The sequence below is a fragment of the Streptomyces turgidiscabies Car8 genome (assembly GCF_000331005.1).
GTDB classification, from domain to species: Bacteria; Actinomycetota; Actinomycetes; order Streptomycetales; family Streptomycetaceae; genus Streptomyces; species Streptomyces turgidiscabies.
On record NZ_AEJB01000131.1, the window covers coordinates 1 to 57,194 of the forward strand.

Here is a 57,194-nt window from a genome sequence, read left to right on the forward strand (position 1 = left end):
TCACGCGCGTGTACGTGTACGCGTACGACGTGTACGTGTACGCGTACGAACTGATCAGTCGCCGACGCCGGCCAGGTCCCGCAGCCTGCGGGCCTGGGCGGCGCGCTCGGCGGTGCGCTGTTCGTCGTAGGTCCGGCCCTGGGCGCCGGCCAGCAGCGCCTTCGTCTCGACGAGGGCGTCCCGAGGTGCGGCGAGCAGTGCGGCGAGCAGCTCGCGTACGGCGTCGTCGAGCCGGTGGGCCGGTACGGCGATGTTGGCGAGGCCGGTGTTCACCGCTTCCTCGGCCTGGACGAAGCGGCCGGTCGCGCAGATCTCCAGCGCGCGGGCGTAACCGACCAGTCCGACGAGCGGATGGGTGCCCGTCAGGTCGGGGACGAGGCCGAGGCTGGTCTCACGCATGGCGAACTGCACGTCGTCGGCGACGACGCGCAGGTCACAGGCGAGCGCGAGCTGGAAGCCCGCACCGACTGCATGTCCCTGGACCACGGCGACGGAAACGAGGTCGGTACGCCGCCACCAGGTGAAGCCCTCCTGGTACTCGGCGATGGTGCCGTCCAGCGTGGCGTCGTCGCTGCGCGCGAGATCGATGAACGACGGCTCGCCGTCGAACCCCTCGGGCGTGAACGCCTGGCGGTCCAGACCGGCCGAGAACGACTTGCCCTCGGCGCGCAGGACGACGACACGCACGGTGCCCGGCAGCAGCCGGCCCGCCTCCGCCAGCGCCCGCCACAGAGCGGGGCTCTGCGCGTTGCGCTTGGCCGGGTTGGCCAGTGTCACCGTGGCGACCGCGTCGTCGACGGTGAGCCGTACGCCGTCCTTGTCGAGTACGGAAACTTCGGGACCTTGACCAACAACGTCCTGGTCGTACGAAGCCATGGGGCGCCTCCGATGAGTGCGGTCGGATCAGGTGCCTGCCCTCTGCGGACACACCTAAGTGACTGCACAGTAACCACCCGGCCGGTCAGTGGACCGACCGGGTGGTCACCATCGAAGCCGACGAGTCGGCGAGGGTCAGGCCGAAGCGGCCTTCTTGCCCCTGGTCGCCCCGCCCCGTCCACGGAGCGTGACGCCCGACTCGCTGAGCATCCGGTGTACGAAGCCGTACGAGCGACCGGTTTCTTCGGCCAGCGCTCGAATGCTCGCACCGGAGTCGTACTTCTTCTTCAGGTCTGCCGCGAGCTTGTCGCGCGCGGCGCCGGTTACCCGGCTGCCCTTCTTCAGAGTCTCGGCCACCCGTGCCTCCTCGTGCGGAAGTGCGCTCTGGTCCTCTCATGATCACCCCTCGGGCGCCTCATGGCCACCCATTCGGCAAGGTCCGTGAGACAAGGTTTTGACGACAGGAGCGCATCCCCACAAGCGGAATTTGTAATTCCGTAGCCGGTTGTCCGTACGGCCGAACGAGTTGTTCCGTGAAGTGCCTGGTCAGGAACGCGCGACGGCCGGGCCCTTGTCGATGAAGGACCCGGCCGTGAAATGGATGTAGGACACACCTCGGTATGAGGAGATCTCACACAGATGATGGATCACGGATCGGCCGAATGATCCAGAGGAAGTGGATCAGCGATTCGATCACGTGACCGTGACCCCGCCGAGCGGTCAGGCGAGGGCCACCAGATCCGCGTAGTCGGCTCCCCACAGGTCCTCGACGCCGTCCGGCAGCAGGATGATCCGCTCCGGCTGGAGCGCGTGGACGGCGCCCTCGTCATGGGTGACGAGGACGACGGCACCCTTGTACGTGCGCAGCGCGCCGAGGATCTCCTCGCGGCTGGCCGGGTCGAGGTTGTTCGTCGGCTCGTCGAGGAGGAGCACGTTCGCGGAGGAGACCACGAGGGTCGCGAGCGCGAGGCGGGTCTTCTCGCCGCCGGAGAGGACGCCGGCCGGCTTGTCGACGTCGTCGCCGGAGAACAGGAACGAGCCGAGCGTCTTGCGGACCTCGACCAGGTCCAGGTCGGGGTTGGCGGAGCGCATGTTCTCCAGGACCGAACGCTCGGGGTCGAGGGTCTCGTGCTCCTGGGCGTAGTAGCCGAGCTTGAGTCCGTGGCCCTCGATGACCTCACCGGTGTCGGGCTTCTCGGCTCCGCCGAGCAGCCTCAGGAGGGTCGTCTTGCCGGCGCCGTTCAGGCCGAGGATGACGACTCGTGAGCCCTTGTCGATGGCCAGGTCGACGTCGGTGAAGATCTCCAGCGAGCCGTACGACTTCGACAGGCCCTCGGCCATCAGCGGGGTCTTGCCGCAGGGTGCGGGCTCCGGGAAGCGCAGCTTGGCGACCTTGTCGGAGACGCGCACCGCGTCGAGGCCGGCGAGGAGCCGGTCGGCGCGCTTGGCCATGTTCTGCGCGGCGACCGTCTTGGTGGCCTTGGCGCGCATCTTGTCGGCCTGCGCGTTCAGCGCGGCGGCCTTCTTCTCGGCGTTCTGGCGCTCGCGCTTGCGGCGCTTCTCGTCGGCCTCGCGCTGCTGCTGGTAGAGCTTCCAGCCCATGTTGTAGACGTCGATCTGGGCCCGGTTGGCGTCCAGGTAGAACACCTTGTTGACGACCGTCTCGACCAGGTCGACGTCGTGGGAGATCACGATGAAGCCACCGCGGTAGGACTTCAGGTAGTCGCGCAGCCAGACGATCGAGTCGGCGTCCAGGTGGTTGGTCGGCTCGTCGAGCAGCAGGGTGTCCGCGTCCGAGAACAGGATGCGGGCCAGCTCGATACGGCGGCGCTGACCACCGGAGAGCGTGTGCAGGGGCTGGCCGAGCACCCGGTCGGGCAGGTTGAGTGCGGCGGCGATGGTGGCGGCCTCGGCCTCGGCGGAGTAGCCGCCCTTGGTGAGGAACTCCGTCTCCTGGCGCTCGTACTGCCGCATGGCCTTCTCGCGGGTGGCGCCCGAGCCGTTGGCGATGCGCTGCTCGTTCTCGCGCATCTTGCGGATCAGGGCGTCCAGACCGCGCGCGGAGAGGATGCGGTCGCTCGCCAGTACGTCGAGGTCGCCGGTGCGGGGGTCCTGGGGGAGGTAGCCGACCTCGCCGGAGCGGGCGATCTGGCCCGCTGCCGGAACGCCCTCGCCCGCGAGGACCTTGGTGAGGGTCGTCTTGCCGGCGCCGTTACGGCCGACGAGGCCGATGCGGTCGCCCTTGACGATACGGAAGGTGGCGGACTCGATGAGGACACGGGCGCCGGCGCGCAGCTCGATACCGGAGGCGGAGATCACGGACAGGCTCCAGGGCGGGTTGTTGGCGGGGTGGGCGGCTGAGGACGTTCCCGCCGTCTAATGCGCGAGGAGAATGGCCATGGGCCAAGTCTAACGGGGTCGTGCAAGCACTTTCTCTGCGCGCGGGTGTTCGGGACGGGTCACCCGTTCGGCCCGCGGTCCGGCGCCGCAGCTCAGGTGGCGTATCGGCGTGCCGCCGGTTCGCCCGTCGACGCGGCTCGGCGGGGTGTTGTCAGTGGCCGGTGCAAGACTGGGCGCAGGCCGTTTTTCCGGCGGTTTTCCGGCAGCGGGACCCGAGGGAGTGATGGGCATGGCAGGCACGGGCGGCGGGCGTCCCAGCGTCTACCCGACACTGGTGTACGCGGACGCGAAAGCGGCGATCCGGCAGCTCACGGAGGCTTTCGGCTTCACCGAGGCGTCGGTGTACGAGGGGGAGGACGGCTCGGTGCTGCATGCCGAGCTGGTCCAGGGCAACGGCGCGGTGATGCTCGGGTCGAAGGGCCGGGGCGGCGTCTTCGACACGGCGATGAAGGACGCGGGCCCGTGCGGGGTGTACGTCGTCGTGAACGACGTCGACGCACACCATCAGCAGGCCTTGGAGCACGGCGCGGAGGTCCTGATGCCCCCGACGGACCAGGACTACGGCTCGCGCGACTACATGGCACGCGACATCGAGGGCAACATCTGGAGCTTCGGCACGTACGCGCCCGAGATACAGGCCTGACCTGGTCGCCTCCGGTCAGTTGCCTCCGGTGTGCACCTGGAAGGCGGCTCGGCGTACGGCCTTGGCGAGCGCCGGGTCGGGGTGGGCCGCGGCGAGGGCGACCAGGACCTGCACGGTGCGGGGGTGGCCCACCGCGCGGACCTCGTCGAGGAGCGCGGGGATGGTGGGCTGCACCGCGGACTCCAGGTGACGCACGAGGAGCGGCGCCTCGCCGTGGTCGGCGACGGCCGCGGCGGTGTCGACCCACATCCAGGTGGCCTCCTCGCGGGTGAGCACCTCGTGGGCGTCCTCCGGGTCGATCCCGTCGTGCTCGGCGAGCCACAGCAGGGCGTACGGCCGCAGCGGGGTCTTCTCCGTCACAGCGCGTACGTCGGGCTCGGCGGGTCCGCCGACCACGCGGAGCGCCTCGAAGGCGAGACCGCGAAGCAGGGCGTCCTCGCCGCGGGCGGCGTCGAGGAGTTCGGCGACGGCGCTGCCGACGGGGCGGGCGGCGAGCCAGGCCCGGTACTCGGCGCGGGCCGCGTTGGGACGCAGCTGGGAGCAGCCGCGGAGCATGTCCTCGGCGTTCTGCTCGATGTTGCCGGCCGGGCTCTGGGCTGCGACGCAGATCTGCTCCAGCTTGACCCACACCGCCCAGCTGCCGAGCGGGGTGAGCGTGGCGTGGCCGTCGCCGTAGGTGAGAGCGCCGACGGAGGCCAGGGCGTGCAGGGCCCAGTCGAGGAGGGGGGCGAGCGGGGTGTCGACGACGACGGTGGCCTCGGGCTGCTGTGTCAGCGGCTCGGGCTGCGGACCGTAGGGGATCTCGCAGCGCTCGGTGCGCAGTTCCGTGACCCGCTGCTCCAGGAGGTCCAGGAGCTGCTCCATGGGCACGGGCCCCGCGGACAGCTGGAGGAAGGAGAGCACCTGGGGCATCGCGGAGACGACCTCGGCGACGGCGGCGGGCTCGTGGTCCGCGGCCTCGGGGTGGGCGATCGACCAGGCGTCGAAGAGGGCGACCCAGCCGCGCAGTACGGCGCTGTCGTCGCGGTTCCAGGCGCGCAGTCGCCAGCCGGGGCGTGCGACGTCGCCGTGCACCTCGACGAGGCCGGCGAGCCGGGCGGTGTCCCAGTCGTGGCGGACCTGATCCGGGGTCAGCCCCAGTTCGGCGGCTGCCCGTTCGGCGGTGGCGGCGGACAGGGTGCCCCTGCCGTCGGAGGACCCGCCGTCATGGCCGGGCCTGAGTGCGGGGTCGGCCCAGCGGGCGACGCGGGCCGCGCCGGCGAGACCGGAGCGGGCCATTCTGGCCAGTTCCGCCGGGGCCGGTGTGCCCTCGGGCGGACGTGGGGCGGGTCGGCGCGAGCGCCGCTGGTTCATCGCTCGTGGGGCGGCGGCCAGGGGTCGCGGGCGGACGAGTCGAAGCCTGGAGTCGCGCGGGATACGGGACGTCACGGGTGCAGTCTTCCGGTTGACGGTCCGAAAACCCAAACGGAATGCCACGAGGGGTCCCGGGGCCGGCCGAGGGAGGGGGTGCGGGCGGGGGCCCAGGGGGCTGTTCAAGCCAGTGGTCCAGCCTTAAACGGAAGGGGGTTCGGAGAGGCGCGGCCCATGGGTGAGGGGCCGCGGACCAGGCGTTTCCCTGGGCGACCGACGGACGTGACTGCCGGGGCGGAAGGGACGACTGAGAGGAGGCGGGACGGCAGGAGCCGACGGGGACAGGCGGGACGGACGGGGCAGGGGGACGGGCGGGGACAGGGCGGGACCACACGGGATCAGCGGAGAGGGACGGCACCGCCGGGAGCGGGTAGGACCGCCGGGAGCGGCGACCGGCAGAGCCGCCGGAGGCGGGCAACCCACCGGACCACCCGACCGGCGCCGGCACCCGGCCCGGCGGAAGTACCCGGAACGGACGGACCACCGGGATCCGACAACCGACCCGGAACCCCCGGAACGAACTGACCCCCCCGAGCGCCAGGCAACCTGCCGGAGCACCACCCGGGAAGCACGGAACCGGCGAAACACCCGGAACAGACCGACCATCGGGAGCAAACAACCGGCCCGCAGTCCCTGGGTCGGGCAGGGCAGTCGAAGGCGGGCGGCCCGGCGGGGCAGGGCAACCGGCAGGGGGCGGCCGGGCAGCCGACCGGGCCCGGAGGGGGCGACCGACCGGGGGCGACCGACCGAGGGCAAGCGGCCCGGCGGCAAGCGGCCGGGGGGCAAGCGGCCCGGGGGCGAGCGGTCGGGGGGCAAGCGGCCCGGGGGCGAGCGGTCGGAGTAGGGGATCGGCGGGGTGGGCGGTCGGTGGGGCCGTTACATCAGGGGGGTCAGGAAGCGGCGCAGGGTTTCCTCGTAGGTTGTCGGGTTCGCGTTCCACATCGCGCCGTGGGGGGCGTCGGGGACCTGGTGCAGGGTGAGGAGGTCGGGGCGGCGGGCGGCGAGGCGGCGGGACGGGGTCCAGGGGGCGATCGTGTCGGCGGGACCGTGGAGGATCAGGGCCGGGACGGTGAGCCTGGCCGGGTCGGCGGCCTCGTCGATGCGGTCGCCGTGCAGGCCGGTGCGGCCCTGTGCGGCCCGTACCGCGAGTGGGAGCAGCGCACCCGGTGTGCGGCGGGCCGTGGCGAGGGCGCGCAGGGTGGTCTCCCAGTTGAGCACCGGCGAGTCCAGGACCAGCCCGGAGACACGGTCGCGCAGCGAGGAGTGGGCGGCGGCCCGCAGGGCCATGGTGGCGCCGGTGGACCAGCCGTAGAGGACGACGTGTTCGGCGCCGTTGCGCAGGGCGTACCGGATGGCCGCGTCCAGGTCGCGCCACTCGGTGTCGCCGAGGTGGCCGAGGCCGTCCGAGGGGCGGGGCGCGCCGGGATCGCCCCGGTAGGCGAGGTCGAGGACGGGGAAGCGCTGGCTGTGCAGGAAGGGCAGCACGTTCAGAGGGTGTTCGCGGGTGGTGCCGAGGCCGTGCACGGTGATCACCCAGGTGCTGCGGGCGCCGGGCACGAACCACGCGGGCAGGGCGCCGAGTTCGCCGGGGATCTCGATGTCGAGGTGGTCCAGCCCTAGAGCGGTGCGGGGGTCGCCGACGTGGATGTTCGGGGTGAGCCAGACCTTGTCGCGGGGTTCCAGCGTGCCGTGGCTGACCCGTTCGAGGCGGCGTACGACGGTGTCGGCGGAGTGGGCCGCGTGGTTCAGGACGGGACCGACGACGGCGTGGGTGCCGTCGCCGGCGAGGCCGTAGGTGCCGGGGCGCTGGGAGGCCAGGGCGCGGGTGAGTACGACCCGGCCGGCGGCGGTCGAGTGGACGGTGAGCCGGGGTTCGGTGGGCAGGGGCCTGCCCGGCGGCGCCTTGAGGGCGGCGTCGCTGGCGTAACGGCCGGCGGCGACGCTGGCGGCGCCTGCTGCCAGGGCTGCGGTGACGGCAGCGGCCGTCGCGGTGACTGGGCGCACGGACCCAGTGTCCTTGCGGAGCGCTCCCACGGCCAGCGGGAGGAGGCTGCGAGATGTGCCCTCTCCCCCGCCGCACCCGCTGCCCGGCACGCGTTGCCACTGCCCGTGCCTCTCCCCTACCTCCGCTGCCCGTATCCCTTGAGCCGCTCCGCCGCCTCTCCCACCTGGTCCTCCGAGAGGAGCGTCGGGGACAGTCCGGGTACGGACGACGCCGTCAGCCAGACACGGCACATCCACTCCAGCTGGGCTGTGCGGTCGTACGCCTGGTCAAGGGTCGCGCCGTGGACGATCGTGCCGTGGTTCTGGAGGAGGCAGGCGGCGCGGCCGGCCAGGGCCCGGAGCATGTTCCCGGCCAGTTCCTCCGTGCCGTAGGTCGCGTACGGGGCTACTCGGACGGGTCCGCCGAGGTCGCCCGCCATGTAGTGGATCAGCGGCAGCTCTCGTACGAGTGTCGAGACGGCGGTCGCGTGGACGGCGTGGGTGTGGACGACCGCGCGGGCGTCGGTGGCGCGGTAGACGGCGAGATGCATGGGCAGTTCGCTCGTCGGGGTCAGGGTGCCGAGGATCTGGCGGCCGGTCAGATCGACGCCGACGATTCCCTCGGGGGTGAGCCGGTCGTACGGGACGCCGGACGGGGTGACCAGGACGGTGTCCCCGACGCGCACGGAGACGTTGCCGGAGGTGCCGACCACCAGACCGTCGGCCACCGTGCGGCGGGCCGTCGCGACGAGTGCCGCCCAGGCGCGCGCCGACTCGTCCGGCCCGGCGGGCCCCCGCACCGCCTCCGCGCCCGCTCCCGGCGCCTCGTCCCGCACGTCACGTCCGTCCTGCCGCTGCTCAGCCATGCCCCGATCCTGCCAGGACGGCCGTGGAGGGGCGCCGGGCGTCGGCACCTCGGGGCGAACGCCGGGGACCGTGATCGTCGTCATCACGGGTAGGGCGGGGCGCCGCGTTCGTATACAACAAGGACACCCCGAGTCAGCAGCGAAATCGACCGGCTCACGGCCGCCGTCCCGTCGTCCACACGACCGCCCACCGGTGGAACACCTGCGCGAACAGCGGCAGCGCCTCCCACCTCGGGGCACGCGCTGTGGCCGGTCCGCTACAACGCGTCCGCCGCGGGCGAACCGCCGACCGGCGGCTGGAAATCCCGGCCGTTCCGGCAGTAAGGAAACAGGGGCTCGCCGGCGGGCGACCAGAACCTCTTCGACGGGACATCGGCCCAGCTCAGACGGTTCGCGGAGGGGTGGTCGGCACGGGCGCCGCTCGTCCGGCGGCCCGGGAGGAACGGCGCTCCGTTTCCGGCCACCCAGCATCCCCCACCAGTTCATCTTCCGTTCATCCAGGTTGCCTACGGTCCAAGTGCCAATACCGTACGGAAGAAATCTGGGTAAATGGAAAGCTTCTCGCTGATCCTCGCGATCGTGGTCGTCACCGCGCTTGCGTTCGATTTCACGAACGGTTTCCACGACACCGCCAACGCGATGGCCACCACCATCTCGACCGGTGCGCTCAAGCCCAAGGTCGCGGTCGCCATGTCGGCCGTGCTCAACCTCGTGGGCGCCTTCCTTTCCGTCGAGGTCGCCAACACGATCTCCAAGGGCCTCGTGGACGAGAGCGGTATCCGTCCCGAGGTGATTTTCGCGGCGCTGGTCGGCGCGATCCTCTGGAACCTGCTGACCTGGCTGGTCGGGCTTCCGTCCAGTTCCTCGCACGCCCTGATGGGCGGTCTGATCGGCGCGACCATCGCCTCTGCGGGCACCGACGCCGTCCACGGCGACGTGCTGGTGACCAAGGTGCTGATCCCGGCGATCGCCGCCCCGCTGGTGGCGGGCATCGCGGCCATGCTGGCAACGCGGCTGTCGTACAAGCTCGGCGCCAAGCGGGCCGAGGGCAAGGCGGCCGAGAAGGGTTTCCGGGCCGGCCAGATCGCCTCCGCGGGCCTGGTGTCCCTGGCCCACGGCACGAACGACGCGCAGAAGACGATGGGCATCATCACCCTCGCCCTGGTCGCCGGCGGCGCCGTCGCTCCCGACTCCGATCCCCCGGTGTGGGTCATCCTCTCCGCGGGCCTGGCCATCGCGCTCGGCACCTACCTGGGCGGCTGGCGCATCATCCGTACGATGGGCAAGGGTCTGACCGACCTTCAGCCCCAGCAGGGCTTCGCCGCCCAGACCAGTGCGGCGACGGTCATCCTGGCCTCCTCCCACCTCGGTTTCTCCCTCTCCACCACGCACTCCGTGTCCGGCTCGGTGATGGGCGCGGGCCTCGGCCGCAAGGGCGGCGTCGTCCGCTGGTCGACGGCGACCCGAATGTTCGTGGCCTGGGGACTGACACTGCCCGCCGCGGCTCTTGTTGGCGCGCTGGCGGAGTACGTCACCGGTTTCGGCAACTGGGGCACGGCTCTGGTGGCCCTCTTCCTCATCGCGTCGAGCACGGCGATCTGGCTCGTGTCGCGCCGCGAGGTCATCGACCACACCAACGTCAACCACGTCGAGGGCGAGACGACGGAGCCCCCCGGCGTCGTCACGACGGCCATCGCCGCTGTGACCCCGCCTCCGGCAGGCACTGTCTCCGACGGCCTGACGGCCACCATCCCGGCCCCGCCGGCCGAGGTCGCCGCCCAGCCGTCGGCTCCGGCCCTCTGAGTCCGGTTCCGAGTCAAGGTCCTGGTCCGAGCAAGAAGGAAGCAACATGAAGATCGACTGGGCAGCCCTCGGCTCCGTCTTCGGCGTCAGTCTCGTCATCACCGTGGCCATGGTGGGCGTCTTCACCCTGGGCATCATCGGACTCTCCCACCGCGAACGGGCGGTAGCGCAGGGCGAGTCGGCGGGGCTGGCGGTCACCGGCGCGTACGCGTGCTTCGCCGCCTGCGCGGCGGTGGTGGCGTACGGCATCTATCTGATCGTGGCCTGAGCGCCGCGTACGTCCTCCTCGCCCGCCGTGACCGTGGCCGCCTCGCTGGTGGTCAGGGGCACGGCGGGCGTTTTTCGTCGCCCCGATCCGGTCGTGGTGTGGGGCTCAGCACAGTCCTCCCTTCCAGGTCAACGGCAAGTTGACGGGTGTTCCGGGCCCGTGGTGGACTGCCGGAGCCATGTACGGCGGCAGAAGAGGAAGCCGGTGTGAATCCGGCGCGGTCCCGCCACTGTCACCGGGGTAGGTAACCCCGGGAGCCAGGAACTCTTGCCGCCGGTCTCGTCGAACCAGGGCGTGGACACCCTGAGTGAGGACATATCGCCATGCTCGGCTGCCGTTCGAGGTTCAGCACCGGATCGCTGCCCGATCCCACGGCCGGCTGAGCCGATGCGTGCCGATCGCGTTTTCGCGTACGGCGCCACCGCCGGACTCCTCGCTGATCTGATCCTGGGCGACCCTCGCCGCGGGCATCCGGTCGCCGCGTTCGGGCGGGCCGCCGGCGCCGTCGAACGGCTGCTGTGGCGGGACCACCGCGGGTGGGGCGCGCTGCACACCGCCGTGTGTGTGGGAGGCGCCGTCTCCCTTGCCACGGCGGCCGGTTGCCTCGTACGTCCGTCCCGTACCGCTTCCGTCGCTCTCACCGCCGCCGCCACCTGGGCCGTCGTCGGCGGCACCTCCCTGGGCCGGGAGGCGCGGGCCGTCGGCCGGTCGCTGGAGGCCGGGGACGTCGAGGGTGCGCGGGAGCGGCTGCCGCATCTGTGCGGGCGCGACCCGCAGGCGCTGGACTCCGACGGGATCGCCCGGGCCGTCGTCGAGTCCGTCGCCGAGAACACCTCCGACGCCGTGGTGGGCGCGCTGGTCTGGGGCGCCCTGGGTGGCGTGCCCGGGCTGGTCGGGTTCCGGGCCGTCAACACCCTTGACGCGATGGTGGGTCACCGGTCGGACCGCTACCGGCGGTACGGGTGGGCCTCCGCCCGGCTGGACGATGTGGCGGGCTGGCCGGGGGCGCGGCTCACCGCCGTACTGGCCACTCTCACCGGCGGCGATCGCCGCGGGGCCGTACGGGCCTGGCGGGACGACGCCGGCAAGCATCCGAGCCCCAACGCCGGGCCCGTGGAGGCTTCTTTCGCGGGCGCCCTGGGCGTGCGGCTCGGCGGGACCCTGTCCTACGGCGGACGGGTCGAGCACCGGCCGGTGCTGAACCAGGAGGGGCGTTCCGTGGAGGTTCACGACATCGAGCGGGCCGTACGGCTGTCCCGTCGCGTAGGTCTGCTCGCGCTCGGCGTCAGTGTCGCCGCGCGGGTTCTCGCGAACGCGAAGGGGCGTGCCTCATGAGTGGCGGGGCCCTCGGTGGTGGGCTGCTCGTCGCGGGGACCACCTCCGACGCCGGTAAGAGTGTCGTCACCGCCGGGATCTGCCGGTGGCTGGTGCGGCAGGGGGTCAAGGTCGCGCCCTTCAAGGCGCAGAACATGTCCCTCAACTCCTTTGTCACGCGGGAGGGTGCCGAGATCGGGCGGGCGCAGGCCATGCAGGCGCAGGCGTGCCGGATCGAGCCGACGGCACTCATGAATCCCGTGCTGCTGAAGCCGGGGGGTGACCAGAGCAGTCAGGTCGTGCTCATGGGGAAGCCCGTGGGGGAAATGAGCGCCCGGGGCTATCACGGGGGACGGCAGCAGCGACTTCTCGGGACCGTGCTGGAGTGCCTCGCCGAACTGCGGGGCACGTATGACGCGGTGATCTGTGAGGGGGCCGGGAGCCCGGCTGAGATCAACCTCAGGCGGACCGACATCGTCAACATGGGAATCGCGCGCAACGCGCGGCTCCCCGTGCTCGTCGTCGGCGACATCGACCGTGGCGGTGTCTTCGCCTCCTTCTTCGGAACGGTCGCCCTGCTCTCCCCCGAGGACCAGGCGCTCGTTGCCGGGTTCCTCGTGAACAAGTTCCGGGGTGACGTCTCCCTGCTGGAACCCGGGCTCGACATGCTCCTCGGCCTCACCGGACGGCCTACGTACGGTGTGCTGCCCTTCCGGCACGGCCTCGGTATCGACGAGGAGGACGGGCTTCGGGTCTCTCTGCGGGGGACGGTGCGGGAGTCGAACGTCTCGCCGCCCGTCGGGGAGGACGTGCTGCGGGTCGCCGTCTGCGCTGTCCCCCTGATGTCCAACTTCACCGACGTCGACGCCCTCGCCGCCGAACCGGGCGTCGTGGTGCGGTTCGTGGACCGGCCGGAGGAACTGGCCGACGCCGACCTCGTCGTCGTTCCGGGCACGCGGGGGACGGTCAAGGCGCTGGCGTGGCTGCGGGAGCGGGGGCTCGCCGACGCCATCAACCGCCGTGCCGCCGAGGGGCGGCCCGTGCTCGGCATCTGCGGTGGCTTCCAGATCCTCGGCGAGCACATCGAGGACGAGGTCGAGAGCCGGCAGGGTCGTGTCGCCGGGCTCGGGGTCCTGCCCGTGCGGGTGCGGTTCGCCCGGGAGAAGACCCTCACCCGGCCCGTCGGCACCGCCCTCGGCGAACACGTCGAGGGGTACGAGATCCATCACGGCGTCGCCGAAGTCACCGGCGGAGAACCTTTCTTGGACGGGTGCCGGGTCGGCGGCGTCTGGGGTACGCACTGGCACGGCTCGCTCGAATCCGACGGGTTCCGGCGGGCGTTCCTGCGCGAGGTGGCCGCCGCCGCGGGCCGCCGCTTCGTGCCGGCCGCCGACACCTCCTTCGCCGGGCTTCGCGAGGAACAGCTCGACCTGCTCGGCGATCTCGTCGAACAGCACGCGGACACCGACGCGCTCTGGCGACTCATCGAGTCGGGCGCGCCGCAAGGACTGCCCTTCATTCCACCGGGAGCACCCGCATGAGCACAGTGTTGTTGTTGTCGACCGCCGACACGGACCTGCTGGCGGCCCGGGCCGCCTCCGGCGTCTCGTACCGGATCGGCAATCCGACCCGGGTGGATGTCGCGGAGGAACTGCCCGCGCTCGTCGAGGGCGCGGACATCGCCGTCGTACGGCTGCTGGGCGGCAAGCGCGCCTGGGAGGACGGGCTCGCCTACCTCAAGTCGTCCGGTGTGCCCACCGTGCTGCTCGGCGGGGAGGCCGTGCCCGACGCCGAGTTGATGGCCGAGTCGTCGGTGCCCGCCGGTGTGGTCGCGGAGGCGCTGCGCTATCTCGTCGAGGGCGGGCCCGCCAACCTCGTGGAGATGGCGCGGTTCCTGTCCGACACCGTGCTGCTGACCGGTGAGGGGTTCGACGAGCCGCACAAGATGCCCGAGTTCGGGACGCACGGCTCGTACGCGCGGGAGAGCGGCCGTCCGACCATCGGGGTGCTCTTCTACCGGGCCCACGAGCTCAGCGGCAACACCGGGTTCGTCGACACACTGTGTGAGGCGATCGAGGCGCGGGGCGCCAACGCCCTTCCCGTGTACTGCGGTTCACTGCGCGGAGCCGACGCGGGACTGTACGAGCTACTCGCCGGCGCGGACGCCCTGGTCGCCACCGTCCTCGCCGCCGGCGGTACGCATGCCTCGGAGGCGTCGGCCGGGGGTGACGAGGAGGCCTGGGACATCGGGGCGCTCGCGGACCTCGACGTGCCGGTGCTGCAAGGGCTCTGCCTCACGTCGTCGAGGAGTACGTGGGACGGGTCCGACGCGGCCCTCTCCCCCATGGACGCGGCGATGCAGGTCGCGATCCCCGAGTTCGACGGCCGGCTGATCACCGTGCCGTTCTCCTTCAAGGAGGACGGCCCCGACGGGGTACCGGTGTACGTCGCCGACCCCGAGCGGGCCACCCGTGTGGCCGGAATCGCCGTACGGCACGCCCGGTTGAAGTACAAGCCGAACGCCGAGAAGAAGCTCGCGCTCGTCTTCACCGCCTACCCGACCAAGCACTCCCGCGTGGGCAACGCGGTCGGCCTCGACACGCCCGCGTCGGCGGTACGGGTGCTGGACGCGTTGCGCGCCGCCGGGTACTCGCTCACCGAATACCCGGACAACGGCGACGAGTTGATCCACCGGCTCATCGCGGCCGGCGGTCACGACGTCGAGTGGCTGACCGAGGACCAGCTGGCCGCCGCGCCCGCGCGGGTGCCGCTCGCCGACTACCAGGCGTGGTTCGACAAGCTGGACAGCGGGATTCGGGACGGGATGCTGGAGGCGTGGGGCGAGCCTCCGGGCAACCTGTACGTCGACGGGGACGACATCGTCCTGGCCTCCCTCCAGTTCGGGAACGTCGTCGTGATGATCCAGCCGCCGCGCGGCTTCGGCGAGAACCCGATCGCGATCTACCACGACCCCGACATGCCGCCGTCCCACCACTACATGGCGGCCTACAGGTGGTTGGAAAACTCGTTCGGTGCCGACGCGGTCGTCCACATGGGCAAGCACGGCACCATGGAGTGGCTGCCCGGCAAGGGGCTCGGGCTGAGCAAGGGGTGCGGGCCGGACGCCGTGCTCGGTGAACTCCCCCTCGTCTACCCCTTCATCGTCAACGACCCCGGCGAGGGCACCCAGGCCAAGCGGCGCGGGCACGCCACGGTCGTCGACCATCTCGTACCGCCGATGGCGCGCGCGGACACCTACGGCGACCTGGCGAAGCTGGAGCAGCTCCTCGACGAGTACGCGCTCGTCTCCGACCTGGACCCGACGAAGGCGCCGGCGGTGCGGGCGCAGATCTGGACGCTGGTCAAGGCGGCCGAGCTTCATCACGACCTGCATGTGGACGACCAGCCGGACGACGACGCGTTCGACTCGTTCGTCATGCACATCGACGGCTATCTGTGCGAGATCAAGGACGTGCAGATCCGCGACGGGCTGCACATCCTCGGCGGCGGCCCGGAGGCCGAGCCGCGTGTGAACCTCGTCCTGGCGGTGCTGCGGGCCTCGCAGGTGTGGGGTGGCACGGCGAACGCGCTGCCGGGGCTGCGGGCCTGTCTCGCCGAGTACTTCGGGCTGGTCGAGAAGGAGTTGCTGGCCGAGCCGGGGACTCCGGTGAAGCTGCCGGTCGAGCTGACGGATCTCGTCGAGGGGCCCTCACGGTCGGCCGCCGACGCGATCGACCTGCTGGAGCAGCTGTGCCGACGGCTCGCGGAGGGCATGGAGGAACGGGCGTGGGAGGCCACGACGGTCCCCGCGCTCGTGCGGGACGTGCTGGGTACCGAACTGCCGGACGCCGTCGCGGTGTTGGAGTTCGCCTGCCGTGAGGTGGTGCCCCGGCTGGCCCGCACGACGGACGAGATCACCCACATCCTCAAGGCACTTGACGGCGGTTTCGTCCCGGCCGGGCCCTCGGGTTCACCCACGCGCGGACTCGTGAACGTCCTGCCTACCGGCCGCAACTTCTACTCCGTCGACCCCAAGGCCATTCCGTCCAGGCTGAGTTGGGAGGTCGGACAGGCGCTCGCCGACTCGCTCGTGCAGCGGTACCTGACCGACAACGGCGAGTACCCGACGTCCGTCGGCCTGACGGTCTGGGGTACGTCGGCCATGCGGACCCAGGGTGACGACATCGCCGAGATCCTGGCGCTGCTGGGCTGCCGTCCGGTGTGGGACGACGCGTCGCGCCGGGTGACCGGGTTCGAGGTGGTGCCGGTGGCCGAGCTGGGCCGGCCCCGTATCGACGTCACGGTCCGTATCTCCGGCTTCTTCCGGGACGCGTTCCCGCACGTGGTCGGGCTCATCGACGACGCGGTGCGGGCGGTCGCGGACCTGGCCGAACCGGCCGAGTCCAACTTCGTACGGGCCCACGTGGACGCCGACGCGGCCGAACACGGGGACCGGCGGCGGGCGACGGCCCGTATCTTCGGCTCGAAGCCGGGGGCTTACGGCGCCGGCCTGCTGCCGTTGATCGACGCGCGGAACTGGCGCAGCGACGCCGACCTCGCCGAGGTGTACGCGGTGTGGGGCGGCTACGCGTACGGGCGCGGGCTCGACGGGCGGGCGGCCCGGGGTGACATGGAGACGGCGTTCCGGCGGATCGCGGTGGCGGCGAAGAACGTCGACACGCGTGAGCACGACTTGGTCGACGCCGACGACTACTTCCAGTACCACGGCGGCATGGTCGCGATGGTGCGGCATCTGACGGGGGCCAGCCCCGAGGCGTATGTCGGTGACTCCGCGACTCCCGACCAGGTGAAGACCCGGACGCTGGGCGAGGAGACCCACCGGGTGTTCCGGGCCCGGGTGGTCAACCCGCGCTGGATGGCGGCGATGCGGCGGCACGGGTACAAGGGCGCGTTCGAGATGGCCGCGACCGTGGACTACCTGTTCGGGTACGACGCGACGGCGGGCGTGGTCGACGACTGGATGTACGAGAAGTTGAGCGCCGAGTACGTCTTCGACCCGGAGAACCGGGACTTCATGAAGACGTCCAACCCGTGGGCGTTGCGCGGGATCACCGAACGGTTGCTGGAGGCCGCCGACCGTGGGTTGTGGGCCGAGCCCGACGCCGACACGATCGAGCGGCTGCGCGCGACCTATCTGGAGCTCGAAGGCGACCTGGAGGGCGACGACAAGTGAGTACCCCCTTTCCTTTCACGGCCGTCGTCGGCCAGGACGACCTGCGGCTCGCGCTGCTGCTGAACGCCGTCTCGCCTGCGGTGGGCGGTGTACTGGTCCGCGGCGAGAAGGGCACCGCCAAGTCGACCGCCGTGCGCGCCCTTTCGGTGCTGCTGCCCGGGGTCGACGTCGTCGCCGGATGCCGGTTCTCGTGTGATCCCGGCGCGCCGGATCCGGCCTGTCCCGACGGGCCGCACGAGGGCGGGGCGTACGAGTCCCGGGCTGCCCGGATGGTCGAGCTGCCCGTCGGTGCCTCCGAGGACCGGCTCGTCGGGGCGCTCGACATCGAGCGGGCGCTCGCGGAGGGCGTGAAGTCCTTCGAGCCCGGACTGCTCGCCGACGCGCATCGAGGAATCCTGTACGTCGACGAGGTCAACCTGCTGCACGACCATCTCGTCGACCTGCTGCTGGACGCCGCCGCGATGGGCGCCTCCTACGTCGAACGTGAGGGTGTCTCCGTACGGCACGCGGCGAAGTTCCTGCTCGTCGGGACCATGAACCCGGAGGAGGGTGAGCTGCGGCCGCAGCTGCTCGACCGGTTCGGGCTGACCGTCGAGGTCGCGGCCTCGCGGGAGCCCGACCAGCGGGTCGAGGTCGTGCGGCGACGGCTGGCGTACGACGACGATCCCACCGGGTTCGCCGCCCGGTGGGCCGACGAGGAGGCCGCCGTACGGGCCCGGATCGTCGCCGCGCGGGAGTTGTTGCCGTCGGTGCGGCTGGGTGACGGGGCGCTCAGGCAGATCGCGGCGACCTGTGCCGCCTTCGAGGTGGACGGGATGCGCGCCGACATCGTGATGGCGCGGACGGCGGTCGCACTGGCCGCCTGGGCCGGGCGTACCGACGTGCTCGCGGAGGATGTCCGGCAGGCAGCGCTGCTCGCGTTGCCCCACCGGCGTCGGCGGAACCCCTTTGACGCGCCCGGACTTGACGAGAACAAGCTCGACGAGACGTTGGAGGAGTTCGGCGGGCAGGGGTCGGGTCAGGGTGACGACGAGGATCCTGATCCTGATCCCGGGTCGGACGGGCCCGGGGGTGGCGGTGGCCAGGCCCCGGAGTCCGACGGGCCGCAGGGGGACGACGCCGGTGCGCGGCCCGAGGCCGGGGAGGGCGGGGAGCCGCAGCCCTCGGGGGCCGGTTCCGGCGAGCAGCAGCCCGTACGGGCGGCCGAGCCCTTTCGTACCAAGGTGCTGAGTGTGCCCGGTGTGGGTGAGGGGACTGCCGGGCGGCGGTCGCGGGCGCTTACCGAGCGGGGGCGGACGACGGGGTCCCGGCGGCCCCAAGGGGCGCTCACCAAACTGCACCTGGCGGCCACCGTGCAGGCCGCGGCGCCGCATCAGCGGGCCCGGGGACGGGCCGGGCGCGGACTGGTCGTGCGGCGGGACGATCTTCGGCAGGCCACCCGGGAGGGGCGCGAGGGGAATCTGGTCCTGTTCGTCGTCGACGCCTCGGGGTCGATGGCCGCCCGGCAGCGGATGAGTGCTGTCAAAGGGGCTGTGCTGTCGTTGTTGCTCGACGCGTATCAGCGGCGGGACAAGGTGGGGCTCGTGACGTTTCGCGGGGCGGGGGCCGAGGTCGCGTTGCCGCCGACCTCTTCGGTCGACGCCGCTGCTGCCCGGCTGGAGTCCCTGCCCACCGGTGGGCGGACGCCGCTCGCGGCCGGGCTCCTCAAGGCGCATGACGTGCTGCGGGTCGAGCGGCTCCGGGATCCGGCGCGGCGGGCGCTCGTGGTGGTCGTGACGGACGGGCGGGCCACCGGCGGGCCCGAGCCGGTCGCGCTCGGGGCACGGGCGGCCCGGTTGTTCGCGGCCGAGTCGATCGCCTCGGTCGTCGTCGACTGCGAGTCGGGGGCCGTGCGGCTCGGGTTGGCCGCTCAGCTCGCCGGCGACCTGGCGGGTACCGCCGTGACGCTGGACGAGCTGCGGGCCGACTCGATCGCCGGGTTGGTCAGGGACGTACAGGGCGACAGGCACAGCAACAGGAGGGCCGCGTAATGCCTCAGGGACAGCCGAGTGTCGTACCGGAGGACTGTCTGACGACCAGGCAGCGGCGTAACCGGCCGCTGGTCGTCGTCCATACGGGGGTCGGGAAGGGCAAGTCGACCGCTGCTTTCGGGCTGGCGTTGCGCGCCTGGAATCAGGGGTGGCCCATCGGGGTGTTCCAGTTCGTCAAGTCGGCGAAGTGGAAGGTGGGCGAAGAGAACGCGCTTCGCGTGCTGGGGGCCAGCGGGGAGGGCGGCTCCGTCGACTGGCACAAGATGGGCGAGGGCTGGTCGTGGGTGCAGCGCGACGCGCAGCTCGACAACGAGGAGAAGGCCCGGGAGGGCTGGGAGCAGGTCAAGCGGGACCTCGCCGCCGAGACGTACAAGCTGTACGTGCTGGACGAGTTCGCCTACCCCATGCACTGGGGGTGGATCGACGTCGACGAGGTCGTCTCGGTGCTGCGGGACCGGCCGGGGACCCAGCATGTGGTGATCACCGGGCGGAACGCGCCGGAGAAGCTGGTGGAGTTCGCGGATCTGGTGACCGACATGTCGAAGGTCAAGCATCCGATGGACACCGGGCAGAAGGGGCAGCGGGGGATCGAGTGGTGACCACGCCGTGCTGACTCCAACGCCCTCGGCCTCGCGCTCAGTCTCGTCGTCGGCCTCGGCCTCCGTGCCCCGGCTGGTCATTGCCGCGCCCTCCTCCGGCAGCGGCAAGACCACTGTCGCCACGGGGCTGATGGCCGCGTTCGCCTCGCGGGGGCTCGCCGTGTCTCCGCACAAGGTCGGGCCGGACTACATCGACCCCGGGTATCACGCGCTCGCCACCGGACGGGTGGGGCGGAATCTCGACGCGTACATGTGCGGGCCCGAGTTGGTCAGGCCGCTGTTCCTGCACGGGGCGCGCGGGTGTGACATCGCCGTGGTCGAGGGCGTGATGGGGCTGTACGACGGGGCCGCGGGCGAGGGGGAACTCGCGTCCACGGCTCAGGTGGCCAAGTTGCTGCGGGCGCCGGTGGTGCTCGTCGTGGACGCGTCCTCGCAGTCCCGGTCCGTCGCGGCTCTCGTGCACGGGTTCGTGTCGTGGGATCCGGAGGTGCGGGTCGGGGGCGTGATCCTCAACAAGGTCGCGTCGGACCGGCATGAGGAGATGTTGCGGGAGGCGTTGGAGTCGGTGGGGGTGCCTGTACTGGGGGTGCTTCGGCGGGTTCCGCAGGTGGATGTGCCATCCCGGCATCTGGGGTTGGTGCCGGTCGCCGAGCGGCGGGGGGAGGCTGTGGCCGCGGTGGCGGCCATGGCCGCGCAGGTTTTGGACGGGTGTGATCTGGACGCGTTGATGGGGGTTGCCCGGGGGGCGGGGGTGTTGGCGTGTGGGGCGTGGGATGCGGGTGAGGTTGTGGCTTCTTCGCCCCCGCCGCCCCTACCCGTCCCATCCCGTTCCTGGGGGCTGCGCCCCCAGACCCCCGCTCCGGCCCTGAACGGGCCTTGTCCTCAAACGCCGGACGGGCTGGAAATGCGGACCGGCGCTTCAAAGGTCGTCGTCGCCATCGCCGGCGGAGCCGCCTTCACCTTTTCCTACGCCGAGCATGTCGAGTTGTTGCGGGCCGCCGGGGCCGAGGTTGTCGTGTTCGATCCGTTGCGGGATGAGCGACTGCCGGACGGGACACGGGGGTTGGTCGTCGGGGGTGGGTTTCCTGAGGTGTTCGGTGGTGAGTTGTCCGCCAACGAGCCGCTGCGCAAGGCCGTCGCCACCCTCGCCGAGAGCGGTGCGCCCGTTACCGCCGAGTGTGCCGGGCTGCTGTATCTGTGCCGGGAGCTCGACGGGCTGCCCATGTGCGGGGTGCTCGACGCCACCGCCCGGATGAGCGACCGGCTCACCCTCGGCTACCGGGATGCCGTGGCCGTGAGTGACAGTTCGCTCGCGGTGGCCGGTACCCGGATGCGGGGGCACGAGTTTCATCGGACCGTTGTCGAGCCGGGGGCGGGAGCGGATCCCGCCTGGGGGGTGCGTGCGCCGGATCGGCGGGTCGAAGGGTTTGTACAGCGCGGTGTGCACGCGAGTTATCTGCACACGCACTGGGCGTCGGCGCCCGGTGTCGCCCGTAGGTTCGTGGAGAGGTGCCTGACGTCATGAGCAGCATCAACAGGCTTGTCGGTGTGGGGGTCGGGCCAGGCGATCCCGAACTCGTGACCGTCAAGGGCGTCAACGCGTTGCGCGCCGCCGATGTGATCGTCGTACCCGTGATGGACACCCTTGAGCGGGGGCGTGCCGAGGCCACCGTGCTGCACTACGTGCCCGCTGAGAAGATCGTCCGGGTCGTCTTCGCGCTCAACGAGCGGTCCGACCACGCCCGGCGTGAGGCCGCCTGGGATGCGGCCGGTGCCCGGGTCGCCGAGTTGCTCGGCGCGCACTCCGTCGTGGCCTTCGCGACCATCGGAGATCCCAACGTGTACTCGACGTTCACCTATCTCGCCCACACGATCGGCCGGTTGGTGCCGTCCGTCGTCGTGGAGACCGTGCCCGGGATCACCGCGATGCAGGATCTGGCGGCGCGGTCGGGGGCCGTGCTCACCGAGGGGACCGAGCCGCTGACGCTCGTGCCCGTGACGGCCGGGGCCGCTGTGCTCAAGGAGGCGCTGAGCGGGCCGGGCACCGTCGTGGCGTACAAGTTCGGGCGGCAGGCGCAGGAGGTCGCCGAGGCGTTGCGGGAGAGCGGGCGGATCGGCGACGCGGTGTGGGGGTCGGCTCTGGGGCTGGAGGACGAGTCCATCCGGCCCGCCGCCGAACTCGACGGTGCGCCTCTCCCCTACCTCTCCACCCTCATCGCGCCCGCGCCACGCGACGGCGGGCGGGGCGGCAAGTTGTGAACCAGCGCCTCGACGGCACACGCCCGGGCTCAGCCCGACAGGCCCACCACCAGCCAGATGAACGCCACGCCCGCGATCGTGCACAGCACCGTCGAGTGGGTGGGATGGTCGTGGTGGGCCTCGGGGAGGATCTCGGCGGCTGCCAGGTAGAGCAGTACGCCGCCGAAGAGGCCGAGATAGCCGCCGAGCGCCCGCTCGGGGATCGTGAAGAAGAGGGTGGAGGCCGCGCCCACGACCGGCGCGGCCGCGTCGGCGAACAGCATGGCCACGGCCTTGCGGCGGGCGTTCCCGTACAGGCTCGTGATCGTGTACGTGTTGAAGCCGTCGGCGAAGTCGTGGGCGATCACGGCGAGCGCGACCGCGAGGCCCATCCCGCCGCCGACCTGGAAGGCCGCCCCGATCGCGACGCCGTCCATCGCGCTGTGGCCGACCATCGCCGCGGCGGCCGTCAGGCCCACCTGGGGCGCCCGGCCGTTGTTCGTCCCGTGTTCCCCGGTCCCCGTGGCGGCGCCGTGGGCGGCCTGTCGTACGGCGAGCAGACGTTCCACCAGATGGGCCAGCAGAAAGCCGGCGACGAACAGCAGCAGAGCGGCCGGTACGCCGAACACCTCCTCGCCCGCCGCGTGCAGCGCCTCCGGCAGCAGGTCGAGGCCGACCACGCCCAGCATCAGGCCGCCGGCCAGGCCCAGGACGAGATGGCGGCGGTCGGTCACACGCAGTGCCGTCCAGCCACCGGCCAGCGTCATCAGGAACGCGCCGAGCGCGACGAAGACCGCCATGTGCCCTTGCTATCCGATCGACCCGCCTTCGCGCACCTCCACACCCACCCGCATATTTACTGACATTTTCGATGTTCCGTACGAGAGGATCTCGCCCCATGGCTCCCACGGCCGACGTTTCGACTGGCGCTCCCACCGGCAAGGTGACGTTCGTCGGTGCCGGCCCCGGCGCCGCCGACCTGCTGACGTTCCGCGCGGCCCGCGCCATCGCCGAGGCGGACGTCGTGATCTGGGCGGCCAGCCTCGTACAGGAGGCCGTCCTCGAACATGCGCGCGCCGGGGCGGAGATCCTCGACTCGGCGGCCATGTCACTGGAGGACGTCGTCGCCGTGTACGAGCGTGCCGTGCGCGAGGGCCTGCGCGTGGCCCGTATCCACTCCGGCGATCCCGCGCTCTGGGGCGGCACCCAGGAGCAGGTCGACCGGTGTGCCGAGATCGGGATCGAGACGGAGATCGTCCCCGGGGTCTCCTCCTTCTCGGCGGTCGCCGCCCTCGCCCAGCGCGAGCTGACCATCCCCGAGGTCGCGCAGTCCGTGATCCTGACCCGGCTGGGCGGCGGCAAGACGCCGATGCCCCCGGGCGAGGAGGTGCGGGAGTTCGCCCGGCACGGAACCACCATGGCGATCTTCCTGTCAGCAGCCCGTAGTGGGCAGCTCGTACGGGAGCTGCTGGAGGGCGGCTATCCGACGTCGACACCGGTCGTCATCGCCTATCAGGCGACCTGGCCCGAGGAGCTGGTCGTGCGGTGCACGATCGAGACGCTGGAGGAGACGGTCAAGGAGCACAAGCTGTGGAAGCACACCTTGTTCCTGATCGGCCCGGCCCTCGACGCCAGCGGCACCCGCTCGCACCTCTACCACCCCGGCCACTTCCACGGCTTCCGCAAGGCCGACCCGGCGGCCCGGCGGGCGTTGCGCGAGCGAGGGGCGAGTACGTGATCACCGTCATCGGTACGGGGACGGGGGCGCCGCTTCCGTCGGACGCCACGGCCGCCGTCGCCGGGGCCGCACTGGTCGTGGGCGGCCGGCGGCATCTGGCCGCGGTGTCGGCGGTGGTGGCGGAGGGCGTCGAGCAGGTCGTCCTCGGGGCGCTGGCTCCCGCGCTCGACACCATCGAGGAGTACGTCGGTAAGGAACGGCCCGTTGTCGTGCTCGCCTCCGGTGATCCCGGGTTCTTCGGGATCGTGCGGGCGCTGGCCGAGCGGTTCGGCGCCGGGCGGCTCGATGTCCGGCCTGGGGTGTCCTCCGTCGCGGCGGCGTTCGCCCGGGTGGGGCTGACCTGGGACGACGCGGTGATCGTCAGCGCGCACGGGCGGGCACTGCGTACGGCGGTGAACGTGTGCCGGGCGCGGCCCAAGGTTGCGGTGCTGACCGGGCCGGGCGCCGGGCCCGCCGAACTGGGCGCGGCACTGGCCGGCGGTCCGGGGGCGCGTGTTCTGGTCGTCGCCTCGGCGCTGGGCGATCCGGAACTCGAACGCGTCGAGCGGGTCACACCTGCCGAGGCTGCGGGCCGGGACTGGGGCGACGCGGTCAGCGTGGTGCTGTGCCTGGACGAGGCGCGGACTCTCGCGCCGGTTCCTGTCACGGTTGCCGGGGAGTTCGTCGGGCCCGGCCGATGGGCCCTGGACGAACGGGAGTTCGCCCATCGTGACTCGATGATCACCAAGTTCGAGGTACGCGCCCTGGCGCTGGCCCGGCTCGGGCCGCGCCTCGGTGACCTGGTCTGGGACATCGGCGCCGGCTCCGGGTCCGTGGCCGTGGAGTGCGCGCGGCTCGGGGCCGCCGTCGTCGCCGTCGAGAAGACGCCGGACGGGGCGGAGCGGGTGCGGGCGAACGCCGCCGCACACGGGGTCGACGTGCGGGTGGTGGAAGGAAGCGCACCTGACCAACTGCCCGCCTCCATGGGCGAACTCGACGAGCCCGACGCCGTGTTCATCGGCGGGGGTGGGCGTGAGCTGCCCGCGATCGTCGCCGTCTGTGCGGGGCGGGCGCGGCGGACGGTGGTGGTCGCGATGGCCGCCCTCGACCGGGTACCGGCCGTGCGTGCGGCCCTCGTCGACGCCGGACTCGACTGCGACGGGGTGCTGTTGCAGTCGTCCCGGCTCGCACCGCTGCCGGGTGAGGTGTCCCGGCTCGCGGCGACCAATCCCGTTTTCCTGCTGTGGGGCACGCGCCCCGCAGCCCTGACAGACAGACATACCGGTAGAGAAGGAGTCACTCTGTGATCGGCCTGATTTCCGCGACGGCGGCGGGCGCGGCGGCGCGTGATCGGCTTGCCGCCGCCTGGCCCGACCGTACGCGTGTGTACGAGGGGCCGGTCGCCGACGCCGTCCGGCGCGCGTTCGGAGAGTGCACGCAGCTCGTGTGCTTCCTGGCCACGGGGGCGGTCGTACGACTGGTCGCCCCGCTGCTGTCGGACAAGGCGTCCGACCCCGGCGTGGTGTGCGTCGACGAGGGCGGACGGTTCGCCGTGTCGCTGGTCGGCGGGCACGGCGGCGGGGCCAACGAACTCGCCCTCGCGGTCGGGCGGTTGCTGGGCGCGGAACCGGTGGTGACCACCGCGACGGACGCCGTGGGCGTGCCGGGGCTCGACACCCTCGGGATGCCCGTGGAGGGCGATGTCGCGGGGGTCTCGCGGGCGCTGCTCGACGGTGAACCCGTCGCGCTGGAGCTGGAGTTGAGCTGGCCGCTGCCCGCGCTGCCGGCCAACGTCGGGAGTGCGGTGCCGGGCGACGGGCCTACGATCCGGGTGACCGACCGGCTGATCGACGGCGACGGAGCCGGTGCGGGTGCGGGTGCGGTCGTGCTGCGGCCTCCGTCGCTCGTCGTCGGTGTGGGTGCCTCCAAGGGTGCTCCGGTCGACGAGGTGCTCGGTCTGGTCCAGGGCGCGTTGGCGGACGCGGGGCTCTCGGTGGCCTCGGTCGCCGCGCTGGCCACCGTCGACGCGAAGGCGGACGAGCCCGGCATCGTCGGGGCCGCCGAGCGGCTCGGGGTGCCCGTGGTGACGTACTCCGCCGACGAGTTGGCCGGGGTCGAGGTGCCCAATCCCTCCGCCGCGCCGCTCGCCGCCGTCGGTACGCCGTCCGTGGCGGAGGCCGCCGCGCTGGTCGGCGGGGGTGAACTCCTCGTACCCAAGCGGAAGTCGGAGCGTGCGGACGGGGCGCCTGCCATGGCGACCTGCGCCGTCGTACGGCGGCCTGGACGTGGGCGGCTCGCAGTCGTGGGGCTCGGGCCGGGGGCGCGGGATCTGCTGACGCCGCGCGCCGAGGCCGAGTTGCGGCGGGCGTCGGTGCTGGTCGGGCTCGATCAGTACGTCGACCAGATCCGTGATCTGCTGCGGCCCGGTACCCGGATCCTGGAGTCGGGGCTCGGCGCCGAGGAGGAGCGGGCGCGGACGGCGGTCGCCGAGGCCCGGAAGGGACAGGCCGTCACGTTGATCGGCAGCGGGGACGCGGGCGTGTACGCGATGGCGTCGCCCGCGCTCGCCGAGGCGTCCGACGACATCGACGTGGTCGGGGTGCCGGGTGTCACGGCCGCCCTCGCCGCCGGAGCGATCCTCGGGGCCCCGCTCGGCCACGACCACGTGTCCATCAGCCTCTCCGACCTGCACACGCCGTGGCATGTCATCGAGCGGCGGGTGCTGGCCGCGGCCGAGGCGGACATCGTCGTGACGTTCTACAACCCGCGCAGCCGGGGCCGTGACTGGCAGTTGCCCAAAGCGCTCGCCATCCTCGGCGCGCACCGGGAGCCGACGACGCCCGTGGGTGTCGTACGGAACGCGTCGCGGCCCGACGAGTCCAGCCGCGTCACGACGCTCGCCGGCCTCGATCCGGCGACCGTCGACATGATGACGGTCGTGACCGTCGGCAACACCGCGACCCGGAACATCGCGGGCCGCATGGTCACGCCTCGCGGGTACCGCTGGCAGGAGGCACCGCGATGAACGCCTCTCCGGTGTCGAGGCCCCGTCCCCATTGCCCTCTCCCTCTCAACACCCTTCCCTTTCACCCCACTTCACCGTCCGAGGAGACATCGTGACCACCCCGCCCCCCGCCCTGCTCATCGCCGGCCACGGCACCCGGGACGAGGCCGGGGCCGAGGCGTTCCGTGACTTCGTACGGGAGTTGGGGCGCCGTAACCCCGAACTGCCCGTCGCGGGCGGCTTCATCGAGCTGTCGCCGCCGCCGCTGGGCGACGCCGTGACCGAGCTGGTGGAGCGAGGGGTACGACGGTTCGCCGCCGTTCCGCTGATGCTGGTGTCCGCCGGGCACGCCAAGGGGGACATCCCGGCCGCGCTGGCCCGCGAGAAGGAACGGCACCCGGGGATCTCCTACACGTACGGGCGCCCGCTGGGCCCGCACCCGGCGCTGCTGACCGTGCTGGAACGGCGACTGGACGAGGCCCTGGGCGGCGGGGCGCGTACCCCCGCCGACCGGGCCGACGTGACCGTGCTGCTGGTCGGGCGCGGCTCCACCGACCCGGACGCCAACGCCGAGGTCCTCAAGGCGGCGCGGCTGCTGTGGGAGGGGCGCGGGTACGCCGGTGTCGAGACGGCCTTCGTGTCGCTGGCGGCGCCGGACGTGCCGTCGGGGCTCGACCGGTGCGTGAAGCTGGGGGCGCGGCGGATCGTCGTCCTGCCCTACTTCCTGTTCACCGGGATCCTGCCGGACCGGGTACGGCACCAGACGGAGGGCTGGGCCGCCGCGCACCCGGAGATCGAGGTGCGGTCCGCCGATGTCATCGGTCCGGAGCCGGAGTTGCTCGACCTGGTGATGGAGCGGTACCGGGAGGCCGTGCAGGGGGATCTGCGGATGAACTGCGACTCGTGCGTGTACCGGATCGCGCTGCCCGGCTTCGAGGACAAGGTCGGAATGCCTCAGCAGCCGCACTTCCATCCGGACGACGACAGCGACCACGATGGTCACCATCATGGACATCACTCACACGGGCACTCGCACTCCCATGCGCACTGACGGAGACACCGACGGAGTCACCGGCGGAGACACCGGGGGGCACGACCTCCGGCACCACGGTGACGCCGAAGTACGTGACGACGGCGCGAAGTTGGTCGACCTCGCCGTGAACGTCCGGGCGGACACCCCGCCCGCCTGGCTGCGTGAGCACATCGCCGGGTCGCTCGGCGGGCTCGCCGCGTATCCCGACGGGCGGGCCGCGCGGGTGGCGGTGGCGGCCCGGCACGGGGTGCCCGTGGAGCGGGTGCTGCTCACCGCCGGGGCCGCGGAGGCGTTCGTGCTGCTGGCGCGCGCCCTGAAGGTGCGGCGGCCGGTGATCGTGCATCCGCAGTTCACGGAGCCGGAGGCAGCACTGCGGGATGCCGGACACAGTGTGGACCGGGTGCTGTTGCGGGCCGAGGACGGGTTCCGGCTGGACGCGGCGCTCGTGCCCGAGGACGCCGACCTGGTGGTGATCGGCAATCCGACGAACCCGACGTCGGTGCTGCATCCGGCGGGCTCGCTTCTTCAACTTGCCCGTCCTGGGCGGACGTTGGTGGTCGACGAGGCGTTCATGGACGCGGTGCCGGGTGAGCGGGAGTCGCTGGCCGGGCGTACGGACGTGCCCGGGCTCGTGGTGCTGCGGAGCCTGACGAAGACGTGGGGGCTGGCAGGGCTGCGGATCGGATACGTGCTGGCGGCACCGGAGACGGTGGTGGAACTGGAGCGGGCGCAGCCGTTGTGGCCGGTGTCCACGCCGGCGCTGGCCGCGGCGGAGGCGTGTGTCTCGGGGCGGGCGCTGGCGGAGGCGGCGGGCGCGGCGCGGCGGGTCGCTGCGGACCGGGCTCATCTCGTTGCCGGGCTGGCGGAGTTCGGGTCGGACGGGGTGCGGGTGGTGGGGCCGGCGGAGGGGCCGTTCGTGCTGGTGCGGGTGCCTCAGGCGGTTGTGGTGCGGGAGCGGTTGCGGGGGCTGGGGTATGCGGTGCGGCGGGGGGACACGTTTCCTGGGTTGGGGGAGGAGTGGTTGCGGGTGGCTGTGCGGGATCGGGTGACGGTGAACGGGTTTCTGCAGGCGTTTGACCGGGCGGTGATGTTGGCTGGGCGGTGAGTTTCCTCGCCCCCGCCGCCCTTACCCGTCCCATCCCGTACCTGGGGGCTGCGCCCCCAGACCCCCGCTCCGGCCCCGAAGGGGCCTTGTCCTCAAACGCCGGACGGGCTGAAAATCAGCGCTTCCGGCGGGCCAGGACTACCGCTCCGCCACCCGCCGCGAGCAGCGCTGCCGCTCCGGCCGCGATGTATGGCGTCATCGAGCTGCCGCCCGTCTCCGCGAGTCCCGCCTCGGCCGGATCGGGGGTCGGGGCTGTCCCTCCCTGCGGCTTCACTTCCGGCGCCGGCTGTGTCGGCGGAGCCGTCTGGGTGGCCGGGGTCTCGCAGGTCGCCTTCGCCAGGGTGACGGTGCCCTCGACCTCCGCCACGTTGAGGTTCAACGGGTTGACGGACACCGTGAGTTCGAGCGCGGTCGCAGCCGCCGTGCGGGTCGTCGTCTCCGTCTTGGACAGGTCCAGCCGTACCTCGCCGACTCCCGGCACCTTCACCTCGACCGGGCCGCTCGGCGTCAGCGTCACCTTCTTTCCGAGGGCCGTCACCGAACCCAGGAGGTTCGCGGAGGCGACCGGCTTCTCCCCCGCCACGCAGGTCGCCTTCGACGTGACCTGCTCCACCTCGATCAGCGACAGCAGGGGGAGACCGGGCACATGGAGCTTGGCGTGGGCCAGTTTCGTCGAGGCCTCCGCCTTTCCGTCCGCCACCGTCGCCCTGGACTCCGCGACCTCCGCACCGAGCACGGTGAACGGCTTTCCGCCGTCCACGCCGTCCAACGTGGTGGTCAGCGCGGTCTGTTCGGCGCTCCGCGGCGCCTGGACCTCGTTCAGTGAGACCGCGAGCGGGACGTTCACGCTCTTGTTGAGGAGCGAGACGTCCAGCCCCGTGCGGAGGACGACCGCGCTCGCGCTGCCCTGGTCCTCCGTGGCGTGGGCCAGGGCCGCGGGACCGGCGGCCGCCAGGGCCGTGGCCGCCGCGACAGTGGCCAGACGGCGTACGGGCAGGCGGAAGTTGTTGGCGTTCACGGTTTGGGGACCCCTCGGAAGAGACACGCTTGGGACCCGGTAAGAATTACGTACCGCGAGTGAACGGTCAGCAATCTGACGGGACTTCACTCCTACGTGAGGTTTCCGCGCAGATCTTCGAATCTCACGGCACGGATGTTCGCCATATTCACCCAGGTCCCTCGCAGTCCTCCGGTCAGCCGACGACCCGCCCGTTCAGCACCACCCGCGACGGCGCCCCCAACACCCGTACGTCCGCCCGCGGATCACTCTCGTACACCACCAGGTCCGCGACCGCCCCCTCCGCCAGCCCGGGCCTCCCCAGCCACTCCCGCGCGCCCCACGTCGTCGCCGACAGCGCCGCGAGCGCCGGGATGCCGGCCCTGGTCAGCTCGGCCACCTCCGCCGCGACGAGCCCGTGCGGCAACGTGCCTCCCGCGTCCGTGCCGACGAACACCGGGATCCCCGCGTCGTAGGCGGAACGCACCGTGTCGTAGCGGCGTTCGTGCAGGCGGCGCATATGGGCCGACCAGGTCGGGAACTTGGCGTCGCCTGCTGCCGCCAGGTTCGGGAACGTCGCGATGTTCACCAGCGTCGGGACGATCGCCACACCGCGTGCGGCGAACAGGGGGATCGTGTCCTCGGTCAGGCCCGTCGCGTGCTCGACACAGTCGATGCCCGCCTCGACCAGGTCCCGCAGGGAGTCCTCCGCGAAGCAGTGGGCCGTGACCCGCGCGCCCAGGCGGTGGGCCTCCGCGATCGCCGCCTCCACCTCCTCGCGCGGCCAGCAGGCGGAGAGGTCGCCGGTGCCGCGGTCCAGCCAGTCACCCACCAGCTTGACCCAGCCGTCGCCGCGCCGGGCCTCCTGAGCGACGTACGCCACCAGGTCGTCCGGCTCGATCTCGTGCGCGAAGCCCCGGATGTAGCGGCGGGTGCGGGCGATGTGCCGGCCCGCCCTGATGATCTTCGGCAGGTCCTCGCGGGCGTCGGTCCAGCGGGTGTCCGACGGTGACCCCGCGTCCCGGATGAGGAGGGTTCCGGCGTCCCGGTCGGTCAGCGCCTGCTTCTCCGCCGTGTCCTCGGGCACCGGACCGTGCGGCCCCAGGCCCACATGACAGTGCGCGTCGACCAGACCGGGCAGCGCCCAGCCCTCCACCGTGCGGATGTCACGGGCGCCGGGCGGGCGGTCGTACGTGATCCTGCCGCCGACCACCCACAGCTCGTCGCGGGTCTCCTCCGGGCCGACCAGCACCCGCCCCTTCACCTGCAGCACCGCCTGATCGCTCATGGACGGCACCTTAGTTCGGCCGGTCCCCAGTTTTCCCGTCCGCCTCCTCCACGTCCGCCATCGCCGGGTCCAGCAGGCGGGAGAGGAAGTGGCGGGTGCGTTCGTGGGAGGGGTTGCTGATGACCTGCGCCGGGGTGCCGTCCTCGACGATCACTCCGCCGTCCATGAAGACGACCCGGTCGGCGACCTCGCGGGCGAACGTCATCTCGTGCGTGACGACCATCATCGTCATGCCCTCGTTCGCCAGCCTGCGCATCACCGCCAGTACGTCCCCCACCAGCTCGGGGTCGAGCGCCGACGTCGGCTCGTCGAACAGCATGACCTCCGGGCCCATCGCCAACGCCCGCGCGATGGCGACCCGTTGCTGCTGGCCGCCGGAGAGGGACGACGGGTAGGCGTCGGCCTTCTCCGAGAGGCCCACGCGCTCCAGGTTGTCCGCCGCCACCCTCGCGGCCTCAGCCTTGTCCCGCTTCAGCACCCGGCGCTGCGGAAGCGTCAGGTTCTCCGTCACCGTCAGATGCGGGAAGAGGTTGAACTGCTGGAAGACCATGCCGATCCGGCGGCGGACCTCGTCGATGTCGACGTCCGCGTGCGTGACCTCCGTACCGCCGACGAAGACCTGGCCCTTCGTCGGCTCCTCCAGCAGGTTCACACAGCGCAGAAGGGTCGACTTGCCGGAGCCGGACGGGCCGATCACGCACACGACCTCGCCCTGTCCGATCTCCAGGTCGATACCGCGCAGCACCTCGTTGTCGCCGAACGACTTGTACAGGTCCCGCACTTGAATCTCCGGAACGACCGCGTCCCGCACGTTCGTGTCCTCGGTACCGTCGCTCATCGCGTCGCCTCCCCCGCCTTCGTCTCCAGCCGTCGTACGACGAAGCCCAGCGGCACCGTCACCAGCAGATAGCACAGGCCCGCCACCAGGATCGGCGTGGAGTTGGCGGTCTGGCTGGCCAGGTCGCGGCCGTACTTGGCCAGTTCGCGTTCCTCCAGGGTGACGCCGAGGAACAGCACCAGCGAGGAGTCCTTGAACAGGAGCACCAACTCGTTGGTAAGCGGCGGGATCACGATCCGGAACGCCTGCGGGATGATGATCGAGACCATCGCCCACGCATGCGAGAAGCCCAGTGAACGGGCCGCCTCCATCTGTCCCTTGGGCACCGCCTGGATGCCCGCGCGGATCGTCTCCGCCATGTACGCGGCCGACACCAGGCCGAGGGCCAGCGCCACCTTGCCGTAGGTCCCGCCGGGGATCTCCGTGCCGGGGAAGGCGAGAGGTACCGCCACCCCGACGAAGATGAAGATCAGCAGGGCGGGCAGACCGCGGAAGATCTCGATGTAGATGCCCGCGACCCAGCGGTAGGGGCCCACCGGTGACAGCCGCATCAGGGCGACCACCATCCCCAGCACCAGGCCGAAGACGAAGCCGGAGAGGGTGTAGAGGACGGTGTTCTTGAGGGCCAGCGTGATGATCTCGGGGAACATCTGCTTGGCCAGGTCCGCCTGCGCGAACTGGTTCTTCAGCCGGGCCCAGTCGGCCGACACCGCGACAGCGACGACGGCCGCGACGAACAGCGCGTACTGGGCGCCGCGGGACAGCGCCCGCTTCTGGGTACGGCTCAACCCCTGCTTGCGGGGCTGTACTTGCTTCGCGGAGGCGTCGGTCATGACGCGGACGGAGCGGCCGCGGACTCGTCGTACGGGCCGATCCACTGCTCGTACAGCTTCTTGTACGTGCCGTCGGCCTTCGCGTCGGTGATCGCCTTGTTGATGGCGGCGAGCAGCTTGGTGTTGCCCTTCTTCACCGTGAAGCCGTACTGCTCACCGGTGTTGAGGTTGTCCACCACCTTGAAGGCGTCGGCGTTGGCCTTGTCCTTGAGCCAGCCCTGGACCACCGGGTAGTCGATGATCACGGCCTCGACCTGGCCGGTGCGCAGGCCGTTGAGGACGGCGTCGGAGGACTCGAAGGAGACGGGGTCGAGATCCTTGCCCTTGGCGTAGTCCTCGCCGGTGGTCTGCGCCTGGGCGCCGACCTTCTTGCCCTTGAGGCCGGCGAAGGAGGTGATGCCGCTCTTCTTGTCGACGAGGACGGCCTGCGTGGCGGCGAAGTACGGGTCGGAGAAGTCGACGTTCTTCTTGCGCTCCTCGGTGATGGTCATGCCTGCCGCGCCGAGGTCGCACTGCTCCGCGTTGAGGAAGGCGCCCGTCTTGAAGTTCTCGAAGGGCGTGTCGAGGATCTCCTGCTTCACGCCGAGGTTCTTCGCGACGAGGTCCACGAGCGACACGTCGAAGCCCTGCGCCCTGCCGTCGATCACCGACTGGAAGGGCGGGTAGGGCAGGTGGGTGCAGACGGTGAGCTGTCCGCCCTTGACGACTTCGACCCCGCCGGCGGCGGTCTTCGAGGCGCCGCCACCGTCGTCGTCCGAGGAGCAGCCGGCCACGAGCAGGAGCCCGGCCGTCGCGGTGGTGGCGGCCAGGATGCGGGACCGTCGTCCGAGGACCGTGTTCACGGGGACCTCCTGTGGGGGGACTGTGAGTTCTGATTATAAGGAGACGTTTGACTATCTCAAATCATTCCCATGGTTGGGACGCCGTGTGACCTGTGGTTTTGAGGCGGGATGGCCTCGGACCCCGTCGACCCGAGAGCCAGAAGGCTCTCGGGGGATCTCCGGTTAGTCTCGACTCGACTCGTCTGCCCCGCGATCCGAAGAGAGCACCTCCGTGACCACGCACCCCTTCCTGGACCTGGCGCCGCTGACCGCCACGCGCTTCGCGTCGATCGAGGACCGCGTGGCGCGGCTGCTCTCCACCGAGCAGGACGTCGTGATCATGCAGGGCGAGGCGCTGCTGCCCCTCGAAGGAGCCATCAGGGGGACGGCCGGCCCGGGCACGACCGCCCTCAACATCGTCACGGGCCCCTACGGGCAGACGTTCGGCGACTGGCTGCGGGACTGCGGCGCCACGGTCGTCGACCTCGCGGTGCCCTTCCACACGGCGGTCACGGCCGCGCAGGTCCGGGAGGCGTTCGCCGAGCGCCCGGAGATCGACTTCGTCTCGCTGGTGCACGCCGAGGCGGCGACCGGCAACACCAACCCGGTCGCGGAGATCGGCGAGGCGGTACGGGAACACGGCGCCCTCTTCTACCTCGACGCCGTCGCGTCGGTCGGCGCCGAGCCGGTGCTGCCGGACGCGTGGGGTGTCGACCTGTGCGTGATCGGGGCGCAGAAGGCGATGGGCGGGCCGGCCGGGGTGTCGGCGGTGTCGGTGAGCGAGCGGGCGTGGGCGCGGATGGCGGCGAACCCGGGGGCGCCGCGACGGTCGTACCTCTCCCTGCTGGACTGGAAGGAGCGGTGGATCGACGGCGGCCGGCGCACCCTCCTGCACGCTCCCGCCCAGCTGGAGATGCTCGCGCTGGAGGCGTGTGTCGAGCGGATCGAGGCGGTGGGGCTCGGCACGGTGATCGCCCGGCACACCACCGCGGCGGCGGCCACCCGCGCGGGGGTGCTCGCGCTGGGCGGCGGCCTTGAGCCGTATGTGTACGAGACCGGAGACGCGGCACCGGTCGCCACGACGCTGCGGACGCCCTCCGGGGTCGTCGCGTCGGAGCTGGTCGCGAGCGCGCTGGCAGTCGATCCGGCGCTGCCGCTCGCGGCGGGCGGGGGCGCGCTGGCCAAGGAGATGATCCGGGTCAACCACTACGGGCCTGACGCGACGCGCGAGGCGGTGCTCGGCTGTCTGGTCACCCTGGGCACGGCGCTGGCGGACCGGGGGCTGCTGGTGGCCATCGACGGATGCCGGCGCGCCGTCGCGAATTCCTCGTGAATGCACAATGAATTAGGGTAATTGAATCGGGAGTATCTTCCCGCATTCTTCTGCCCGCTTTTCGCGGACCTAAACGCAAAGGTTTTGCGAACGATTCAAGTGAATTACATGTGTGTGACGCATTCAACAACCCGCCCGCTTTGTCTGCTTATTTACCAGACAAAGCGGGCTTTCCCGTGCCCGCCTGTTAACACATTCCATGGCCGCACGTAACCCCGACCGGCGATGCATTTTTGATTTTCTCTCGGTAAGTTCAATTTGCATGAGTGCCGTACGGACAGACCTGCAAATTGACCTCCCGGTGATTGCCGACGGGGCCGCGCTGTGGCGGATCGCCCGGGACTCGAAGGTTCTCGACCTCAACTCGTCGTACAGCTATCTGCTGTGGTGCCGGGACTTCGCCGCCACCTCGGCTGTCGCCCGGGACGCCGACGGCAGACCGGTCGGCTTCGTCACCGGGTACGTCCGGCCGGACCGGCCGGGCACCCTGCTCATCTGGCAGGTGGCCGTCGACGCCGACCACCAGGGGCGCGGGCTCGCCGCCGCGCTGCTCGACGGGCTGGCCCGGCGGGTCGGCGCCGAGCAGGGGCTCACCAGCCTGGAGACCACCATCACGCCGGGCAACACCGCCTCCGAGCGGCTGTTCACCTCGTTCGCGGAGCGCCACGGCGCCACCGTCGAGCGCGAGGTGCTGTTCGACGCGGGCCTGTTCCCGAGCGAGCCGGAGGAGGGGCAGGAGGAGCCGCGCAACGAGCACGGCCTGCCCGACCTGCACGAACCCGAGGTGCTGTACCGCATCGGTCCCCTCTCCTGGCCTTCGGAGCTCCCCGAGTTCCCAGACTTCGCCGGCTGACTCACCCCCCACCGCAAGGAGTTCACCGCCGTGACCATCACCCAGCCCGACCTGAGCGTCTTCGAGACCGTCGAATCCGAGGTCCGCAGCTACTGCCGCAGCTGGCCCGCCGTGTTCGACCGTGCGCAGGGCAGCCGTATGTACGACGAGGACGGCCACGCCTACCTCGATTTCTTCGCCGGCGCCGGATCACTCAACTACGGCCACAACAACCCCGTACTGAAACGGGCGTTGATCGACTATCTGGAACGCGACGGCGTCACCCACGGGCTCGACATGTCGACGTCCGCCAAGCGCGCGTTCCTGCAGTCCTTCCAGGACCTGGTGCTGCGGCCCCGCGAACTGCCGTACAAGGTGATGTTCCCGGGCCCGACGGGTACCAACGCCGTCGAGGCGGCGCTGAAGCTGGCGCGGAAGGTGAAGGGACGGGAGTCCATCGTCTCCTTCACCAACGCCTTCCACGGGATGTCCCTCGGATCGCTCGCCGTGACCGGCAACGCCTTCAAGCGGGCGGGTGCGGGCATTCCGCTGGTGCACGGCACCCCGATGCCCTTCGACAACTACTTCGAGGGGACTGTCCCCGACTTCCTGTGGTTCGAGCGGCTGCTGGAGGACCAGGGCTCCGGCCTCAACAAGCCGGCCGCCGTGATCGTGGAGAGCGTGCAGGGCGAGGGCGGCATCAACGTGGCGCGACCCGAGTGGCTGCAGGCGCTGGCAGACCTGTGCGCACGGCAGGACATGCTGCTGATCGTCGACGACATCCAGATGGGCTGCGGACGGACCGGCGCCTTCTTCTCCTTCGAGGAAGCGGGCATCGTGCCCGACATCGTCACCGTGTCGAAGTCCATCAGCGGATACGGACTCCCCATGTCCCTCTGCCTGTTCAGGCCCGAGCTGGACATCTGGGAGCCGGGCGAGCACAACGGCACCTTCCGCGGCAACAACCCCGCCTTCGTGACCGCCGCCGCCGCACTGGAGACCTACTGGGCGGACGGCTCCGCCATGGAGAAGCAGACGCTGGCCCGAGGTGAGCAGGTCGAGGAGGCGCTGATCTCCATCACGGAGGAGAACCTCGCCGACGTCAAGGAGTACCGGGGCCGGGGTCTGGTGTGGGGCATGGAGTTCCACGAGAAGGCGCGTGCGGGGCGGGTCGCGCGGCGGGCCTTCGAACTCGGGCTGCTCATCGAGACGTCCGGCCCCGAGAGCGAGGTCGTGAAGCTGCTGCCCGCGCTCACGATCACGCCCGAGGAACTGGACGAGGGCCTGCGGATCGTCGCCCGCGCGGTGCGCGAGACCGTCGGAACCATCTGAACACCTGCACGAACGTCTGTCTGAACATCTGCCAGAACACCTGTCTGAACGTCTGTCCTGACTTCTGACTGAACCATTTACGAAAGGGGTTGTTGAGCGCTGTGATCGTCCGTTCGTTCAAGGACATCGAAGGCACCGACCGGCATGTGAAGGCGGAGTCCGGTACCTGGGAGAGCAAACGCATCGTCCTCGCCAAGGAGCGGGTCGGCTTCTCGCTCCACGAGACCGTTCTGTACGCGGGCACGAAGACGTCGATGTGGTACGCGAACCATGTCGAGGCAGTCGTGTGCGTCGAGGGCGAGGCCCTGCTGACCGACGACGAGACCGGGCGCACGTACACGATCACCCCCGGCACCATGTACCTCCTCGACGGCCACGAGCGGCACACCATGCGGATCAAGGAGGACTTCCGCTGCCTGTGCGTCTTCAACCCGCCGGTGACCGGCCGCGAGGACCACGACGAGAACGGCGTCTATCCCCTGCTGACCGAACCCGACTTCACCCCTGACTCCGAGGAGGTCTGACACCCATGTCACCCACGTCCATGTCTACATCCACGTCCACTCTCACCGACCTGTACCCCACCCGTGGCGCCGCCGAGGTGTCCGTCCCGCGTCAGGACCCGGTCCTGTGGGGCGCGCCGGACACTCCCGGACCGTTCACCGCGGCCGACCTCATGGCGTACGAGCGTGATGGCTTCCGGGCGCTCGACGGGCTCCTCGATGAGGACGAAGTACCGCTCTACCGGGCCGAGTTGGAGCGGCTGATCGCCGATCCGGCCGTCCGTTCCGACGAGCGGTCGATCATCGAGCCGAAGTCCAAGGAGATCCGGTCGGTCTTCGAGGTGCACAAGTTGAGTGAGGTGTTCGCCCAGCTCGTACGGGACGAGCGGGTCGTCGGGCGGGCCCGGCAGCTCCTCGGCTCCGACGTGTACGTCCACCAGTCACGGATCAACGTCAAGCCGGGGTTCGGGGCGGGCGGCTTCTACTGGCACTCCGACTTCGAGACCTGGCACGCGGAGGACGGTCTGCCGAACATGCGGACGGTGTCCGTCTCGATCGCGCTGACCGAGAACCTCGACACCAACGGCGGCCTCATGATCATGCCGGGCTCGCACCGTACGTTCCTCGGCTGTGCGGGGGCGACGCCCGACGACAACTACAAGAAGTCGCTGCAGATGCAGGACGCGGGCACCCCGTCCGACGAGGCCCTGACCTCGCTCGCCGACGAGCACGGCATCAAGTTGTTCACGGGCAGGGCGGGTTCGGCGACCTGGTTCGACTGCAACTGCATGCACGGCTCCGGGGACAACATCACCCCGTACCCGCGCAGCAACGTGTTCATCGTGTTCAACAGCGTGGAGAACAGCGCGGTGGAGCCGTTCGCGGCGCCGGTTCGCAGGCCGGAGTTCATCGGAGCGCGGGACTTCACACCGGTGAAGTAACCGCTCTCCCGGTCGGCGGAGCCGACCCGCGGCGAAGCCGCAGTCGGATACAGCATCGGGGCGCGGGACTTCACACTGGTGAGGTGACTCGCCGAGTCACGCCGGTGCGACTTCAGACCGCCCGTCGACACGGAGTTCCGTGTCGGCGGGCGGTCTCGTGCGCTTCAGGCGGACAGGACGTCCAGGAGTCGGTCGACGTCCGACGCCGTGTTGTAGAGGTGGAAGGCCGCGCGCAGGTTTCCGGCCCGGTCGGAGACCTCGACCCCGGCGCGGCTCAACTCCGCCTGCCGGTGCCCGAGTCGCGGCACGGAGACAATGGCCGAGCCGGGCGCCGGTACGGGCCGGTGGCCCAGCCGGTCGAGCCCGGCGCGGAACCGGTCGGCGAGCGCGAGGTCATGGGCGCGTACGGTGTCCACGCCCAACTCCTCGATCAGGGCGAGGGAGTGGCGGGCACCGGCGTAGGAGAAGAGGCTCGGGCTCTCGTCGAACCGCCGTGCGGAGTGGGCGAGTTCACGCACCGGGCCGTAGCAGCTGTCCCAGGGCTCCTCCCCCGCGACCCAGCCCGCGAACACGGGCGTGAGGCCGCCCAGGTCCTCGGGTACGACGAGGAAGGCCACGCCGCGCGGGCAGACCAGCCACTTGAAGGCGACGGAGGAGACGTAGTCGTAGGCGTCCGCGTCGACGGGCAGCCAGCCGGTGGCCTGGGACGCGTCGACATACGTACGGGCGCCGTGCTCACGGGCGGCCTCACGCAGCGCGGTCAGGTCGACGATCCGTCCGTCGGCGGACTGGGCGGCGCTGACGGCGACGAGGGCGGTGCCGGGCCGGACGGACTCGGGGATCCGCTCCAGCGGCACGGCGCGTACCTTCAGGTCCCCTCGTACGTGGAACGGGTTGAGGACGGACGTGAAGTCGTCCTCGGCGGTGAGGACTTCGGCACCGGCGGGCAGTGACGCGGCGATCAGCCCGCTGTAGACGGCGACCGACGCCCCGGCCGCGACCCTGCGGTCGGACACCCCGACGAGCCGCGCGAAGGCGGAGCGCGAGGCCTCCACGTCGGCGAACATGTCCTGCGGCTGCCCGTCGGCCACGGACTGCACGGCATCACGCATGGCGGCCACGGCGCGGGCCGGGAGGAGCCCGGTGCTCGCGGTGTTCAGATAGGTGTTCTTGGGTGCGAACTCGGCACGGACGAGGTTGCGGAGGTTCTCGGACGGCGAGGCTTTCGCGGAGGTCTCCATGGGACCACTGTGCGGCCCGAAGATCTCCTCGTCCATTGCCGAATTCTGCACGACACTGCGAAGGACTGCTTATACGTAGGCCCTGAGCTGCGGTTTTCCGCCCAGCGTCACTGCTGGGGTACGGCACACCCGTCGGGTCCACACACCTCGGCACTGTCGCCGTCCGCCTGGACGATCTTGAGGGGAGCGGGTCGTTCTCCCCACGCCTGGGTGAGCGCCTGCGCGAAGACCTCGGCGGGCTGGGCGCCGGAGACGCCGTACTTCCGGTCGAGGACGAAGAACGGCACGCCGTTGGCACCCAGTTCCGCGGCCTCGCGCTCGTCGGCGCGCACGGCGTCGGCGTACGCGTCCGGGTCGGCGAGTACGCCCCGGGCGTCGTCGGCGTCGAGGCCGGCGGCGACGGCCAGCTCCACGAGGCGCTCGTCGTCACCGAAGACGGACCGTTCCTCGGCGAAGTTGGCCCGGTAGAAGAGGCCGATCAGCTCCTCCTGCAGTCCCTTGTCCTTGGCGAGGTGGAGCAGCCGGTGCATGTCGAAGGTGCTGCCGTGGTCACGGTCCCGGGTGCGGTACGCGAGGCCCTCGGCGGCGGCCTGCGCACCCAGGTTCTCCTCACCGGCCTGCGCCTGCGCCTCGCTCATGCCGTACTTCTTGGTGAGCATCGTGAGGACGGGCTGGATGTCGTCCTTGGCGCGCCCCGGGTCCAGCTCGAAGGACCGGTGCACCACCTCGACGCCGTCACGGTGCGGGAAGGCGGCCAGCGCCTTGTCGAAGCGGGTTGCGCCGACGTAGCACCAGGGGCAGGCGATGTCGGTCCAGATCTCGACGCGCATGTCTTCGGTCTCTCCAGCTCGAACGAACGGTACGGAGACGCCCTCCGCCAAGTGGATGAACGTTCAAGCAGCCGGGATCATTCCGCGCCGCGCAATTCGTACCGCAGAAAGAGATGGTGATCGTCCTCGGCGGGCGGGTGCTCCGGGTCCGGGACCCAGCCCAGACGGCGGTAGAAGGCCTGGGCGCGCTGGTTGTCGATGTGCACGTCGAGGGTGGCGGCCCGCTTTCCGCCGGCCTGCCAGCGCTCGACGCAGGCGGCGTGCAGATCGGTGCCGATACGGGCCCGCCAGCGGTCGGGGTCGACATGGAACTGGAAGAGCTTGACCGTGCCCTCTGGGGCGCCTTCGGCCCTGCGGAAGGAGGCGACGCCGATGATCTGTTCCTGTTCGACGACGCACAGGACATGCGCGTCGGGGCGCTCGATGCTGGTCCGCCAGGCGGCGACCCAGTCACGGTCGCCGTCCGGCAGGCCGTCCGGGTAGTACGTGGCCCGTGCGCGCAGGTGCAGTTCCGTGACGGCGGCGGCCTCGGCGGGCAGCGCGGTCCGGATCACCCGCGTCAACTTCCGTCCCGCAGGTCCTTGGGCCACTCCGGGCGGAACTCGATGTGGTCGTACGTCACGACGCATCCCTCGCCCATCGGTGACTGGGTCATGAAGCCGACCAGGGCCGCGTCCGCCTCCTTCTCGTCGCCCAGGGTGAACAGCCGGACGAAGGTCCACTTCTCACCGTCGCGCGAGGCGTGGAAGGCGAAGGCCCGGCCGGTGCGGCTGATCCGGAGCCAGACCGAACTGCCTTCCACAGAGAAGGAGTTGGCGTCGTCGGAGTGTCCCCGGGTGACGACCGTGCAGACGGTGGGCACATCCGGGGAGTACTCCAGGCAGAGCTTGGCCCAGGCCCGCTCGCCGACATGGACGTAGAGCACCCCGGCGTCGAAGGCCGCCCCGAACCCGACGGTGACCCGGGCGATCAGCTGGAACTCACCGTGCGGTGCGCCCAGAAGACGCGGCGCGTCGGCGGCGGGATCCAGCGCCTCCCCGGTCGGCGGCACGAACCGGTCCTGCCGGGGCCCGGCCCACCCGGTGAGCACCCCGTCCTCGAAGGACCAGTGCCCATCGGGCCCGTAAGTACGAAGGGGAAAGGGCAGCGGGGAAAGCTCCAAGTCCATTGCCTGATTATCGCAGGGCAGGACGGGCGCCCCGACAGGGGCGCGGTGCTGTGTCGTTATGCGGCTCCGCCGCGGGGCGCGACAAACCACAACGGCCCCGCGGCCGCGAAATCCACCGCACCCCAACGGCGCTTACCAGCGGAGCGTCAGCGCTCCAGGAGACCGTTGAAACGCCGAGGCAGCCCCAGCTCGTTCTCGTCCCGCAGCTCGACCGGCAGCAGCGCAACAGGCGTGTTCTGGTAGGCCACCGGCCGCAGCCAGCGCTCAACAGCCGTACCGCCCACGGAGGTCGACGTGGACGTCGTGGCCGGGTACGGCCCTCCGTGATGCTGGGCCGCGGCCACAGCGACCCCGGTCGGCCAGGCGTTGACCAGCACACGCCCCGCCAGCGGCGTCAGCTCGGCCAGGATCTCCGCCCCGCGCCCCTCCCCCGCGGCTTCCTCCGCCGACAGGTGAACCGTCGCCGTCAGGTTTCCGGGGAGCCGGGAGAGCACGGAGTTCGCCTCGGCCTCGTCCGCGTAGCGGGCCACGACGGTGACCGGTCCGAAGCACTCCTCGAGGAGCAGGTCGTACGCCCCCTCCGACGCCAGCTTGTCGGCCGCCACCGTGAGGAACCCGGCGCTGACCGTGTGGTCGCCGCCCGCGCCCGGTGTCACCGGGGTCTCGACCTCGGGCAGCTCGGCGCGCTCGGCGACCCCGGCGACGAAGTTGTCGCGCATCCGGTGGTCCAGGAGGACACCGGCGTTGGTGTCGCTGACCGCGTCGGTCAGGGACTTCAGCAGACGGTCGCCCGCCGCGCCGGCCGGCGCCAGCACCAGGCCCGGCTTGACGCAGAACTGGCCGACGCCCAGGGTCATGGAGCCCGCGAGCCCCGTACCGATCGCCTCGGCGCGCTCGTTCGCCGCCGCCTCCGTGATCACCACCGGGTTCAGGGAGCCCAGCTCGCCGTGGAACGGAATCGGGACCGGACGGGCCGCCGCCGCGTCGAAGAGGGCACGGCCGCCTCGTACGGAACCGGTGAACCCGGCCGCCGCGACCAGCGGGTGCTTGACCAGCTCGACGCCCGCCTCGAAGCCGTGGACCAGGCCGAGGACACCCTCGGGGATGTCGTGCTGGGCCGCGGCCCGGCGCAGGACGGACGCGACGAGCTCGGACAGGCCCGGGTGGTCCGGGTGCGACTTGACGACCACCGGGCAGCCGGCCGCGAGCGCGCTCGCGGTGTCGCCGCCGGGGACGGAGAAGGCGAAGGGGAAGTTGGAGGCCGAGTAGACGGCCACGACACCCAGCGGGATCTTGTAGCGCCGCAGGTCCGGGATCGGCGGGGTCGCTGTGTCGTCGGGGTGGTTGATGACGATGTCGAGGAAGGCGCCCTCGTCGACGATGTCCGCGAAGGCCCGCAGCTGGTAGCAGGTGCGGGCGAGTTCGCCGTTCAGCCGGACCGGGCCGAGCGCGGTCTCCGCGTCGGCGACCTCGACGAGCTGCTCCTTGGCAGCTTCGAGCTGCTCGGCGGCGCTGCGCAGGAAGGCCGCGCGGACGGTGCGGTCGACGAGGGCCGGGCGGGCGGCGTGCGCCGCGCGGACGGCGGCGTCCACCTCCTGCGCCGTGGCCTCGACCGCGACCTGCTCCCGCTGCTTCCCGGTACGGGGGTCGACACTCCAGACTGGTGCTGCTGCCACCGGGGGTCCCTCCAGATTGTGTTGCCATTTGTGGTGCTCAGATTGTGCGTCATCCACCAGGTGCGTTCGATATGCTGAACGGCGTCTCTGATGATGAATAACTGTTGGAGACTATTTCCCGTCGAACGAAGGGGTCAAGGTCGATGTCGGCAGCTGAGACAGGCGGCGGGGCGCAGGTAAAGTCCGCGGTGCGGACCGTTGAACTGCTGGAATACTTCGCCGGGCGTCCCGGCATGCACTCCCTGGCGTCCGTCCAGGAGGCCGTCGGTTATCCCAAGTCCAGTCTCTACATGCTTCTGCGCACACTTGTCGACCTCGGCTGGGTGGAGACGGACGCGACGGGCACGCGATACGGCATCGGCGTCCGGGCCCTGCTGGTCGGTACCTCGTACATCGACGGTGACGAGGTGGTCGCGGTGGCCCGTCCCACCCTCGACCGGCTCTCCGACGACACGACGGAGACGATCCACCTGGCCCGGCTCGACGGCACGAACGTCGTCTACCTCGCCACCCGGCAGTCGCAGCACTATCTGCGCCCCTTCACCCGGGTCGGCCGCCGGCTGCCGGCCCACTCGACCTCCCTCGGCAAGGCGCTGCTGGCCACGCACACCGACGAGCAGGTCCGCAAGCTGCTCCCGGAGACACTGCCGGCGCTGACCGAGCACACGATCACCGACCGGGAGAAGCTCATCGAGGAGCTGCGCCTGGTGCGCGAGCAGGGCTTCGCGGTGGACCGTGAGGAGAACACGCTGGGGCTGCGCTGCTTCGGCGTGGCCGTCCCGTACCGCACCCCCGCGCGGGACGCGATCAGCTGCTCCGTGCCGGTCGCCCGGCTCACCCCGGCTCACGAACAGATGGTGAAGGACGCCCTGTTCGACGCGCGCGACCGACTGACGCTGGCCACCAGGAGGCTCTGAGCGATGAGGTATTCGGCTTCCATGGACGTCGTACTCCGCGAGGTCCACGACAGTGACCTGCCGGTCTTCTTCCGGCAGACGAACGACCCCGAGTCGCTGCTGATGGCCGCGTTCACGGCGAAGGACCCGACCGACCGGGCCGCCTTCGACGCCCACTGGGAGCGGATCCGTGCCACGCCCGACGTCGTGAACCGCACGGTCCTCGTCGACGGTGACGTGGTGGGCAGCGCTGCGGTGTACGGCGAGCCGGGCTCCCGCGAGGTGACGTACTGGATCGACCGCTCCTACTGGGGCCGAGGTATCGCTACGGCCGCCCTGCGGGCTCTCGTCGCCGAGGTGCCGGACCGCCCGCTGCACGCGCGTGCCGCCGCCGACAACGCGGGCTCGCTGCGGGTCCTGGAGAAGTGCGGTTTCCGCGTGTCCGGGCACGACCGGGGGTTCGCCCAGGCGCGGGACGCGGAGATCGACGAGGTCGTGCTGACGCTGGACGCCTGACCCTCGTACGACGGCACATGTGTCCCTTACAGCCTCCCGCGTTTCCTGAATGTGCCATGAGAAACCAGGCGGAGGGGAACGTTCCGTCCGGCGCCGCTCGTCTTCAGGCGGATGAACAAAACGATCAGGCGCGCCTCCGTCTTCACACTGCTGCTCGTGCTCTCTCTGCTGGTCAGGGCGACATGGGTGCAGTTCTACGACGCGAAGGCGCTCGCGGACGACAGCAGGAACCGGCGGAACGCGATCGCGTTGTACGCGAACCCGCTCGGGAACATCATCGTGGCCGGCGAGTCGGTCACCGGCTCGAAGGAGACGAACAGCGGGGATCTCAGGTACCAGCGGACGTACACGGACGGCAGCCTCTACGCGGCCGTGACCGGGTACAGCACGCCGCTGTTCACGCCGACGCAGCTGGAGGGCATCTACAAGGACGTCCTCGACGGTTCGGACAGCAGACTCACGACCGTCATGGACACGGTCACCAAGGAGCATGCCGCCCCGGGGAACGTGATCACGACGATCGACCCCGACGTCCAGAAGGCGGCGTCCGCGGCGCTCGGTGACAAGAAGGGCGCGGCGGTCGCCATCGACCCGAAGACCGGCAAGATCCTCGCCATGGTCTCCACTCCGTCGTACGACCCCTCGACGATCACCGGTGCGAACGACGGCGACACCTGGACCAAGCTCAACGAGGACCCCGACAAACCGCTGGTCAACCGGGCGATACGGCAGCCGCTGCCGCCGGGCTCGACGTTCAAGCTGGTGGTCGCGGCGGCGGCTCTGGAGGACGGGCTGTACGGGTCGGTGGACGACCGTACGGCCAGCCCGGACCCGTATCCGCTGCCGGGTACGACCCGTGAGCTGACGAACGAGAACCCGGACGCGCCCTGCGCGAACGCCACGATCCGGGTCGCGCTGCAGTACTCCTGCAACAACGTCTTCGGGAAGATGGCCGTCGACCTCGGGCAGGACAAGGTCAGGGAGATGGCGGAGAAGTTCGGCTTCAACGACGAGAAGCAGGACGTGCCGGTGCGGGCGTACCCGAGCGTGTACCCCTCGGACATGGAGAAGTCGCAGACCGCGCTGACGGGCATCGGGCAGTTCGATGTCACGGCGACGCCGCTGCAGATGGCCATGGTGTCCGCGGCGATAGCCGACGGCGGCAAGCTGGTCTCGCCGCACATGGTGTCGCAGGTCACGAACTCGGACGGGGATGTGCTGGAGGACTACGACAGCGAGGCGTCGACGAAGGAGATCGTCAGCTCCCGGACTGCTGAGCAGCTTCAGTCCGCCATGCAGACGGTCGTCTCCGACGGGACCGGGACGAACGCCCGGATATCCGGTGCGACGGTGGGCGGCAAGACGGGGACGGCTCAGCACGGGGAGAACAACAGCCAGACGCCGTATGCCTGGTTCACGTCGTATGCGAAGTCCCAGTCCAACGGGAAGGAGGTCGCCGTGACGGTGCTGGTCGAGCAGTCGGGGGCGGCCCGGTCCGAGGTGAGCGGGAACGGGCTGGCGGCGCCTGTGGCCAAGGCGATGATGGTTGCTGCGCTGGCTGGGTGAGGGATTTTGGGTGCTGCGCCGTCGTGGCTGGTCGCGCCCACGCGGCGGAGCCGCAAATTGTGACAGCCCCGCGCCCCTGAACGCAGCGCGGGGTCCCACCTCCGGAACCTACTTCGTGCCGAAGAGCTGTTCGATCGGGTCGATCGCGAAGTAGATCAGGAACAGGGCGCTCGTGCCCCACAGGAGCCAGTGGACCTCCTTCGCCTTGCCGACGACCGCCTTGATGAGGACGTAGGCCAGGAAGCCGGCGCCTATGCCGTTGGTGATGGAGTACGTGAACGGCATCACCGCGATCGTCAGGAACGCGGGGATGGCGATCTCGTACTTGTCCCAGTCGATGTGCTTGACCTGGGTCATCATCAGGAAGCCCACCGCGACCAGGGCCGGGGCGGCGGCCTGCATCGGGACGATGGTCAGGATCGGCGTCAGGAAGAGCGCGCAGGCGAACAAGCCACCGGTGACCAGGTTGGCGAAGCCGGTGCGCGCGCCTTCGCCGACGCCCGCCGCCGACTCGATGAACGAGGTCGCCGAGGACGAGGAGCTCGCGCCGCCCGCGACCGCCGCCGCACCGTCGATGAGCAGCACACGGCCCAGGTTCGGGACCTTGCCCTCCTCGTCCAGGAGGCCGGCCTCGGCGGTGATGCCGACGACCGTGCCCATCGTGTCGAAGAAGTCCGACAGGATCAGCGTGAAGATCAGCAGGACGACGGTGATCACCGTGGTCTCGCCGAACGCGCCGAACAGGCTGAAGTGGCCGATCAGCCCGAAGTCAGGGGTGTCCGCGATCTTGTCGGGCCAGGCCGGCGTGGTCAGGCCCCAGCTCTTGACGTCGGCCACCGAGTTGATGACGAGCGCGAGCAACGTCATCGTGACGATGCTGATCAGGATCGCGCCCCGCACCTTGCGCGCGAGCAGGCCGATGGTCAGCAGGACGCCGAGACAGAAGACGACGATCGGCCAGCCGCTGAGCGTGCCCGTCCCGCCGAGCTGCACCGGGACCGTGGTGTTCGCGGCGTCCGGGATACGGCTGACGAAGCCGGCGTCGACGAAGCCGATGAACGCGATGAACAGGCCGATGCCCACCCCGATCGCCGCCTTGAGGGGCGCCGGAATGGCGTGCATGATCGCTTCTCTGAGGCCGGTCACCACAAGGACGCAGATCAGCAGGCCCTCCAGGACGACCAGGCCCATCGCGTCGTCCCAGCTCATCAGCGGGGCGATCTGGAAGGCGACCACCGCGTTGAGGCCGAGGCCCGCGGCGAGGGCGAGCGGGAGGTTGCCGCCGACGCCCATGATGATCGTCATCACCGCGGCCACCAGGGCGGTGGCGGTGACGAGCTGGACGCTGTCGAGCTGATGGCCGAACTTGTCCTTGGCGCTTCCCAGGATGATGGGATTCAGGACAAGGATGTAGGCCATCGTGAAGAACGTGGCGAAGCCGCCCCGTACTTCGCGAGCGAAGGTGGATCCCCGCTCGGAGATCTTGAAGAAGCCGCCGACGCTGTTCGCCGCGGGGGGCGCGCCCTTCGGCCGGTCAGCCACCTTCTGTGGTTCGGACATGGCGGTTGCTCCTCGTTGCCTTATCGATCTGTGTGCGGATGCTGGCTGGATTGTTCACGTGTTGAACCGTTCCCAGGTTTTCTCCGTGTTACGGAATCAGGATCGACCTGTTGTACGGCACTCGAAGGGCCTTACGCACGCCTGATACTCTCTCGGCTCTCGCGCCAAACGATCACCGTCTCTTCACCGGCGCACCACAGCGGCCGTATACGCGGGGCCGCCCGGGTACACCCGGCAGCCGCCGCCGGCCTGGGAGTACTCAGCGAAACCAAGGGGGGAGAGGTCGCCCGTGGGCACTGTCGTCGACGACGCAGCCTCTGTGGAGTTCCATGCCTTCTTCGAGCGGCACTACGCCGAACTCGCGCGCCTGGCCCACCTGCTGACGGGCGAGGCCGACGCCGCCGACGACCTGGCCGCGGACGCGCTGCTCGCGTTGTGGCACCGCTGGGACCGGGTGCGGGCCGCCGATCATCCGGTGGCGTACGCGCGCGGTGTGGTCGCCAATCTGGCCAAGACCCGTATCCGCAGCGCGGTCCGGGAGCGTCGGCGCATCACCCTGTTCTGGTCGCAGCGGGAAGAGAAGACGGAGAATCCCGACATACCCGGCGCCATCGATGTCCAGGCGGCCCTGCGCAGACTGCCGTTCCGCAAGCGGGCATGTGTGGTGCTCCGGCACGCCTTCGACCTCTCGGAGAAGGACACCGCGCTCGCCCTGGGAGTTACTGTCGGTACGGTGAAGAGCCAGACGTCCAAGGGAATGGCCGAACTGCAGCGGCTCCTTGGCACTGACGAGGCCCCGCTTCGAATGCGTACCCCTGTGCGCACCACCGGCGGAGCGGGAGGAACCAAACGATGAGGACGCCGCACGACGAGCTGCGCGCCGGGCTGCGCGACGCGGCCGAGGCGTACGAGCCCGACCGCGCGCGCATCCTCGCCCGGGTGGAGCGCGGTATGGCCGCACCCGAGGAGAAGCGTCCCCGGCGCCGGGCGACTCGTCCGCCGCTGCTGGCCTGGGCCCGGGTCGCGGGGGCGACCGCCGCCGTCTCCGGGATCCTCGCGATGGGCGGATACGCCCTGGCCTCCGTGGTGAAGAGCGACGAGACGCCGGCCGACCCGACCGTCTCGGTCTCACCGCTGCCCACCCCGTCCCCGGACGCGACCAGCCGGGCACCGATCCAGCCGGCCCCCGAGCCGTCCAGCGGCAACACCCACGACGACGAGCCGAGTTCGACACCGACGCCCACCCCGACGCCGAAGGCCTCGAACACCGTGGCCGCGCCGGACGCGAAGGGCACCGAGGACGGGCCGCTGTGGTCGGACGGCTCGGTCGATCCGCACAGCAACGACTTCTGGGCGCAGAGCAACGTCACCATCAAGACCTCCGAGCAGCTCACCGCTCTCACCGTCGAGTTGAGGATCGCCCAGACCGGCGGGGTCACCTCCGCGGGTGCCTGGCGGTCGGCGGCGGAGGACGACTTCGATCTGACGGTCGCCGAGCGCGACGGTTTCCTGGTCTACACGTGGGTGCTCAAGGACGGCCACAAGGTCTGGCCGGGTGAGTGGGTCTTCGCGGGCCAGTACGACCACACGCGCGGCGGCCGGGACGCGAAGGACGACACGTACACGGTGACGGGTGAGGCAGCGGGCGAACAGCTCGCCGTGAAGGGCGACTTCGCGGGTCAGGACGACCAGGACTCGTCCGACGAGGGCGATTCGTAGAGCCGGGCAGCGGCTCCCGAAGAATTTCGCCGGACACGGCAACCCTTTCCGCCCCGGTGGCGACCAAGGCGGAGAACCGTTCGAAACCGGCAGTGGTTCGTACGGAACCACCTACGGGTTCTGGCCATCTGTCATCACGTACGAGCAAGCGAATCTTCCAGCACGACGGAGTCCGGCAGTCTTGAGCACGCACAGGAGAAACCTCAGTCGCCGCAGGCTGCTGGCCGCTTCGGCCGTGGGCGTGGCCGGGACGGGCGCCGCGGTGGCGACCGGCAGCGGCCTGCTGTCGTCCGCGTCGGCGGCTACTTTCGGCCACACCGACGACGGCAAGAACTTCGTGATCAACACGGGCGCCTCACTCGTCTTCAAGATCTCCAAGTCGACCGGCGACCTCACGTCCCTGGTCTACCGGGGCAAGGAGTACGAGGGGTACGGCGGCAGGCACTCGCACGTCGAGTCGGGGCTCGGCGCGTCCACGGTGAGCATCAGGCAGTCCGGCTCGACGATCCTGGTGAAGGTCGCGCACGGGGCGATCACCCAGTGGTACGCGGCCCGCAGCGGCCAGAACAACGTCTACCTGTGGACCAACAAGGCGGACGCCTCCTTCACGGCGACCCGCTTCCTCGTCCGCCTCAGGCCGGGCATGTTCCCGAACGAGGGATCGGACTCCTGGATCGAGGCCTCCGACAAGATCATCGAGGCCGGGGACGTCTGGAAGCGGGCGGACGGCACCACACACTCCAAGCACTACTCCGGCAAGCGGGTCATCGACTACGACCACATCGGTTTCACAGGCGGTTCCGTCGGCCTGTGGCTCGTGCGCTCCAACCACGAGAAGGCGTCCGGCGGGCCCTTCTACCGCTCGCTGCTGCGCCACTCGAACGACAAGGGCGCGGGACTGTACGAGATCCTGCACTACAACGAGGCCCAGACCGAGCCGGAACGTTTCGGCCTGCAGGGTCCCTACGTCCTCTCCTTCACGGACGGCGGCGCTCCCTCGCCCTCCCTCGCCGCCGCCCGCCTCGACACCTCCTGGGTGGACGGGCTCGGCATCACCGGCTGGGTGGGCGCGGCCGGGCGCGGCAAGGTGGCCGGCGTCGGCATCAAGGGGATGGACGCGAAGTACCCGTACACCGTGGGCTTCGCGAACCCGGGCGCCCAGTACTGGGCGAAGGCCGCTGCCGGTACCGGCGCCTTCTCCTGCAAGGGGATGCTGCCGGGGACGTACACGCTGACCGTGTACAAGGGTGAACTGGCCGTGCGCACCGCTTCGGTGACGGTGAGGGCGGGTGGCGCGACCGCGCTGAACAGCATCACCGTGACCGGGGACCCGTCCGCCGCGAAGACGATCTGGCGGCTCGGGGACTGGGACGGCACACCCGGCGAGTTCAAGAACGCCAAGCTGATGACGTACGCGCACCCGGCGGACGCCCGCGCCGCGAAGTGGACGGGGAACGTCACCATCGGCGGCTCCCAGGCGGCGTCGGGGGACTTCCCGGCCTACATGTGGAGCGGCGTCAACGACGGCGTCCTCGTGTACTTCAAGCTGACCGCGGCCCAGGCCGCCGCCGCGCACACCCTGCGTATCGGCATCACGGACGCCTTCGCGGGCGGGCGCCCGCGCGTCACGGTCAACGACTGGGTGTCGGCCGTCCCCCTGGCGTCCACGCAGCCCTCGACGCGTTCTCTCACCACGGGTTCGTACCGGGGGAACAACCGTACGTTGACGTACAGCGTCCCTTCCAGTGCGTGGAAGACGGACCCGGGGCAGTACAACGTACTGAAGATCAACATCGTCAGTGGTTCGAGCGGCACGGCGTTCCTCAGCCCGGGCACCTCGTTCGACTGCCTGGATCTGCTGGCCTGAGCCCCCCTCGGCCAGTCAGAGAGCCCCCTGCCGGTGACGACCGGCAGGGGGCTCATTTCTGACACGTGGGTCTTCTTACGGATTGGGCTTCTTACGCGTGGGGGCTTCTTACGCATGTTGTACGTCAGTTCATGGTGGCCCCGACGGCCGTCGTGGCCACCGTCAGGAACGTGGTCGCCGGCAGTGAACCGTCGGGCTGACGGGGGCCGTACGCGGTCGTCGCGTCCTTCGACCTCAACGCCGGAGTCGGGACGCCGCTGTCCCAGTTGTCGGCGGCCGGGACGGTCGACGGGCCCAACTCGGCCGGTCCGCCCTGGTTGTTCACCGCGAGGTTCCTGGTGAGCCGGGCCCTGCCGGTGGCGAAGTAGAACCCCGACCGGGCGTTGGCGTAGGCGGTGTTGCGACGCAGCACGATCGCCGCGGTGTTGGAGTTCTCCGTGAACCCGTGCAGGTTGTTGTCCCAGGCCGCGTTGTCGTTGACGGCATGCGCGGCCGAGGCGCCTCCGCCGCCCAGCTTGAAGCCGTTGCCGTTGCCCTCGAAAGCGGGGTCCTTCCAGCGGTTCCTGCCGTTACCGAAGGCCCAGCTGTGCTCGACGGTGACGGGGGTGGAGAACTGCCAGAGGTCGATCCCGTCGTCCGCGTTGTCGTAGAGGCGCGCTCCGGTGATCCGGTTGCCGGTGCCGGAGCCGAACTTTATGGCGAGGCCGTCGGCGTTCCGGCCGTGGCCCGCCGGGTCGTAGTTGAGGTAACTGTCCAGGTTCTGGACGAGGTTGCCGGTGGTGCCGTCGCCGCGCAGGGTGAAGCCGGAGTCGCCGTTGCGCGCGGTGACGAGGTTCGTGAAGATCCCGCCGACGGACGAGGTGACGACGAAACCCTGGGCCGGGGAGTTCTGGAAGGTGAGGTTCCGGACCGTCCAGTAGTCGCCGTAGATCCCGGCCAGCCAGGAACCGGCGGGCAGCTTCGAACCGTCGATCCGCACCTTCTCGCCGCCGTACGCCTCCAGCGTGATCCGCGCCGAACTCGTGCCGTTCGCCGTCGACTTGAGGGTGGCCGTCGGGTAGTACGTACCGGCGCGCACCTGGATGACGCTGCCGGCCACCGCGTTCCTCACCGCGGACTCCAGCCCGGCGGTGCTGGACACCGTGACCGTGGCGCCAGTAGCACCGGCGCCGTCGGGCGAGAGGCCCAGGTAGACGCCACCCGCACCCGAGGACAGCGCCACCGCGGCGGCGATGGACAGGGTGCCGTTTCTGCGGTGCCGACCGCTGCCGATGCGCACGGGACGTTCCTTTCCTCGCCGGACGGGGACGCGAGCCGGGCTGCGGCCCCGATGAGGTGAGGTCGCAGCCCGGCTCTGCTGCCTTGTTGCCGCCCGGCCGAAAAGGGTTGCCATGATCCGCAGCACGGTCGCGTCGAAACTTTCGGTCCCACCGGCCTCGTCCGCACCGATTGACGCGCTGTCCCCCGCTGGCGAGACTCCGAGGACGATCACTCAACAGAAACCATCAGACTCCCACAGGATGTGTCATGCGCCCCCACCTCGCCCGCGCCTTCCTGCTCCCCCTCATCCCCCTGGCGGCCCTGCTTCTCGCCCTGCTCGCCGCCCCGCCCAGTCCCGCCGCCTCAGGAGCCCCACCCGTGACGCAGCAGAAGCCCGAGCAGACACCCGGGCCCAAGTCGACGCAGAAGTACGCCGGTTACCTGTTCGCCTACTTCACGGGCGAGGGCACGGCCGACGGTGAACAGATCCGGTACGCCCTCAGCCGTGGCGACGACCCGCTGCACTGGCGGGAGTTGAACGCCGGCAAGCCCGTCCTGACCTCCACCACCGGGGAGAAGGGGCTGCGCGACCCGTTCGTCATCCGCTCCCCCAAGGGCGACAAGTTCTACATGATCGCGACCGACCTGCGCATGTACCGGAACAGCAGCGGCAGTTGGGACGACGTCCAGCGGCACGGCAGCAGGTCGATCATGGTCTGGGAGTCGACCGACCTGGTCCACTGGACCGACCAGCGACTGGCCAGGGTGTCCCCCGAGGCGGCCGGCAACACCTGGGCGCCGGAGGCCTACTACGACAGGAAGCTCGGCTCGTACGTCGTCTTCTGGGCGTCGAAGCTGTACGCCGACGACGACCCCGGGCACACCGGCTCGACGTACAACAAGATGATGTACGCCACGACGAAGGACTTCCGTACCTTCAGCGAGGCGAAGGTCTGGGACGACCCGGGTTACTCGGTGATCGACTCGACTGTCGTGGAGCACAAGGGGACCTACTACCGCTACACGAAGGACGAGCGGGACCCCACCTCCAGCTCGCCCTGCGCCAAGTTCATCACCGGCGAGAAGTCGACGAGTCTGACCTCGACGAAGTACGACCTGGTCGCGGACTGCATCGGCAGCGGTGCGATGGACCGCGGTGAGGGTCCGACGGTGTTCAAGTCGAACACCGAGGAGAAGTGGTACCTGTTCATCGACGAGTACGGCGGTCGCGGCTACGTCCCCTTCGAGACCACCGACCTCGACTCGGGCAGGTGGACGGCGTCCACGAACTACCAGCTGCCGGCAAGTCCCCGGCACGGCACGGTACTTCCGGTGACCCAGAAGGAGTACGACCGGCTGCTGGCCGCGTATCCGTCGACGCCCACCTCGGTCGTGGACGTGACGGCGAAGGGCCAGAAGGGCTGGTCGATCGTCACCGAGGCCTCGTCGAAGGTCGTGCTGCCGATGCTTCCGGGCACCGATCTCACGCGCCTCGCACCGGAGTTGGCGGTGGGCACGGGCGCAACGGTGACCCCGAGGTCCGGCACCCGGCGCGACTTCCGCAAGCCGCAGACCTACACGGTGAGGGAGGCGGACGGGACGACCCGCGCCTGGACAGTCGAGGCGGTCCCGACCGGAAGCCCAGTCCTGCCCGGCCTCAACGCCGACCCGGACGTGCACTATCTGAACGGCGAGTACTGGATCTACCCGACGACCGACGGCTTCAACGGCTGGAGCGGGACACGGTTCAAGGCGTACTCGTCGAAGGACCTGGTCCACTGGAAGGACCACGGCGTCATCCTGGACCTCGGCGCGGACGTGTCATGGGCCGACAAGTACGCGTGGGCGCCTGCCATAGCCGAACGGGACGGCAAGTACTACTTCTACTTCTGCGCCGAGCAGCAGATCGGTGTGGCGGTGGCGGACTCCCCGGCCGGCCCCTTCAAGGACGCGCTCGGCAAGCCCCTGGTGGCGAAGGGCGGTTCGCTGCAGGGCCAGATGATCGACCCGGCGGTCTTCACGGACGACGACGGGACGTCGTATCTCTACTGGGGCAACGGGCACGGGTACGTGGTCCCGCTGAACGACGACATGGTGTCGTACGACGCCTCACAGGTGCGGGACATCACCCCGGACAACTTCCGCGAGGGATCCTTCGTGATCAAGCGGAACGGCACGTACTACTTCATGTGGTCCGAGGACGACACCCGCAGCGAGAACTACCACGTCGCCTATGCGACGGGACCGTCCCCGCTCGGCCCGTGGACCAAGAAGGGGACGATCCTGTCCAAGCGTCCCGAGTACGGCATCCTCGCCACCGGCCACCACTCCGTGGTGAACGTCCCCGGCACCGACGACTGGTACATCGTCTATCACCGGTTCGCCCTGAACGGGCCGGGGAAGCCGGGCGGCGACGGCATGCACCGTGAAACCACCGTCGACCGCCTGGAGTTCACGGCCGACGGTTCGATCCGACCGGTGGTACCGACCCTCACGGGGATCCGGCCGGTCAAGAACCTCACGAGCTGGAGAAACAGCTGAACCAGCTGAACCAGGTGGACTAGCTGACGAAGTACGTCGGGTTCGGGATCTTGTACGTCCTGTCGGCGTAGCCGCCGTCGAGGTCCGAGTACTGGTCACCGAAGTTGGCGATGACGTCGTAGCCGAGGTCCTCGATGTGCTTGCGGGTACCGGACTTGTACTGGACGGTCGTGCAGGTCCAGGTACCGGGCGTGGCGCAGGCGCTCAGGTAGGCGGGCGGGTTGGCCGCGTCCTTGAGGAACATGTGGTCGGCGTCGAGGTTGATGTCGGCGCCGACCTTCTTCAGGTTCGTGACGGCCGCGGCGCGCTGCGACTCCTTCAGACCGGAGTTGTAGAACACCTCGACGCCCTTGGCCTTGGCGTAGGCGACCAGCTCGGGCGTGCCGAAGACGGCCGGACGGTCTGCCTTGGCCACGTACTCGGCCCAAGTCGCCGAGTTGTACGTGTAGTTGGTCTTCTTCTCGTAGTCGAGGGAGAGCAGCAGGGTGTCGTCGATGTCGAAGACGACAGCGGGCTTCTTGCCCTTGTGGGGCTTCTTGTGCGCCGCCTTGTCGATGTACTTCTTCGCCGCGGACTCGATCCGGGCAAGGTCCTTGGCGTACGGGCTGGTGGCGGAGGCCTGGTACACGCCGGCGCTGTCGGCCGTGGTGCCGTAGTAGGCGTCGATCTCCCCGACCAGGAGCCCGATGTTGTGGGGCTCGTGCGTGGAGTTCGCCGTGGACTGACCGGCGGTGGCCGCGCCGGTGCCGTACAGCGCGGCGCCCGCGACGGCGCAGGCGACGGTGAGTGTCGCGAAACGGAGTGACTTATGCATGTCAGGTTTCTACGCGCGTCACCCTCGCGGTTGCCAGACCTTTTGCCTGATCTATATCAAGTCCATAGGGGTAGGAAACCAGCCATTGAGGAGCGAGGGGCGCGGCAGCGGCGCCGCACCCCTCGGTCCGTCTCGCAGCTCGCCCTGGCGGGCGGTCAGTTCATCGTCGCCCCGATCGTGCTGCTGCCCGTCGTCAGGAACGTCGTGGCGGGCAGTGTCCCGTCCGCCGCACGGGAGTTGAAGGTGGTCGACGCGTTCGTGGACACGAAGGACGGGGTCGAGATCCCCGAGTCCCAGTTGTTGCCGGACGAGGTGACCGACGAGCCCTTGCTCACCGTCCCGGAACTGTTGCCGACGGCCAGGTTCTTGCCGAGCCTGGCCGCTCCGGTGGCGAAGTAGTAGCCCCACTTGGCGTTGGCGTAGGCGGTGGTGCGGTTGATGACGATGGCGCCCTTGTTGCTGTTCTCGGTGAAGCCGTTGCCCGCGTTGTCCCAGGCTGCCGAGTTGTTGATGACATGGGCCACGGTCTCGCCGTCGCCGCCCAGCTTGTAGCCGTTGCCGTCGCCCGCGAACGCCGAGTCGGACCAGCGGTTCCTGCCGTTGCCCATCGACCAGGTGTGCTCGACGGTGACGGGGGACGAGAAGGACCAGAAGTCCATCCCGTCGTCCGAGTTGTTGTAGAGGCGGGCCCCGGTGATGAGGTTGCCGGCGCCGGAGCCGAACTTCACGGCGATGCCGTCGGCGTTCTCGCCGTGGTTGGCCGGATCGTAGTGGCCGTACGAGTCGATGTTCTTGACGGTGTTGTTGGTGGTGTTGTCGCCGGTGAGGGTGAAGCCGGAGTCGCCGCCGTTGATGGTCTTGATGTTGTTCCAGACCGTCGAGGCGCAGGACTGGCAGACGACGGCGCTGTCCGGCGAGTTCTGGAACGTGATGTTGGAGACGGTCCAGTAGTCGGCGGTCAGCTTGAAGATCCAGTCGCCGTCGGGCAGGTTCGACCCGTCGATCTTGACCGTCTCCGAGCCGTACGGCTGGAGGTAGATGCGGCTGGCGGACGTGCCGTTGGCCGTCGACTGGAGCGTGGCCGTCGGGTAGTACGTGCCCGCGCGCACCTGGATGGTGGTGCCGGCGGCGGCGCCGGAGATGGCGCTGCTCAGCTGGGCGGAGGTGGAGACGACCACGGTCGCGGCCTGGGCGGGGGTGGGGAGTACCGCGAGGCCGAGGCCTGCGGTGGCCACGGCGAGAGCGGTCAGGGAGCTGTTGACACGAGTGGTACGACGCATGACGTGCGGGTCCTTTCGTCGTAACGGGGACGGGAGCGGGGAGCGGTGGGGGGGGGTTG

The 57,194-nt window shown here is 70.4% G+C and carries 48 protein-coding genes and 1 riboswitch; of the genes, 27 read left to right on the forward strand and 21 right to left on the reverse strand.

Features of this window, described 5'->3' with window-relative positions:
- Window positions 1-54: 54 nt before the first annotated feature.
- From STRTUCAR8_RS08220 to STRTUCAR8_RS08230, 3 genes are all read right to left on the reverse strand, one after another.
- Window positions 55-876, reverse strand: a complete 822-nt coding sequence (locus tag STRTUCAR8_RS08220; RefSeq protein WP_006375074.1) for an enoyl-CoA hydratase/isomerase family protein — start codon at window positions 874-876, stop codon at window positions 55-57.
- Between the two features lie 135 nt (window positions 877-1,011).
- Entirely contained in the window at window positions 1,012-1,233 is a 222-nt protein-coding gene (locus tag STRTUCAR8_RS08225) for a helix-turn-helix domain-containing protein (RefSeq protein ID WP_006123601.1), read from the reverse strand.
- Between the two features lie 363 nt (window positions 1,234-1,596).
- Window positions 1,597-3,195 carry an ABC-F family ATP-binding cassette domain-containing protein gene (locus tag STRTUCAR8_RS08230; RefSeq protein ID WP_006375100.1) on the reverse strand — a complete coding sequence of 533 codons (1,599 nt, stop codon included), beginning with the start codon at window positions 3,193-3,195 and terminating at the stop codon, window positions 1,597-1,599.
- Between the two features lie 310 nt (window positions 3,196-3,505).
- Between STRTUCAR8_RS08230 and STRTUCAR8_RS08235 the strand changes: the two genes are divergently transcribed.
- Window positions 3,506-3,919, forward strand: a complete 414-nt coding sequence (locus tag STRTUCAR8_RS08235) for a VOC family protein (RefSeq protein WP_006375090.1) — start codon at window positions 3,506-3,508, stop codon at window positions 3,917-3,919.
- Window positions 3,920-3,934: 15 nt separating this feature from the next.
- Here the strand turns inward: STRTUCAR8_RS08235 and STRTUCAR8_RS08240 are convergent, their stop codons facing one another.
- The 3 genes from STRTUCAR8_RS08240 to STRTUCAR8_RS08250 form a co-directional block, all read right to left on the reverse strand.
- On the reverse strand, window positions 3,935-5,347 hold the full coding sequence (locus tag STRTUCAR8_RS08240; RefSeq protein WP_078507148.1) for a hypothetical protein: 1,413 nt from the start codon (window positions 5,345-5,347) through the stop codon (window positions 3,935-3,937).
- A gap of 858 nt (window positions 5,348-6,205) precedes the next feature.
- The gene (locus tag STRTUCAR8_RS08245; RefSeq protein ID WP_006375093.1) at window positions 6,206-7,333 is read right to left on the reverse strand and encodes an alpha/beta hydrolase family protein; all 1,128 of its coding nucleotides are present in this window, start codon (window positions 7,331-7,333) and stop codon (window positions 6,206-6,208) included.
- Window positions 7,334-7,449: 116 nt separating this feature from the next.
- Window positions 7,450-8,178, reverse strand: coding sequence for a class II aldolase/adducin family protein (locus STRTUCAR8_RS08250; RefSeq protein WP_006375089.1), 729 nt, complete (start codon window positions 8,176-8,178; stop codon window positions 7,450-7,452).
- Between the two features lie 549 nt (window positions 8,179-8,727).
- Between STRTUCAR8_RS08250 and STRTUCAR8_RS08255 the strand changes: the two genes are divergently transcribed.
- The 9 genes from STRTUCAR8_RS08255 (at window position 8,728) to cobI (ending at window position 21,645) form a co-directional block, all read left to right on the forward strand.
- A complete protein-coding gene (locus STRTUCAR8_RS08255) occupies window positions 8,728-9,981 on the forward strand; it encodes an inorganic phosphate transporter (protein ID WP_006375094.1) in 1,254 nt (417 codons plus the stop codon).
- 46 nt (window positions 9,982-10,027) lie between these two features.
- On the forward strand, window positions 10,028-10,249 hold the full coding sequence (locus STRTUCAR8_RS08260) for a hypothetical protein (RefSeq protein ID WP_006375076.1): 222 nt from the start codon (window positions 10,028-10,030) through the stop codon (window positions 10,247-10,249).
- Between the two features lie 143 nt (window positions 10,250-10,392).
- Window positions 10,393-10,538, forward strand: a riboswitch (cobalamin riboswitch).
- Window positions 10,539-10,636: 98 nt separating this feature from the next.
- The gene (locus STRTUCAR8_RS08265; RefSeq protein WP_006375083.1) at window positions 10,637-11,584 is read left to right on the forward strand and encodes a cobalamin biosynthesis protein; all 948 of its coding nucleotides are present in this window, start codon (window positions 10,637-10,639) and stop codon (window positions 11,582-11,584) included.
- Window positions 11,581-13,104: a cobyric acid synthase gene (locus STRTUCAR8_RS08270; RefSeq protein WP_006375122.1), complete on the forward strand. Its 1,524-nt coding sequence runs from the start codon at window positions 11,581-11,583 to the stop codon at window positions 13,102-13,104. Before STRTUCAR8_RS08265 ends, STRTUCAR8_RS08270 begins: the two co-directional genes overlap by 4 nt.
- Complete coding sequence (gene cobN, locus STRTUCAR8_RS08275) at window positions 13,101-16,757, forward strand: cobaltochelatase subunit CobN (RefSeq protein ID WP_044471849.1); 3,657 nt, start codon at window positions 13,101-13,103, stop codon at window positions 16,755-16,757. Before STRTUCAR8_RS08270 ends, cobN begins: the two co-directional genes overlap by 4 nt.
- Window positions 16,754-18,787, forward strand: coding sequence for a putative cobaltochelatase (locus STRTUCAR8_RS08280; protein WP_006375072.1), 2,034 nt, complete (start codon window positions 16,754-16,756; stop codon window positions 18,785-18,787). The genes cobN and STRTUCAR8_RS08280 overlap by 4 nt, the downstream gene beginning before the upstream one ends.
- Entirely contained in the window at window positions 18,787-19,386 is a 600-nt protein-coding gene (cobO, locus tag STRTUCAR8_RS08285; protein WP_006375095.1) for a cob(I)yrinic acid a,c-diamide adenosyltransferase, read from the forward strand. Before STRTUCAR8_RS08280 ends, cobO begins: the two co-directional genes overlap by 1 nt.
- A 7-nt stretch (window positions 19,387-19,393) precedes the next feature.
- Window positions 19,394-20,911, forward strand: a complete 1,518-nt coding sequence (locus tag STRTUCAR8_RS08290; RefSeq protein WP_006375079.1) for a cobyrinic acid a,c-diamide synthase CobB — start codon at window positions 19,394-19,396, stop codon at window positions 20,909-20,911.
- Window positions 20,896-21,645, forward strand: a complete 750-nt coding sequence (gene cobI, locus STRTUCAR8_RS08295) for a precorrin-2 C(20)-methyltransferase (protein WP_044471850.1) — start codon at window positions 20,896-20,898, stop codon at window positions 21,643-21,645. Before STRTUCAR8_RS08290 ends, cobI begins: the two co-directional genes overlap by 16 nt.
- Window positions 21,646-21,674: 29 nt before the next feature.
- On the opposite strand, the gene STRTUCAR8_RS08300 is transcribed toward cobI, so the two are convergent.
- Window positions 21,675-22,424, reverse strand: coding sequence for a ZIP family metal transporter (locus STRTUCAR8_RS08300; RefSeq protein ID WP_006375101.1), 750 nt, complete (start codon window positions 22,422-22,424; stop codon window positions 21,675-21,677).
- A 98-nt stretch (window positions 22,425-22,522) separates the two neighbouring features.
- Here STRTUCAR8_RS08300 and cobM point away from each other — a divergent pair, with 98 nt between their 5' ends.
- From cobM to cobC, 5 genes are all read left to right on the forward strand, one after another.
- Window positions 22,523-23,362 carry a precorrin-4 C(11)-methyltransferase gene (cobM, locus tag STRTUCAR8_RS08305; protein ID WP_044471851.1) on the forward strand — a complete coding sequence of 280 codons (840 nt, stop codon included), beginning with the start codon at window positions 22,523-22,525 and terminating at the stop codon, window positions 23,360-23,362.
- Complete coding sequence (locus tag STRTUCAR8_RS08310) at window positions 23,359-24,648, forward strand: bifunctional cobalt-precorrin-7 (C(5))-methyltransferase/cobalt-precorrin-6B (C(15))-methyltransferase (RefSeq protein ID WP_006375081.1); 1,290 nt, start codon at window positions 23,359-23,361, stop codon at window positions 24,646-24,648. The genes cobM and STRTUCAR8_RS08310 overlap by 4 nt, the downstream gene beginning before the upstream one ends.
- Window positions 24,645-26,366, forward strand: coding sequence for a precorrin-3B C(17)-methyltransferase (cobJ, locus tag STRTUCAR8_RS08315; RefSeq protein WP_006375113.1), 1,722 nt, complete (start codon window positions 24,645-24,647; stop codon window positions 26,364-26,366). Before STRTUCAR8_RS08310 ends, cobJ begins: the two co-directional genes overlap by 4 nt.
- Window positions 26,367-26,457: 91 nt before the next feature.
- Window positions 26,458-27,396, forward strand: a complete 939-nt coding sequence (locus tag STRTUCAR8_RS08320; protein ID WP_006375067.1) for a sirohydrochlorin chelatase — start codon at window positions 26,458-26,460, stop codon at window positions 27,394-27,396.
- Entirely contained in the window at window positions 27,386-28,483 is a 1,098-nt protein-coding gene (gene cobC / locus STRTUCAR8_RS08325; protein WP_044471852.1) for an Rv2231c family histidinol phosphate aminotransferase CobC, read from the forward strand. Before STRTUCAR8_RS08320 ends, cobC begins: the two co-directional genes overlap by 11 nt.
- Window positions 28,484-28,598: 115 nt before the next feature.
- On the opposite strand, the gene STRTUCAR8_RS08330 is transcribed toward cobC, so the two are convergent.
- From STRTUCAR8_RS08330 to STRTUCAR8_RS08350, 5 genes are all read right to left on the reverse strand, one after another.
- Window positions 28,599-29,501, reverse strand: a complete 903-nt coding sequence (locus tag STRTUCAR8_RS08330) for an SCO1860 family LAETG-anchored protein (protein ID WP_006375088.1) — start codon at window positions 29,499-29,501, stop codon at window positions 28,599-28,601.
- Between the two features lie 175 nt (window positions 29,502-29,676).
- Window positions 29,677-30,768, reverse strand: coding sequence for an amidohydrolase family protein (locus tag STRTUCAR8_RS08335; protein WP_006375092.1), 1,092 nt, complete (start codon window positions 30,766-30,768; stop codon window positions 29,677-29,679).
- 10 nt (window positions 30,769-30,778) lie between these two features.
- A complete protein-coding gene (locus tag STRTUCAR8_RS08340; RefSeq protein WP_006375102.1) occupies window positions 30,779-31,606 on the reverse strand; it encodes an amino acid ABC transporter ATP-binding protein in 828 nt (275 codons plus the stop codon).
- Complete coding sequence (locus STRTUCAR8_RS08345) at window positions 31,603-32,439, reverse strand: amino acid ABC transporter permease (RefSeq protein WP_006375097.1); 837 nt, start codon at window positions 32,437-32,439, stop codon at window positions 31,603-31,605. Before STRTUCAR8_RS08345 ends, STRTUCAR8_RS08340 begins: the two co-directional genes overlap by 4 nt.
- Window positions 32,436-33,281: a transporter substrate-binding domain-containing protein gene (locus STRTUCAR8_RS08350; protein ID WP_006375080.1), complete on the reverse strand. Its 846-nt coding sequence runs from the start codon at window positions 33,279-33,281 to the stop codon at window positions 32,436-32,438. Before STRTUCAR8_RS08350 ends, STRTUCAR8_RS08345 begins: the two co-directional genes overlap by 4 nt.
- 211 nt (window positions 33,282-33,492) lie before the next feature.
- Between STRTUCAR8_RS08350 and STRTUCAR8_RS08355 the strand changes: the two genes are divergently transcribed.
- The 5 genes from STRTUCAR8_RS08355 (at window position 33,493) to thpD (ending at window position 38,201) form a co-directional block, all read left to right on the forward strand.
- Window positions 33,493-34,593, forward strand: a complete 1,101-nt coding sequence (locus STRTUCAR8_RS08355) for a pyridoxal-phosphate-dependent aminotransferase family protein (protein WP_006375104.1) — start codon at window positions 33,493-33,495, stop codon at window positions 34,591-34,593.
- A 262-nt stretch (window positions 34,594-34,855) separates the two neighbouring features.
- Window positions 34,856-35,446, forward strand: coding sequence for a diaminobutyrate acetyltransferase (gene ectA / locus STRTUCAR8_RS08360; RefSeq protein ID WP_044471853.1), 591 nt, complete (start codon window positions 34,856-34,858; stop codon window positions 35,444-35,446).
- Between the two features lie 30 nt (window positions 35,447-35,476).
- A complete protein-coding gene (ectB, locus tag STRTUCAR8_RS08365; protein WP_006375098.1) occupies window positions 35,477-36,757 on the forward strand; it encodes a diaminobutyrate--2-oxoglutarate transaminase in 1,281 nt (426 codons plus the stop codon).
- Between the two features lie 101 nt (window positions 36,758-36,858).
- The gene (locus tag STRTUCAR8_RS08370; protein WP_006375087.1) at window positions 36,859-37,281 is read left to right on the forward strand and encodes an ectoine synthase; all 423 of its coding nucleotides are present in this window, start codon (window positions 36,859-36,861) and stop codon (window positions 37,279-37,281) included.
- A gap of 20 nt (window positions 37,282-37,301) precedes the next feature.
- Complete coding sequence (gene thpD / locus STRTUCAR8_RS08375; RefSeq protein WP_044471858.1) at window positions 37,302-38,201, forward strand: ectoine hydroxylase; 900 nt, start codon at window positions 37,302-37,304, stop codon at window positions 38,199-38,201.
- A 164-nt stretch (window positions 38,202-38,365) separates the two neighbouring features.
- Here the strand turns inward: thpD and STRTUCAR8_RS08380 are convergent, their stop codons facing one another.
- The 5 genes from STRTUCAR8_RS08380 to STRTUCAR8_RS08400 all read right to left on the reverse strand — a co-directional run bounded on the left by STRTUCAR8_RS08380 (window position 38,366) and on the right by STRTUCAR8_RS08400 (window position 43,116).
- Window positions 38,366-39,478, reverse strand: a complete 1,113-nt coding sequence (locus STRTUCAR8_RS08380; protein WP_006375070.1) for an aminotransferase class V-fold PLP-dependent enzyme — start codon at window positions 39,476-39,478, stop codon at window positions 38,366-38,368.
- Between the two features lie 71 nt (window positions 39,479-39,549).
- Window positions 39,550-40,272 (reverse strand): DsbA family oxidoreductase, encoded by a 723-nt coding sequence (locus tag STRTUCAR8_RS08385; protein ID WP_044471854.1) that lies wholly within the window; start codon window positions 40,270-40,272, stop codon window positions 39,550-39,552.
- A 77-nt stretch (window positions 40,273-40,349) separates the two neighbouring features.
- Entirely contained in the window at window positions 40,350-40,826 is a 477-nt protein-coding gene (locus STRTUCAR8_RS08390; protein ID WP_006375078.1) for a GNAT family N-acetyltransferase, read from the reverse strand.
- Window positions 40,827-40,831: 5 nt separating this feature from the next.
- Window positions 40,832-41,440 carry a DUF1349 domain-containing protein gene (locus tag STRTUCAR8_RS08395; RefSeq protein ID WP_044471855.1) on the reverse strand — a complete coding sequence of 203 codons (609 nt, stop codon included), beginning with the start codon at window positions 41,438-41,440 and terminating at the stop codon, window positions 40,832-40,834.
- A gap of 146 nt (window positions 41,441-41,586) precedes the next feature.
- Entirely contained in the window at window positions 41,587-43,116 is a 1,530-nt protein-coding gene (locus STRTUCAR8_RS08400) for an aldehyde dehydrogenase (NADP(+)) (protein ID WP_006375085.1), read from the reverse strand.
- 143 nt (window positions 43,117-43,259) lie between these two features.
- On the opposite strand from STRTUCAR8_RS08400, the gene STRTUCAR8_RS08405 reads away from it, so the two are divergent.
- The 3 genes from STRTUCAR8_RS08405 to STRTUCAR8_RS08415 all read left to right on the forward strand — a co-directional run bounded on the left by STRTUCAR8_RS08405 (window position 43,260) and on the right by STRTUCAR8_RS08415 (window position 46,094).
- Window positions 43,260-44,033, forward strand: a complete 774-nt coding sequence (locus STRTUCAR8_RS08405) for an IclR family transcriptional regulator (RefSeq protein WP_044471856.1) — start codon at window positions 43,260-43,262, stop codon at window positions 44,031-44,033.
- Between the two features lie 21 nt (window positions 44,034-44,054).
- Entirely contained in the window at window positions 44,055-44,528 is a 474-nt protein-coding gene (locus tag STRTUCAR8_RS08410; RefSeq protein WP_044471857.1) for a GNAT family N-acetyltransferase, read from the forward strand.
- A gap of 111 nt (window positions 44,529-44,639) precedes the next feature.
- On the forward strand, window positions 44,640-46,094 hold the full coding sequence (locus tag STRTUCAR8_RS08415; RefSeq protein WP_006375124.1) for a peptidoglycan D,D-transpeptidase FtsI family protein: 1,455 nt from the start codon (window positions 44,640-44,642) through the stop codon (window positions 46,092-46,094).
- Window positions 46,095-46,202: 108 nt separating this feature from the next.
- Here the strand turns inward: STRTUCAR8_RS08415 and STRTUCAR8_RS08420 are convergent, their stop codons facing one another.
- A complete protein-coding gene (locus tag STRTUCAR8_RS08420; RefSeq protein ID WP_006375077.1) occupies window positions 46,203-47,654 on the reverse strand; it encodes an NCS2 family permease in 1,452 nt (483 codons plus the stop codon).
- 289 nt (window positions 47,655-47,943) lie between these two features.
- Between STRTUCAR8_RS08420 and STRTUCAR8_RS08425 the strand changes: the two genes are divergently transcribed.
- The 3 genes from STRTUCAR8_RS08425 to STRTUCAR8_RS08435 all read left to right on the forward strand — a co-directional run bounded on the left by STRTUCAR8_RS08425 (window position 47,944) and on the right by STRTUCAR8_RS08435 (window position 51,240).
- Window positions 47,944-48,510 carry a SigE family RNA polymerase sigma factor gene (locus STRTUCAR8_RS08425; RefSeq protein ID WP_006375069.1) on the forward strand — a complete coding sequence of 189 codons (567 nt, stop codon included), beginning with the start codon at window positions 47,944-47,946 and terminating at the stop codon, window positions 48,508-48,510.
- Window positions 48,507-49,373, forward strand: coding sequence for a hypothetical protein (locus STRTUCAR8_RS08430; RefSeq protein ID WP_006375105.1), 867 nt, complete (start codon window positions 48,507-48,509; stop codon window positions 49,371-49,373). The genes STRTUCAR8_RS08425 and STRTUCAR8_RS08430 overlap by 4 nt, the downstream gene beginning before the upstream one ends.
- 181 nt (window positions 49,374-49,554) lie before the next feature.
- Window positions 49,555-51,240, forward strand: coding sequence for a rhamnogalacturonan lyase B N-terminal domain-containing protein (locus tag STRTUCAR8_RS08435; protein WP_006375073.1), 1,686 nt, complete (start codon window positions 49,555-49,557; stop codon window positions 51,238-51,240).
- Window positions 51,241-51,364: 124 nt separating this feature from the next.
- Here the strand turns inward: STRTUCAR8_RS08435 and STRTUCAR8_RS08440 are convergent, their stop codons facing one another.
- On the reverse strand, window positions 51,365-52,519 hold the full coding sequence (locus STRTUCAR8_RS08440) for a right-handed parallel beta-helix repeat-containing protein (protein ID WP_006375096.1): 1,155 nt from the start codon (window positions 52,517-52,519) through the stop codon (window positions 51,365-51,367).
- Between the two features lie 248 nt (window positions 52,520-52,767).
- Between STRTUCAR8_RS08440 and STRTUCAR8_RS08445 the strand changes: the two genes are divergently transcribed.
- Complete coding sequence (locus STRTUCAR8_RS08445; RefSeq protein WP_006375108.1) at window positions 52,768-55,041, forward strand: glycoside hydrolase family 43 protein; 2,274 nt, start codon at window positions 52,768-52,770, stop codon at window positions 55,039-55,041.
- A gap of 19 nt (window positions 55,042-55,060) precedes the next feature.
- Here the strand turns inward: STRTUCAR8_RS08445 and STRTUCAR8_RS08450 are convergent, their stop codons facing one another.
- Window positions 55,061-55,855, reverse strand: a complete 795-nt coding sequence (locus STRTUCAR8_RS08450; protein ID WP_006375068.1) for an HAD family acid phosphatase — start codon at window positions 55,853-55,855, stop codon at window positions 55,061-55,063.
- Between the two features lie 155 nt (window positions 55,856-56,010).
- The gene (locus tag STRTUCAR8_RS08455) at window positions 56,011-57,135 is read right to left on the reverse strand and encodes a right-handed parallel beta-helix repeat-containing protein (RefSeq protein WP_006375084.1); all 1,125 of its coding nucleotides are present in this window, start codon (window positions 57,133-57,135) and stop codon (window positions 56,011-56,013) included.
- Between the last annotated feature and the right edge of the window lie 59 nt (window positions 57,136-57,194).

Coding starts and splice junctions, on each gene's coding strand:
- STRTUCAR8_RS08420 (WP_006375077.1), bottom strand. CDS start 47,654: ATGTCCGAACCACAGAAGGTGGCTGACCGGCCGAAGGGCGCGCCCCCC.
- cobO (WP_006375095.1), top strand. CDS start 18,787: ATGCCTCAGGGACAGCCGAGTGTCGTACCGGAGGACTGTCTGACGACC.
- STRTUCAR8_RS08450 (WP_006375068.1), bottom strand. CDS start 55,855: ATGCATAAGTCACTCCGTTTCGCGACACTCACCGTCGCCTGCGCCGTC.
- STRTUCAR8_RS08270 (WP_006375122.1), top strand. CDS start 11,581: ATGAGTGGCGGGGCCCTCGGTGGTGGGCTGCTCGTCGCGGGGACCACC.
- STRTUCAR8_RS08265 (WP_006375083.1), top strand. CDS start 10,637: ATGCGTGCCGATCGCGTTTTCGCGTACGGCGCCACCGCCGGACTCCTC.
- STRTUCAR8_RS08255 (WP_006375094.1), top strand. CDS start 8,728: ATGGAAAGCTTCTCGCTGATCCTCGCGATCGTGGTCGTCACCGCGCTT.
- cobN (WP_044471849.1), top strand. CDS start 13,101: ATGAGCACAGTGTTGTTGTTGTCGACCGCCGACACGGACCTGCTGGCG.
- STRTUCAR8_RS08405 (WP_044471856.1), top strand. CDS start 43,260: ATGTCGGCAGCTGAGACAGGCGGCGGGGCGCAGGTAAAGTCCGCGGTG.
- STRTUCAR8_RS08445 (WP_006375108.1), top strand. CDS start 52,768: ATGCGCCCCCACCTCGCCCGCGCCTTCCTGCTCCCCCTCATCCCCCTG.
- STRTUCAR8_RS08430 (WP_006375105.1), top strand. CDS start 48,507: ATGAGGACGCCGCACGACGAGCTGCGCGCCGGGCTGCGCGACGCGGCC.
- cobC (WP_044471852.1), top strand. CDS start 27,386: ATGCGCACTGACGGAGACACCGACGGAGTCACCGGCGGAGACACCGGG.
- thpD (WP_044471858.1), top strand. CDS start 37,302: ATGTCTACATCCACGTCCACTCTCACCGACCTGTACCCCACCCGTGGC.
- STRTUCAR8_RS08260 (WP_006375076.1), top strand. CDS start 10,028: ATGAAGATCGACTGGGCAGCCCTCGGCTCCGTCTTCGGCGTCAGTCTC.
- STRTUCAR8_RS08395 (WP_044471855.1), bottom strand. CDS start 41,440: ATGGACTTGGAGCTTTCCCCGCTGCCCTTTCCCCTTCGTACTTACGGG.
- STRTUCAR8_RS08345 (WP_006375097.1), bottom strand. CDS start 32,439: ATGACCGACGCCTCCGCGAAGCAAGTACAGCCCCGCAAGCAGGGGTTG.
- STRTUCAR8_RS08220 (WP_006375074.1), bottom strand. CDS start 876: ATGGCTTCGTACGACCAGGACGTTGTTGGTCAAGGTCCCGAAGTTTCC.
- ectA (WP_044471853.1), top strand. CDS start 34,856: ATGAGTGCCGTACGGACAGACCTGCAAATTGACCTCCCGGTGATTGCC.
- cobM (WP_044471851.1), top strand. CDS start 22,523: ATGGCTCCCACGGCCGACGTTTCGACTGGCGCTCCCACCGGCAAGGTG.
- STRTUCAR8_RS08410 (WP_044471857.1), top strand. CDS start 44,055: ATGGACGTCGTACTCCGCGAGGTCCACGACAGTGACCTGCCGGTCTTC.
- STRTUCAR8_RS08235 (WP_006375090.1), top strand. CDS start 3,506: ATGGCAGGCACGGGCGGCGGGCGTCCCAGCGTCTACCCGACACTGGTG.
- STRTUCAR8_RS08385 (WP_044471854.1), bottom strand. CDS start 40,272: ATGCGCGTCGAGATCTGGACCGACATCGCCTGCCCCTGGTGCTACGTC.
- STRTUCAR8_RS08340 (WP_006375102.1), bottom strand. CDS start 31,606: ATGAGCGACGGTACCGAGGACACGAACGTGCGGGACGCGGTCGTTCCG.
- STRTUCAR8_RS08415 (WP_006375124.1), top strand. CDS start 44,640: ATGAACAAAACGATCAGGCGCGCCTCCGTCTTCACACTGCTGCTCGTG.
- STRTUCAR8_RS08455 (WP_006375084.1), bottom strand. CDS start 57,135: ATGCGTCGTACCACTCGTGTCAACAGCTCCCTGACCGCTCTCGCCGTG.
- STRTUCAR8_RS08250 (WP_006375089.1), bottom strand. CDS start 8,178: ATGGCTGAGCAGCGGCAGGACGGACGTGACGTGCGGGACGAGGCGCCG.
- STRTUCAR8_RS08335 (WP_006375092.1), bottom strand. CDS start 30,768: ATGAGCGATCAGGCGGTGCTGCAGGTGAAGGGGCGGGTGCTGGTCGGC.
- STRTUCAR8_RS08300 (WP_006375101.1), bottom strand. CDS start 22,424: ATGGCGGTCTTCGTCGCGCTCGGCGCGTTCCTGATGACGCTGGCCGGT.
- STRTUCAR8_RS08380 (WP_006375070.1), bottom strand. CDS start 39,478: ATGGACGAGGAGATCTTCGGGCCGCACAGTGGTCCCATGGAGACCTCC.